41 protein-coding genes and 7 tRNA genes are annotated in these 57,671 nt (G+C 54.5%); 12 read left to right on the top strand and 36 right to left on the bottom strand.

From position 1 onward, the window contains the following. Nucleotides 1–29: 29 nt before the first annotated feature. The gene (locus tag C173_RS27775) at nucleotides 30–863 is read right to left on the bottom strand and encodes a carbohydrate ABC transporter permease (protein ID WP_036731277.1); all 834 of its coding nucleotides are present in this window, start codon (nucleotides 861–863) and stop codon (nucleotides 30–32) included. Next, a complete protein-coding gene (locus C173_RS27770; RefSeq protein ID WP_036731275.1) occupies nucleotides 863–1,744 on the bottom strand; it encodes a carbohydrate ABC transporter permease in 882 nt (293 codons plus the stop codon). Before C173_RS27770 ends, C173_RS27775 begins: the two co-directional genes overlap by 1 nt. Nucleotides 1,745–1,876: 132 nt before the next feature. Between C173_RS27770 and C173_RS27765 the strand changes: the two genes are divergently transcribed. Beyond that, entirely contained in the window at nucleotides 1,877–3,715 is a 1,839-nt protein-coding gene (locus tag C173_RS27765; protein ID WP_036731273.1) for a sensor histidine kinase, read from the top strand. After that, on the top strand, nucleotides 3,712–5,757 hold the full coding sequence (locus tag C173_RS35150; RefSeq protein WP_235192049.1) for a helix-turn-helix domain-containing protein: 2,046 nt from the start codon (nucleotides 3,712–3,714) through the stop codon (nucleotides 5,755–5,757). The genes C173_RS27765 and C173_RS35150 overlap by 4 nt, the downstream gene beginning before the upstream one ends. Nucleotides 5,758–5,931: 174 nt before the next feature. Here the strand turns inward: C173_RS35150 and C173_RS27750 are convergent, their stop codons facing one another. After that, nucleotides 5,932–7,107, bottom strand: a complete 1,176-nt coding sequence (locus C173_RS27750; RefSeq protein ID WP_036731271.1) for an SGNH/GDSL hydrolase family protein — start codon at nucleotides 7,105–7,107, stop codon at nucleotides 5,932–5,934. Nucleotides 7,108–7,646: 539 nt separating this feature from the next. After that, nucleotides 7,647–9,968: an alpha-xylosidase gene (gene yicI, locus C173_RS27740; protein ID WP_036731266.1), complete on the bottom strand. Its 2,322-nt coding sequence runs from the start codon at nucleotides 9,966–9,968 to the stop codon at nucleotides 7,647–7,649. A gap of 126 nt (nucleotides 9,969–10,094) precedes the next feature. On the opposite strand from yicI, the gene C173_RS27735 reads away from it, so the two are divergent. Beyond that, nucleotides 10,095–11,012: an AraC family transcriptional regulator gene (locus tag C173_RS27735; protein ID WP_036731263.1), complete on the top strand. Its 918-nt coding sequence runs from the start codon at nucleotides 10,095–10,097 to the stop codon at nucleotides 11,010–11,012. 160 nt (nucleotides 11,013–11,172) lie between these two features. Next, complete coding sequence (locus C173_RS27730; RefSeq protein ID WP_036731262.1) at nucleotides 11,173–11,523, top strand: nuclear transport factor 2 family protein; 351 nt, start codon at nucleotides 11,173–11,175, stop codon at nucleotides 11,521–11,523. Nucleotides 11,524–11,918: 395 nt separating this feature from the next. Here C173_RS27730 and C173_RS27725 read toward each other — a convergent pair whose 3' ends face one another. From C173_RS27725 to C173_RS27685, 9 genes are all read right to left on the bottom strand, one after another. Next, complete coding sequence (locus C173_RS27725; RefSeq protein ID WP_036731261.1) at nucleotides 11,919–14,045, bottom strand: class I SAM-dependent methyltransferase; 2,127 nt, start codon at nucleotides 14,043–14,045, stop codon at nucleotides 11,919–11,921. 172 nt (nucleotides 14,046–14,217) lie between these two features. Then, complete coding sequence (locus C173_RS27720) at nucleotides 14,218–15,156, bottom strand: alpha/beta hydrolase (RefSeq protein WP_051478502.1); 939 nt, start codon at nucleotides 15,154–15,156, stop codon at nucleotides 14,218–14,220. Nucleotides 15,157–15,279: 123 nt separating this feature from the next. Beyond that, nucleotides 15,280–16,647, bottom strand: a complete 1,368-nt coding sequence (locus C173_RS27715) for a sensor histidine kinase (protein ID WP_036731258.1) — start codon at nucleotides 16,645–16,647, stop codon at nucleotides 15,280–15,282. Then, entirely contained in the window at nucleotides 16,644–17,318 is a 675-nt protein-coding gene (locus C173_RS27710; RefSeq protein ID WP_036731256.1) for a response regulator transcription factor, read from the bottom strand. Before C173_RS27710 ends, C173_RS27715 begins: the two co-directional genes overlap by 4 nt. A gap of 118 nt (nucleotides 17,319–17,436) precedes the next feature. Further along, on the bottom strand, nucleotides 17,437–18,312 hold the full coding sequence (locus C173_RS27705; RefSeq protein WP_036731254.1) for a radical SAM/SPASM domain-containing protein: 876 nt from the start codon (nucleotides 18,310–18,312) through the stop codon (nucleotides 17,437–17,439). Nucleotides 18,313–18,361: 49 nt separating this feature from the next. Continuing rightward, nucleotides 18,362–19,348: a Gfo/Idh/MocA family protein gene (locus tag C173_RS27700; protein WP_036731252.1), complete on the bottom strand. Its 987-nt coding sequence runs from the start codon at nucleotides 19,346–19,348 to the stop codon at nucleotides 18,362–18,364. A 756-nt stretch (nucleotides 19,349–20,104) separates the two neighbouring features. Beyond that, nucleotides 20,105–21,493 (bottom strand): threonine synthase, encoded by a 1,389-nt coding sequence (gene thrC / locus C173_RS27695; protein ID WP_036731249.1) that lies wholly within the window; start codon nucleotides 21,491–21,493, stop codon nucleotides 20,105–20,107. Between the two features lie 99 nt (nucleotides 21,494–21,592). Further along, nucleotides 21,593–22,087, bottom strand: coding sequence for a CYTH domain-containing protein (locus C173_RS27690; protein WP_036731246.1), 495 nt, complete (start codon nucleotides 22,085–22,087; stop codon nucleotides 21,593–21,595). A 121-nt stretch (nucleotides 22,088–22,208) separates the two neighbouring features. Then, complete coding sequence (locus C173_RS27685; RefSeq protein ID WP_036731243.1) at nucleotides 22,209–22,553, bottom strand: winged helix-turn-helix transcriptional regulator; 345 nt, start codon at nucleotides 22,551–22,553, stop codon at nucleotides 22,209–22,211. 120 nt (nucleotides 22,554–22,673) lie between these two features. Here C173_RS27685 and C173_RS27680 point away from each other — a divergent pair, with 120 nt between their 5' ends. Next, nucleotides 22,674–23,591 (top strand): DsbA family protein, encoded by a 918-nt coding sequence (locus C173_RS27680; RefSeq protein WP_036731241.1) that lies wholly within the window; start codon nucleotides 22,674–22,676, stop codon nucleotides 23,589–23,591. Nucleotides 23,592–24,049: 458 nt separating this feature from the next. On the opposite strand, the gene C173_RS27675 is transcribed toward C173_RS27680, so the two are convergent. Both C173_RS27675 and C173_RS27670 read right to left on the bottom strand, forming a co-directional pair. After that, nucleotides 24,050–26,674 carry a beta-mannosidase gene (locus C173_RS27675; RefSeq protein WP_036731239.1) on the bottom strand — a complete coding sequence of 875 codons (2,625 nt, stop codon included), beginning with the start codon at nucleotides 26,672–26,674 and terminating at the stop codon, nucleotides 24,050–24,052. Between the two features lie 207 nt (nucleotides 26,675–26,881). After that, entirely contained in the window at nucleotides 26,882–27,577 is a 696-nt protein-coding gene (locus tag C173_RS27670; RefSeq protein ID WP_036731236.1) for a TetR/AcrR family transcriptional regulator, read from the bottom strand. A 133-nt stretch (nucleotides 27,578–27,710) separates the two neighbouring features. Here C173_RS27670 and C173_RS27665 point away from each other — a divergent pair, with 133 nt between their 5' ends. Genes C173_RS27665 through C173_RS27660 form a run of 3 tightly spaced genes read left to right on the top strand, consistent with a single transcriptional unit; the run spans nucleotide 27,711 to nucleotide 29,924 of the window. After that, nucleotides 27,711–29,063, top strand: a complete 1,353-nt coding sequence (locus C173_RS27665) for an MATE family efflux transporter (protein ID WP_036731234.1) — start codon at nucleotides 27,711–27,713, stop codon at nucleotides 29,061–29,063. A gap of 17 nt (nucleotides 29,064–29,080) precedes the next feature. After that, a complete protein-coding gene (locus C173_RS35425; RefSeq protein WP_268748485.1) occupies nucleotides 29,081–29,206 on the top strand; it encodes a hypothetical protein in 126 nt (41 codons plus the stop codon). Beyond that, nucleotides 29,184–29,924 (top strand): spermidine synthase, encoded by a 741-nt coding sequence (locus C173_RS27660; protein ID WP_051478498.1) that lies wholly within the window; start codon nucleotides 29,184–29,186, stop codon nucleotides 29,922–29,924. Before C173_RS35425 ends, C173_RS27660 begins: the two co-directional genes overlap by 23 nt. On the opposite strand, the gene C173_RS27655 is transcribed toward C173_RS27660, so the two are convergent. The 6 genes from C173_RS27655 to C173_RS27625 all read right to left on the bottom strand — a co-directional run bounded on the left by C173_RS27655 (nucleotide 29,887) and on the right by C173_RS27625 (nucleotide 42,700). After that, nucleotides 29,887–32,412 carry a chemotaxis protein CheW gene (locus C173_RS27655; protein ID WP_051478496.1) on the bottom strand — a complete coding sequence of 842 codons (2,526 nt, stop codon included), beginning with the start codon at nucleotides 32,410–32,412 and terminating at the stop codon, nucleotides 29,887–29,889. The genes C173_RS27660 and C173_RS27655 overlap by 38 nt on opposite strands. 34 nt (nucleotides 32,413–32,446) lie before the next feature. Beyond that, a complete protein-coding gene (locus C173_RS27650) occupies nucleotides 32,447–32,875 on the bottom strand; it encodes a chemotaxis protein CheW (protein ID WP_036731230.1) in 429 nt (142 codons plus the stop codon). Nucleotides 32,876–32,889: 14 nt separating this feature from the next. Continuing rightward, on the bottom strand, nucleotides 32,890–34,461 hold the full coding sequence (locus C173_RS27645) for a methyl-accepting chemotaxis protein (protein ID WP_036731228.1): 1,572 nt from the start codon (nucleotides 34,459–34,461) through the stop codon (nucleotides 32,890–32,892). 189 nt (nucleotides 34,462–34,650) lie between these two features. Then, nucleotides 34,651–36,762, bottom strand: a complete 2,112-nt coding sequence (locus tag C173_RS27640; RefSeq protein WP_081751371.1) for a LuxR C-terminal-related transcriptional regulator — start codon at nucleotides 36,760–36,762, stop codon at nucleotides 34,651–34,653. Between the two features lie 519 nt (nucleotides 36,763–37,281). After that, the gene (locus tag C173_RS27630) at nucleotides 37,282–42,267 is read right to left on the bottom strand and encodes a DUF4132 domain-containing protein (RefSeq protein WP_036731222.1); all 4,986 of its coding nucleotides are present in this window, start codon (nucleotides 42,265–42,267) and stop codon (nucleotides 37,282–37,284) included. Between the two features lie 13 nt (nucleotides 42,268–42,280). Continuing rightward, nucleotides 42,281–42,700: a hypothetical protein gene (locus tag C173_RS27625; protein WP_036731220.1), complete on the bottom strand. Its 420-nt coding sequence runs from the start codon at nucleotides 42,698–42,700 to the stop codon at nucleotides 42,281–42,283. 212 nt (nucleotides 42,701–42,912) lie between these two features. Here C173_RS27625 and C173_RS27620 point away from each other — a divergent pair, with 212 nt between their 5' ends. Both C173_RS27620 and C173_RS27615 read left to right on the top strand, forming a co-directional pair. Further along, a complete protein-coding gene (locus C173_RS27620) occupies nucleotides 42,913–43,665 on the top strand; it encodes a 3'-5' exonuclease (protein WP_036731217.1) in 753 nt (250 codons plus the stop codon). A 240-nt stretch (nucleotides 43,666–43,905) separates the two neighbouring features. After that, nucleotides 43,906–44,670 (top strand): MerR family transcriptional regulator, encoded by a 765-nt coding sequence (locus C173_RS27615; protein ID WP_036731215.1) that lies wholly within the window; start codon nucleotides 43,906–43,908, stop codon nucleotides 44,668–44,670. Nucleotides 44,671–44,731: 61 nt separating this feature from the next. Here the strand turns inward: C173_RS27615 and C173_RS27610 are convergent, their stop codons facing one another. From C173_RS27610 to rbsK, 6 genes are all read right to left on the bottom strand, one after another. Next, nucleotides 44,732–45,292, bottom strand: a complete 561-nt coding sequence (locus tag C173_RS27610) for a PepSY domain-containing protein (protein WP_051478494.1) — start codon at nucleotides 45,290–45,292, stop codon at nucleotides 44,732–44,734. 112 nt (nucleotides 45,293–45,404) lie between these two features. Beyond that, nucleotides 45,405–46,007 (bottom strand): PepSY domain-containing protein, encoded by a 603-nt coding sequence (locus tag C173_RS33120; protein WP_051478492.1) that lies wholly within the window; start codon nucleotides 46,005–46,007, stop codon nucleotides 45,405–45,407. Further along, complete coding sequence (locus tag C173_RS27600) at nucleotides 46,004–47,371, bottom strand: sensor histidine kinase (protein ID WP_036731212.1); 1,368 nt, start codon at nucleotides 47,369–47,371, stop codon at nucleotides 46,004–46,006. Before C173_RS27600 ends, C173_RS33120 begins: the two co-directional genes overlap by 4 nt. Further along, nucleotides 47,368–48,060 (bottom strand): response regulator transcription factor, encoded by a 693-nt coding sequence (locus C173_RS27595; RefSeq protein WP_036731210.1) that lies wholly within the window; start codon nucleotides 48,058–48,060, stop codon nucleotides 47,368–47,370. The genes C173_RS27600 and C173_RS27595 overlap by 4 nt, the downstream gene beginning before the upstream one ends. A gap of 176 nt (nucleotides 48,061–48,236) precedes the next feature. Next, complete coding sequence (gene aroD, locus C173_RS27590; RefSeq protein WP_036731207.1) at nucleotides 48,237–49,001, bottom strand: type I 3-dehydroquinate dehydratase; 765 nt, start codon at nucleotides 48,999–49,001, stop codon at nucleotides 48,237–48,239. 112 nt (nucleotides 49,002–49,113) lie between these two features. Continuing rightward, complete coding sequence (gene rbsK / locus C173_RS27585) at nucleotides 49,114–50,052, bottom strand: ribokinase (RefSeq protein WP_081751370.1); 939 nt, start codon at nucleotides 50,050–50,052, stop codon at nucleotides 49,114–49,116. Nucleotides 50,053–50,344: 292 nt separating this feature from the next. Between rbsK and glgP the strand changes: the two genes are divergently transcribed. Beyond that, entirely contained in the window at nucleotides 50,345–51,961 is a 1,617-nt protein-coding gene (gene glgP, locus C173_RS27580; protein WP_036731201.1) for an alpha-glucan family phosphorylase, read from the top strand. A 302-nt stretch (nucleotides 51,962–52,263) separates the two neighbouring features. Then, the gene (gene katA / locus C173_RS27575; protein ID WP_036731199.1) at nucleotides 52,264–53,718 is read left to right on the top strand and encodes a catalase KatA; all 1,455 of its coding nucleotides are present in this window, start codon (nucleotides 52,264–52,266) and stop codon (nucleotides 53,716–53,718) included. Nucleotides 53,719–53,914: 196 nt separating this feature from the next. On the opposite strand, the gene C173_RS27570 is transcribed toward katA, so the two are convergent. The 9 genes from C173_RS27570 to C173_RS27530 form a co-directional block, all read right to left on the bottom strand. Beyond that, nucleotides 53,915–54,757 carry a hypothetical protein gene (locus C173_RS27570; RefSeq protein ID WP_051478491.1) on the bottom strand — a complete coding sequence of 281 codons (843 nt, stop codon included), beginning with the start codon at nucleotides 54,755–54,757 and terminating at the stop codon, nucleotides 53,915–53,917. Between the two features lie 175 nt (nucleotides 54,758–54,932). Then, on the bottom strand, nucleotides 54,933–55,886 hold the full coding sequence (locus C173_RS27565; protein WP_036731198.1) for a helix-turn-helix transcriptional regulator: 954 nt from the start codon (nucleotides 55,884–55,886) through the stop codon (nucleotides 54,933–54,935). A gap of 875 nt (nucleotides 55,887–56,761) precedes the next feature. Continuing rightward, nucleotides 56,762–56,832, bottom strand: a tRNA-Gly gene (locus C173_RS27560). Between the two features lie 17 nt (nucleotides 56,833–56,849). Beyond that, a tRNA-Pro gene (locus tag C173_RS27555) sits at nucleotides 56,850–56,923 on the bottom strand. Between the two features lie 132 nt (nucleotides 56,924–57,055). Further along, nucleotides 57,056–57,132 (bottom strand) — tRNA-Arg (locus tag C173_RS27550). Nucleotides 57,133–57,142: 10 nt separating this feature from the next. After that, nucleotides 57,143–57,217, bottom strand: a tRNA-Gly gene (locus C173_RS27545). 7 nt (nucleotides 57,218–57,224) lie between these two features. Further along, nucleotides 57,225–57,308, bottom strand: a tRNA-Leu gene (locus C173_RS27540). Nucleotides 57,309–57,324: 16 nt separating this feature from the next. Then, nucleotides 57,325–57,400 (bottom strand) — tRNA-Lys (locus C173_RS27535). Between the two features lie 27 nt (nucleotides 57,401–57,427). Further along, nucleotides 57,428–57,502: transfer RNA gene (locus C173_RS27530), tRNA-Gln, on the bottom strand. Nucleotides 57,503–57,671: the final 169 nt, after the last annotated feature.

Below are 57,671 nucleotides of genomic sequence, written 5' to 3'. Positions count from 1 at the left end.
CTTCTTATGTGGAACGGGAGCCCGGTGAATTAACCCTTCACCGAGCCAGCCGCTATTCCCTCAACAATGTAACGCTGCATGAACAGATAGAAGATGACGATCGGGGCAATCCCGATGGTCAGTGCCGGAAGCGCCATATCCCACTGCTTCGTATACTGGCCGAAGAAGGAGAAGGTCGCCAGCGGAATCGTCCGCAGTCCGGGCGCCTGAAGAATCAGGGACGGCAGCAGATAGTCATTCCAGATTCCCAGCGCATTGAGCACGATAATGGTCATCAGCATCGGCTTGAGCAGCGGCAATACAATCCGGAAGAACGCCGAGATCGGGTTACAGCCATCCACCGTAGCCGCCTCTTCAATCTCCAGCGGCACAGACTTGATGAAGCCGTGGAACAGGAAGATCGCCATCGGAATGCTGAGACCCAGATGGGAGATAATGAGACCTGTGAAGGAGTTATTCACGCCCAGGACGTTCACTACCTTCAGGATCGGAATCATAATCGTCTGGAACGGAACCACCATCGCCGCTACCATCAGCAGCAGCAGAATCTGGTTGAACCGGTTATTGGCACGCACCATGCGGTACGCCGCCATCGCGCTGAACAGCGAGATGAGTGCTACACTGATGATCGTAATGATCAGCGAGTTGCGGAAGGCCTCGGAGAACCGGGCCAGCTTCCAGGCATTCGCATAGTTCGACCACATGAAGGTCTGCGGCCAGCTTGCCGCGTCGCTCAGAATCTCGCCGAAGGATTTTACCGAATTCGCCAGCAGGAAGTAGAACGGAGAGAGGAACAGAAGCGCCAGAAGGATCATAATCACTTCAATGCCGATATTCCATCTGCTTTTGGTCTTGGCATTCATTAAGCTTCTACCTCCTTACTCTTCGTTATACGAACCTGAATGACAGTGATCAGCGCTACAATGAGGAAGAATAACAGCGCCTTCGCCGTACCCAGACCATAACGGTTGTTCAGGAAGGCTTCGTTATAGATGTTCATCGCTACAGATTCCGTAGATTTGAACGGTCCGCCTTTGGTCAGCGAGAGGTTCAGGTCGAACATCTTGAAGGACCAGGAGATCGCCAGGAACAGTCCGATCGTAACCGCAGGCATAATCAGCGGAAGGATAATGTTACGCAGCACCTGCATCCGGGAGGCGCCGTCAATCTCGGCAGCTTCAAGCACCTCTTTGGAGACGTTGCTGAGCGAAGCGATGTAGATGACCATCAGATAGCCGGAGGACTGCCAGATGAAGACCATGACAATCGCCCAGAAGCCGGTGGTCGCATCCCCGAGCCAAGGAAGGTTGAAGAAGGACAGGCCGGTAAGATCGCCCATAGTGGCGAAGCCTTTGATGAAGATGAACTGCCAGATGAACCCGAGCAGCAGGCCCCCGATCACATTCGGCATGAAAAAAATGGTCCGGAGCATATTGCGTGTCTTCAAGGGTTTGGTCAATAGATAGGCCAGGAAGAAGCCTACTATGTTAGTCAAGATCACACCCAGCACGGTGAATCTCACGGTAAACCAGAAGGATGACCAGAAATCGTGATCATTCGTAAAAATACTTTTAAAATTCTCAAAGCCGACCCAGCTTACATTACCGGATACGCCGTTCCAATCGGTGAAGGAGTAGTACATCCCCATCAGAAACGGAATAATCATGATCAAGGTAAAAAACAATAATGCCGGGCCAACGAAAAATACCTGCTGACCGAATTGGGACAATTTATTGCCGCGCATGTATGGCCCCCCTTTCTTTTACTCACTCACTTGTTTATGATCTAAAGATATTATCTGTTTTTTGCAGAGCCTCTTACACCTACGCAAGTGATCTTTAGGGTGTAAAATATTGACCTGGATGTGACCCGCCCCATGAAATGGACCAGTATCCGCACGAAGCTGATTGTCTTCCTGCTTGTGCCCACCTTAATCTGCATTATGGCTACGATGTATGTCAGCTATTCCCACACCACCAAGTCGCTGCGGGACCGGGCGGTCGATGAGAACAAGAATCTGCTCTATCAGGGCTACAAGAACATTAACAGTCTGCTGCAGGAGATTAACCGTCTATCGCTGAACGTGTATTCTGACGGCGATTTCTACCGGCTGCTGGAAGCTGGGTACGACGATCTGTCCTCCGATATTGCCATCTATAACTCGCTCAGCTATATCTCCACCTCGCTGCCCCACCTCTCACAGGTGTACTTATACAGTGTGAAAGACTCTAAGGCTACGCTGATCACCGACAATACAACACCCAAGCGCTGGCTGGCTAATGCACCCTACCACCAGTCCAGTCTGAGCGGAAGCTCACCGGTAAGCGTGCAGAGTACACATCTGAGCAACGCTTACGGGCTAAGGCTGCCATTAACGCAGTTTATACCGGAGCCGGTCTTTACGCTGCACCGCAGAATTGAGCGTATCCCTACCTCGCAGGCGCTAGGCTATCTGTCAATTGATGTGAAACTGGCAGCCCTCAGTGAGATTGTGGACCAGCTGTACGAGCAGGATCAGGAGAAGCTCTACCTGGTGGACAGCAGCGGCAGGCTGGTCTACAGCCATGATTCCGGGCTGCTCGGCAAACCGCTGAATGCTGATTGGTATAACACTCAGATTGCGGACAGTACGCAGTTACAGGGTTATTTTGAACAGGACAGCTCTGTATTCATCTATCAAAAGATCGACAGCATCGGCCTCGGCTGGACGCTCGTCAAGCAGATTCCTGTCTCCTATCTGTTCCGCGAAGCCAAGGAGGCCGCCGCGATCAACCTGCTGCTGCTGGCGCTGCTGCTGGTGACGATCATTGTTCTGACGATCCTCGTCTCCTTCCGGATTACCGCGCCGATCAAGCAGCTGACCCGGTATATGAATCAGGTCCAGACCGGGAATCTCAACATTGAGATCCGCCCGGCGGGCAACGATGAGATCGGGGTGGTCACCGAGCATTTCCGCAGTATGATGGACACGATCAACAATCTCATTCTGCGGGAGTACAGACTGGAGCTGGCGAGCCGGACCAATGAGCTGAGGGCGCTCCAGTCCCAGATTAATCCGCATTTTCTGAACAACACTCTCCAGATTATCGGTACGCTGGCCCTGGAGCTGAAGGTGCCGCAGATCTACGGCTTGCTGTCGGCTCTGGCCAAAATGATGCGCTACAGCATGTACAATGATGAGAAGGTGGTGACGGTCCAGAATGAGCTGGATCATGTCAAAGCGTATATCCAGCTGCAGAAGGAGCGTTTTGAGAACAAGTTCAGCTTCCGCTGTGAGGTGGAGGAGCCGCTGCTTCAGGCGCTGATGCCCAAAATGATCCTCCAGCCGATTGTGGAGAATTACTTCAAGCACGGCTTCCAGCTTGACCGTCAGGACGGATACATGGAGATTAACGTGGCCGGGCTAACCCCGGAGCGGATGGAGATCAGCATCGCCAACAACGGCCTCCCGATTCCGGCAGGACGGCTGGAGGCGCTGCGCAAGGAGCTGGAGCAGTCCAGCACCGTTGAAGAACGGGAGCTGCTGCAGAACGCTGGACAGGACAGCCCTAGTAGACGCGATGCTCCGGGCGCGGGCATCGGCCTCGGCAATGTGCTGGCCAGGCTGCGGCTGGTCTGCGGGGATAATGCCCTGATGACCGTGGATAATCTGAAGACAGGCGGGGTAATCATCCGCCTTGAAATCGATATTGTAGTGGAGAGTGAACGGATATGAAGGCACTGATTGTAGATGACGAAGCAAGAGTCCGGAAGGCCGTCCGCCTGCTGGTGGACTGGGAGGCCCATCAGATTGAGGAGATTCTGGAGGCGGGTAACGGCAATGAGGCCATCGCTCTAATCCGCCAGGAGAAGCCAGCGCTGGTCATTATGGATATGATGATGGAGTCCGGGAGCGGCCTGGAGCTAATGACCTGGGTGGATGAATTCGCAGGCAGCACCAAGTTCATTGTGGTCAGCGGGCATAATGATTTCGACTTCGTCCGCCAGACCGTCCGCCATGGCGGCATCGATTATATCCTGAAGCCGATTGACCCGGATATGATTAACAGCGCGGTCTCCAAAGCAGTATCCGCCTGGCGGGCCGAGGAGGCGGAACGCAGCCACCGCCAGCACCAGAGCCTCCGGCTGAATGAGATCAAGCCGATCTTCGGGGAGAAGCTGCTGTCCGCATTGATCGACGACAAGGTGAATGCCGAGGCCTCGCTGCGCCGCCTGATCCATGACGGCATCATTCCGCCGGACATTAAGATTTCGCGTCTGCTCCTCGTGCAGACGGACAGCGGCAACAATCCGCTGCTGCGGCGCTTCGGCGGTGACAGCGAGCTGCTCTACTATGCCATCGTGAACATCTGCAACGAATTTCTGCAGCAGCAGAGCACGGGCATCGCGTTCCGCTATTGGGGCGGGCCGCCGGAGATTGCCATCCTGCTCTGGGAGCCGCATGAATCCGTCACTTCGCTGATTAGCCGGATGAATCAGGGCATCTTCCTGACGCTGCAATTCCGCATGCATTTCGGAATCAGCACGCCGGGCGCTTTCCCCGCGCATCTGCCGGCGGGACGCACCGAAGCCGCCGAAGCCCTGCTGCGGCGGAATCTGCTCAGGCATGAGGATTACTGCCATTATGCGGGTGCGGAGGCGCTGCCGGGTGCGGGGACAAGCATGGGAGCGGGCTCGGTGGCAGGCGGGGAGACTGATGTGGGTGTGATGACGGGCGGGAAGCCAGGCTTGGGTGCGGTGACAGGCGGAGTGACTGGCTCGGGAACGGACGAGGTGACAGGCCGGAAGTCAGGTACGGGTGCGGCGACAGGCGGATTGACTGGCTCGGGAACGGGCGAGGTGACAGGCCGGAAGTCAGGTGCGGGTGCGGCGACAGGCGGATTGACTGGCTCGGGAACGGGCGTGGTGACGAGCCGGAAGTCAGGTGCGGGTGCGGCGACAGGCGGATTGACTGGCTCGGGAACGGGCGAGGTCACAGGCCGGAAGTCAGGTGCGGGTGCGGGGCCGGGGTGGGTGACTGGCAATGGTGCTGGCGCAGTGACGGGCAGGAAGCCGCGCGATAAGCGGGAGACCGCGGTCCCGCTGAGCTTTGCCGATGTCCAGGAGGACTGGCGGATGGCAGTCATCAGCGGGACGGCCGAAGCCCTGACCGCAGCAGCGCAGCACTGGACCCAGGAGCTGAGCCGCCGGGGGGTGGTTACCCCGCAGATGCTGAACGACTGGAAGGCCGATGCGCTGCTGCTTCGCTCCCGGCTGGTCCGGGAAGCGCTTGGCAGCCAGGCAGCCAACGTACTGGCTGAGCTTGAGCACGGGGACCAGCAGAACCCCTCTCCGCAGCCCAGCGGCTATTCCTTCTCCCTGTTCGCCTGGCGCGATTGGTCCCTTGCCTTCATGCAGCAGTTATCCCGGGCGCTCACGGACAGACAGCAGAAAGAGCGGAACCCGATGACGGAGATCGTAAAATACATTGAGCAGAATTACCCCTCCGACCTCTCCCTTCAGGAGGTGGCGGGCAAATTCCAGGTCAGCCGCGAGTATGTCTCACGCCGGTTCAAGCAGGAATACGGCATCAACTTCTCCGACTACATCGTCAGCGTCCGCATCGAGAAGGCCAAGCTGCTGATGCAGAATCCGGGCCTCAAGCTAGCCCAGATCTCGGAAATGGTCGGCTTCCACGACGTCAAATACTTCAGCAAGGTCTTCAAGAAGCACACCGGCCATTCGCCGAAAGACTACCGGGATCAGGCGGAGCATTAAGCTCCGTCTGGGTGGTATGTGAATGCTGATTACTGGGGGAGAATGTATTCGGTTTTTCGCCTACATTCGCTCCGGTTACTTCACCCTTTTAGTCCTCCATGGCTCTTCACCCATCCACAGATGAATAGCTGATGCTCTACTAACTTACTGGAGTCCGTTTGCTGTTAAATTTCGCTAACCTCTGTACCACTCCAGAAAAGCCGCCGCCACTGCCTTGCCCGCCGCACCGTTCGGATGCGGGTCGAACTCGTCGCTCATATACTCCGGCTTGATCCGGTGGTCAGCAGGAATAGCAACAGAGAGCACGGCAGCGATGTCGAACACGCGGTCCACTCCGGCCGGAGGACTCATGCGGATACATTCATTCATTTTACGCCAATGGGTCTCAGGCTCGCCCTCGAAATTGAAAGGCGGCACCGTGCTGAGAATTACCGCTGCCTCCGGCTGTGCTTCCTTGATCCGGGAGATAATGTGTGCGAGGTCCCCCAGCAATTCCTCTGCCGAGCGCTGGCCGATATCCAGATCATTCACGCCGAGCACGATCAGCACCTCATCACCTTGCTGTGCTTTATGCAACCAGGGACCGTCCGTGGCTACATCGTAGGCCCGGCCCCAGCCGGAGCCGATATTCCACACTCCATACTCTGTACCCAGCCCCTCCGCAATTCTTGCCGCCCAGTGCGCATATTGGTCCTTGGCGGTCCGCACCCCCTGCGTGATGGAATCGCCCAGGAATACCAGTCTCTTCACCACTTGCTTCTTGTAACCCAGGAAGCTTGGCAGCACCTGGAGCTTATCCGATTCACTGAACCCCGCCGCTGACTCCTGCGCTGCCTGTGTACCCGGCGCATCGTAGCCGGAGACCAGCATTCCCTCCACATTGAAGGGGAATGACTTGCCTGCGCCAGCCGTCTTCAAGGTCCAGGTGAAGGCCAGCATATGGCCCTCCCGCAGCTCCAGAAGCGCTTCGTCGCTCCAGAACTGCTCACCCGGCTTCACACGCCGCGACAATTCGCCGCCAAAGGTAACCGGCACCTGCGAGCCCGGCACAATGCTGCCGTCCGGCGCCGCTCCGCCATCGGCGAGATATGCCGCCTCGATGCTCCACTCGCCGCCCGGTTCACTGGCTACGGCATCCGCGCCCAGGTCCCAGGTCGAATCCACCGCATTGCTATGCCAGAACTTCAGCGTCAGGCTCCCGTTCTCCCGCAGACGGATGTAGGTGCGGTACGTATGGGTGAACGGCTCCGCCGCGTTCATAATATAGTTGGCGGCTGTAGATAGCGCGGTGGCCGAGGTGAACTCCGGCTGGCTCAGTACTCCGCCTAGACTGTTCTCAATATTGTTCATAGTCATCGACTCCTCTATTCTATTTCTGCTTCTATGGCTAATGGGCTGGTGAGCTGGTGCGGCTGGTGCTGTACAGTAACTTGGCTCAACTTTGACCCGGCTTTCCCGACTTTAACCCAACTTTGGCACGACTCCTGCCCGACTAATGTTGCACTATCTGCAACACTGATGCCCGTAAAATCGGCTGTTCCGGTGCAATGTTGCACCAAATGCAGGAATTTTGCCGCTGATTGGCCCAAGGAAGCTGAAATGCTGCATTTTTGACAACAATTCGCCATAGCCCTGCTCCTGCTGCGGGGATTGTTGCATTTCTGGCAGCAATTAGCCCGTTGTGGCTCATCGTGTGTGCCATTGCACTCCCCCATCGCCGCCAATCCCCAAAAAGCTCCCCGATCCAGGAGACGAATGTCCCCTGTCATCAGAGAGCTTGGTTACTTAAGGGCACAGCCATAGGCTAAGCCAGCGTGCGGGTGTGTTAATTCGGTCTATAGTTGTGTTAATTCAGTCTTGCGTGTGTGTTAATTCCGTCTATAGTTCACTTATTTCAGCGCAATCGTGAACGTTACGGACTTCTCACCGGCGCCCACTTTCACTATAGTCTCATCTACCTGCTCCGCACCTTCCACGGAAGCGATAGCGCCGAGATCCTTCACCGCCAGGGTGAATGCTTTGCCGCTGCCTTCGGCAGTAACCTTTACAGTGCTGCCGCTGCGTACAGCTTCTACCTTCAGCTCAGGTGCGCCGTGGATATCGCGCACAGTCGCCGCAGCAGACTTCCCGTCCTCCAGGGAGTACAGGCCGAACTTCACGCCGTCGGCAAAATCATAATCCGGACGGCTGTCCTCGCTGCCCAAGGCCAGCAAGGTGTTCGGACGCACGAACAGCGGCAGGCTGAAGAAGTCATGCTTCTCCTTGCGCCATGCTCCGCCCTGTACGGTCTCACCGTTCAACAGGTGTGTCCAGCGGCCAGCAGGCAGGTAATACTTCACTTCGCCGTTCTCCTGGAAGATCGGAGCGACCAGCAAGGAATCGCCCAGCATGTACTGGCGGTCCAGCACTTCACAGGTCGGATCTTCCGGGAACTCCATCACCATGGCCCGCATCGAGGCCCAGCCCTGCTCATGTGCCTGTCCGGCTACATCATACAGGTACGGCATCAGGCTGCACTTGAGCTTGGTGAAGAAGCGGGTAACGTCCACGGCTTCATCGTCATACGCCCAAGGCACACGGTACGAGGTGCTGCCGTGCAGACGGCTGTGGCTGGAGAGCAGGCCGAAGGCCAGCCAGCGCTTGAAGACATGCGCCGGAGCGGTGTTCTCGAACCCGCCGATGTCATGACTCCAGAAGCCGAAGCCGGACAGGCCGAGCGACAGGCCGCCGCGCAGGCTCTCTGCCATGGATTCATAGTCGGCATAGCAATCGCCGCCCCAGTGAACCGGGAACTGCTGGCCGCCAGCGGTAGCGGAGCGTGCGAACACGGCAGCTTCATTTTTGCCGAGCTTCTCTTCCAGCACCTCGAATACAACCTTGTTATACAACTGGGTATAATAGTTATGCATCTTGTAAGGGTCGGAGCCGTCAAAGTATACCACATCGGTCGGAATCCGTTCGCCGAAGTCGGTCTTGAAGCTGTCTACGCCCATATCCACCAGGTCACGCAGGTAACCGGCATACCATTCACAAGCCGCAGGGTTCGTGAAGTCGACCAGTCCCATACCCGCTTGCCAGAGGTCGGTCTGATAGACGTCGCCGTTGGCTTTTTTGAGCAGATAACCGTTCTTGCGGCCTTCTTCAAACAGCGGGGAGCGCTGTCCGATATAGGAGTTGATCCACACGCAAATCTTGAGCCCCTTGTCGTGCAGGCGCTTCAGCATGCCCACCGGGTCCGGGAACACACGGGAATCCCACTGGAAATCTGTCCATTGATATTCGCGCATCCAGAAGCAGTCGAAGTGGAACACATGCAGCGGCAGATCGCGCTCGGCCATCCCTTCCACGAAGGAGTTCACCGTAGCTTCATCGTAGTCTGTAGTGAACGAAGTCGTCAGCCACAGGCCGAAGGTCCAGGCCGGAGGCAGCGCAGGCTTGCCGGTCAGGGAGGTGTATTTCGTGATGACCTCTTTAATCGTCGGCCCTTCAATCACGAAGTATTCCAGGCTCTCTCCGGCTACGCTGAACTGGGCCTTCTTCACCTTCTCAGATGCAATCTCATACGAGACGAGTTCCGGCTGGTTCACGAAGACGCCGTAGCCCTTGCTGGTCACATAGAACGGAACGTTCTTGTACGCCTGCTCGGAGCTTGTACCGCCGTCTTTGTTCCACAGATCGACCACCTGGCCGTTTTTGACAAAAGCCGTGAAGCGTTCACCCAGGCCATACACGAATTCGCCGACGCCTAAGTCCAGCTCTTCACGCATGAAGGTGTTGCCGTCCTGATCCGTGATATAGGCCATTGATTTGTAACCGCTACCGGTAATACGCTCGTCGCCGCGGTAGAAGTCCACCGACCAGTGTGTGCCCTTGTTGATGACTACGCGGAGTCCCCCGCTGATCAGCACGGTCTGCGCTTCGCTCTCTTCCACCTGAACATGATCGCCGGTTCCCTCAGTCAGCTCGAACGAAGGTCCGCGTGGAATGACGCCGTCGTTATGAATAATTTTGACTCCAACCACGCCCGGAAGCGGGGAATGGAATTTCACCGTCAGCAGTGTGGAGTTGAGTGTCGCCGAACGTCCCGTGATGGGAGTCGTCTGCGTGATGGCGGTCAGGCCTTCCTCTGTTTTTTCTACTACATAGTTCTGCACTGCACCATTGATTGTAATTCCGTCACGAACCAGCCATAAGCCGTCTGTAAATTTCATATGTGCACTTGCCACCCTTCGATTTGGTGTATATAGTTGCATTATACCGATAATAAAACCTCAAAACTAATAATATATAGCTCATTTATAACACTATTTTGACGTAATCAGACAAGGAGGCCCCTAATGGACCGTACCTCGCAGCGCTTGCTCAAAGAAGACCGCGAACACGGGGATGTCATGTTCCCCCTGGCTGCCTACTGGATCGACCTTCCCGCCGGAGCGCATGTCCTGGACACCCACTGGCATGAGGAAGCCGAGTTCTTCCTGCTGCTGGAAGGCGAGATTCTGTTTCAGGTGGACACCGACTATTTCACGCTTCGCCCCGGTGAGGCCGTGTTCATTGAATCCGGGGATATCCATGCCGCATACGCGCTTACAGAGACCCCCTGCCGCTTCTGCGCCCTTGTCTTCCACCCCGACCTGCTGGCCAGCGCCCAATATGATACCATCCAGCAGAGTGTTATTCTGCCGCTTCAGGAGAAACGCCAGAGCTTTCCGCGCCACCTCACCCCTTCTGTTCCCTGGCAGGCGGAGCTGCTGCTGCATCTGAACCGGATGATGAACGCGTATGATCAACAAATGCCCGGATTCGAAGCTTTTATGAAAGGGACCCTGCTGATTATGCTCTCGCAGATTGCGCAGCCGGGGCGCTTCGTCAACCACAGCCAGTCCGAAGGCGCGGAGCCCACGAAGATTGACCGCCTGAAGCGGGTAATTCTCTATATCCAGGACAACTACCAGGAGCCGATCCGTACCCGTGACCTGTCGGGGCTGATTCCGATGAGCGAAGGGCAATTCTGCCGTTTTTTCAAAAGCATGACCCGCAAGACGCCCGTCGATTACATCAACTCCTATCGGGTTCGCCAGGCCGCAGCCCTGCTGAAGCAGGGGGACCGCAAAATCTCCGATATTGCCATGGATGTCGGCTTCGACAACGTCAGCTATTTCATCAAAGTGTTCCGCAAAGTCATGAATTGCTCACCTTCAGAATTCCGCAAGGACGCCGCTCCCTTCGCCGGGCAGAACCAGCTCTATCCGTAAGCTGAACCCCGCCCCATTCTTTTTCCTGCTTACGGATGCCCGGATACGTTTAAGTTAGTGTATGGATGACCACGGCACCTGCCGCTTCAGCGGTGGCCTAGTGGCTCATTCCGGTGGACATGCCGTTCCCCACTAATCTACTTACAGGAGGCAGATATTCATGAATCAACATGTTACCTTGCCAATTGAGGTACAGGACTTCTACAATGCAGTGAACCAATACCAGCCTGACGCTCTGATCGAATTGTTCGCACCCGGCGCTACCGTGAAGGATAACGGGAAGTCGGCCGATGGCACAGAGGCTATAGCGGCTTGGGGAGAATCCGAGCTATTCTCTGCTAAGGTCCGCTTTACTATTATGGAAATTGAAGAAATCCAGGGCCGCATTGCGGTGACCGCTGAGATGGAGGGGGAGTTCAATAAGAACCGTGTTCCCGCCCCGCAGCAGTTCACCCATGAATTCAAGGTACAAGGCGGCAAAATCAGCGAGCTGATCATCACGCTTAAATAACGCCGAGCAAGTTCAAAGTATAACCATACTTTATAACTCAAAAGGCTGTCCTTTAAGTCATGAATATGACTACGCGGGACAGCCTTTTAATTACATAAGATGGGTTTCAGCACTGGAGTGGACGCGGCGATGGCCACTCCGTTGTGTTCTTGTGTTCCCTGATTGCATTTTCTGCAATAGATTCCGCTCTATATTGCCCTAGAACGCATTCTATTGTATTTCATACAGTAGATTACTGGATTTAGGCTCCAGAAGGCCATTTCCGGCGAATTCTATTGTATAGAGTGCAATAGAAGCTACTTTCCCGTCGATTTCAGAGACATCTATTGCACAAAGTGCAATAGCCAAACGTTGAGCATTAGAGTATAGGCAAGTTACTTAACACTACATCCCCATTACCTGCCAGCAAGCACGGAATTCCTCCCACCGTCCTTACGGATTACGATGAAGCAGGTGCTGTCCGGCAAAGGCACCGCCTGCCCGTTATCGTCCATCATAACCACTCTGTTCTCCAGCGCCTCCGTGTAGCCCTCCTGCAGGTAATGACGCAAGACCTCTATCTTGGCCCGGTCCCCCAGCGTCTGCTGAATGAATGCGGTGTACTGCGAAGGTGTGAAGTAGCCGAACTGCTCCTGAACCTCATGAATGTAGGCTTCCTCCCCCCAGGTGTACGTATACAGGAATTCCATCGCATCATTCACCGGCATCAGAACCTCGTGTTCGCCCAGCTGTTCATAACGGATATTCCTTCCGGCAAAATCCTTCGCGTACCGCTCCAGCCACGCCATGCCGTCCGCCTCCAGAAACTGTACCCGCCGCAGCTCATCCTCCGGCTCGCTCATTATGCCGTCGCGGATAATGATCGTCCCGCCGTCAGCCAATACCTCGAAGGCACTGGTCAGGGCTGCCGCCACCGTGCCGTGATTGAACTTCCGGCCGTCCAGCGGCACATAGGAATACAGCTCATGCAGGATGGATGAGAAAATCACCGTGTCCACCGTGCCCGGCTCCACATAATCCTTCAAATTCAGCGCATCGCCTTGGAGCACCTCCCAGCGGCGGTCCTCCCGCTGCTTGCGCTGCCGCAGCGCTTCGATCACATTGCTTGCGATATCAATCCCCACTGGCACCACCTCCGGCATCCGCTCCTCAATCAGATCGAGCAGCACCCCGCCGCCGGGGCCGATGTCCAGCACCTTCCCTCCGGTAACGTAGTCCAGAATCACTGCCTTATAGTCAGCCGTATCATTCATCTGGCTTAAGTACGTATCCTCATTGTGGAAGCGGTCGAAAGCATCCCGCCGCAGATCGAACAGGTCGAACAGCAGCATGACCGCCCGTTCATACAGCGCTGACTTCTCGGCCTCCATACAGAACTCAATCAGCTTCTCCGCTGCCGCTGAGAACTCGAACTGGAAGAACAGCGTATCCGGCAGATGCTCCTTACCCCGCAGCCTGTGCGTAAGATGCGGGTTGCTGCCGGAAGGCTTCACGCCGCTGTAGATCTCCTCCCAGCTCAGCTCCGAGAGATACTTTTCAATAATCCGTTTCTTATAGACGTTGATCTTCTTGCTGCCCTTATAGTCATAATGAATACTGTTCATGACCGCCTCGAAGCTCAGATGGCTCAGATGGCTTAGCTGAAGCGGGCCGCTGCCGGCCACCAGACTCATGACCTTCAGGAACTGCTCCAGCGAGAAGGTCTGGAGCGCCGATTCCACATACCAGAAGGTGGCAGGCTGCAGCGGCTCCAGCGCAGCTGGGAGGAAGCCCTCCTGCACCAGCCCGTCCCACTCCGTCTCGTAATCCTCCCCCTGCGCAATGGACCCGGCGCGCATTCTCCGCAGACGTTCCTTCATCGGGACTTCAGGCTGCAGATTCCCTGAAGCAATTACAGCAATCAGCTCCATGACCTGCAGGCGGACCTCCTGCCACAGCTCCGGGGATACCGCAGCAATGATGCAGTGATTCAGTGCGAACAGCAGCCGCTCCAGCTCCTCTGCGCCCAGCAGTCCCTGCTCCACCAGTGCGGACAACGGAAGATTGACGGAAGGCGGAACCTCGCCGCGGATTTGCTGTCCAATCAGCCCATGCGTCTCGATCAGCGTATGTATGACCCGTCTCTTCTCCGCAGAGCCTGCCTCGTCCTGCTTCATCCCTTCTGCATACCTCCGGTACAACTCTGCGGAGCCGATATTATGAACGAAAATATTAATACCCTCTTCCTGCCAGCTCCGCCGCTGCCGGAGAGTCCCGCCCTTAGCCGTCTCCGACCAGATCAGCGTCTCCTCAGCCAGCTCCTTGATCCAATACGACAGCGGCAGACTGTCCAGCACCCGCAGACTCCGCTCTACATAATCCAGCACCGGATTCTGCTGCGCAAGCGACTGCAGCGATTCTACCCGCTCCAGGTTCACAATCGTCTGCTCTGCCTGCACGATGTACTCCAGCCACGGATAGCCTTCTCCGGCAGGCCATTCTCCTTCACGATACGCCTCTATAGCCCGTAATGATTTCAGCATTTGCATACCTCCCTATGTAATAGCAATCTATATACAATAGCCCATGGGCTTCAGGTTTGAATCAGAGTGTCCCCGGAATGGAACAAACCGCAAGCTTCTATTATAGAAGCCTGCGGCTGCGAAGAGCTCTTGTTCAATTGTATCAGATAGTTGGCCGGGAATCAGATTCCTCTCATTTCACACCTGCCATGAATTCTCTGTAATCCTTGGCAATCTCTTTGGACAGCGTATGATGCAGATAATGTCCGCCATTGAGCGGCACCAGCTTACCGTACACGGAATCCTTCACCTGTTCCTCATGCAGCTGCATCCAGCCCTCAACATCGGTATTATTTGACTGTACGAAGAGCAGCAGCGGAAGCTCTTTGGGGAAGGTCAGCGCCTGGGCTGCTGTGAAATTCTCCTTGAAATACTTACTCTCATTCACGACAGTGTCATTGTTTGAGTTCTTGGTGGCGATCATCTTCATCTGCTGCTTGGTATGCTCGTCGAACGAAAGCCCGGCATACGGGTCGCCGCCTATCTTTTGGAACAATCTCACAATGCCGGATTTGTCGAGGAACTTAAGCGTTCCCACCGGTATTTCATCGTCCAAGCCCCCTTGGTTCGGCACACTGCTGTCGATTCCCACAAAGGCCGTCACTTCATCCTTATACTTGTTCACATAATCCAGCCCGTAGATTCCGGCGATGGAATGCCCCATGAGGGTGTAACGCTTGATTCCAAGCTGCTGCAATGCTTCATGAATCTCACTGACGATATTGTCCGAGGTCCGTTCCTTATCGGTCCGGTCACTTAAGCCATAGCCGAACGGCTCCACCACGACTACTTTGGAGTTAGGAGACAGCTCGTCTACCAGCGGTTTGAAATCAAGCGCCGGTGCCCCGGTGCCATACCCCGTCAGCAGCACCACGGTCTCCTCACCCGATCCCTGGACAAGTACGTTCATCTTCTTGCCATCGACTGGCACAAGCTGCCCATACGGCTCAATCTTCTTCAGCTCCGCTTTGCTGCTGATCATATTGACCACAAATACTACAGCAAAAAACAATACGATCACAATCATCAATGCCGCTATAGACTTAAGCAGGATTCTGAGTCCTTTTTTCATTATACAATCACCTGTCCCTATGAATCGGATGTACTGCCTTGATGAAGTGCTAAGGATAGTATATATAATGAAAATGTACTCTCCGTGACGGTAATATGAACGGAGGATGAACGGTGTAATAATCTAATCTGCCGGTGTATTCAGCGGCAGCGTTACAATGAAGCTTGTGCCTGCGCCTAGCTCACTCTCGACCCGGATATCTCCTTGATGAAGCAGGACGATCTGCTTCACGATGGCCAGCCCCATCCCGCTGCCGTTATACTTGTTGCTGTGGGAGCGGTCCGCCTTGAAGAAGCGTTCGAAGATCCGCTTCTGGTCCTCGGGAGCGATCCCGATGCCGGTGTCGGATACACGAACGGTTACACTTTTATTATCTTGCTTCGTATGGACACTGATTACTCCCCCATCCCCGGAGAACTTAATGCTGTTGCCCAGCAGGTTCGTCCATACCTGGCTCAACAGGTCATAATCCGCCGTCAGCGTGGCAGCCGTCAGCTGAAGATCGAAGTTGATGCGCCGGGCCGACCATTGCGGCTGAAGAGCAACAATCACACGCCGGATCTGTTCATCCAGGCTGAAGGTGGTGAACCGGAGCTGCTGGGACTGCGATTCAAGCAGACTCAGCTTCAGCAGGCTGTCGCTCATCTTGGACATCCGTTCGGCTTCCCCGATGATGATATCGATATAGCGGCCCCGCTCGCTCTCTGGAATATTCATCTGCTTCAGCGCCAGGGCATAGCCGGAGATGGAGGTCAGCGGCGACTGCACCTCATGAGATACATTCGACACGAAGTCACGGCGCATCTGCTCCAGCTGCTGCAGATCATGCGTCATCTCCTCGAAGCTGCGCGCGAGGGCGCCCAGCTCTCCCTTTTGCTTGATATTCAGCTTCACGTTGAAGTCCCCGGCTGCGATCTTGCGCGTCGCGTTGGTCAGCTTCTTAATCGGCCGGACCACGAACATGGCCGCCACCAAGATCACGAGACTCCCGGAGACCAGCGAATACACCACGAAATTCACCAGCCATTTCAGCACAAAAGCGGAGGAGGGGGGACCGACCGGCTCTACGAACAATGCTTTTTTTCCCGTATCCGTAGTTAATTGCATCCCTAGCAGGCTGATGGAGATACCTGACGGATTGACCTGCACAATTCCGCCTGCCAGCACCTGCTGCACCTGCGCTTCAGTCACGGTCTCCAGCTTCATTCCTTCTGGCCCGCCATAAGACTGAACCCCGCCGTTCGCATCGTAAATCCGCACATGATAGGTCTCAAGCTGCTTCATGCCGCTTACGAACTTGTCAGCTTCCGTCAGCGGAAAGGCATCATAGATCTGTACGACATCTTGTGCGAAGCGTAGCAATTGAAACTGCAGGTTCTCATTCAATTCATCTTTGTATATCCAGATTGCCAGATTGAAGGAGATCACTGTCCCCCCGATTACGGAGATCAGATAAGTCAGGACCACACGGGTATATAAGGACTTGATCATTCAGTAACCTCAATCCGGTATCCCAGACCGCGGACAGTCTCGATCCGAAAATCCGGCGAAGCCGCAAACCGTTCACGCAGGCGCTTGATATGTACATCTATCGTCCGGTCATCCCCCGAGTAATCAATGCCCCAGATCTGGTCGATCAGCTGCTCGCGGGTATAGACCTGCCCCGGTGTTCCGGCCAGCTTATACAGCAGCTCGAACTCTTTAAGCGGCAGGGACAGCGCTTCTGTCCCGTTCATCACCTTGTAGGTCTGCCGGTCCAGCGTTACCTCTCCGATACGGATCGTATGCGACTTGCCGATTCCCGAGCGCTTCAGCAAGGCTCTGACCCGGACCGTCAGCTCCAGCGGATCAAAGGGCTTAGTCAGATAATCATCGGTTCCCAGCTCGAATCCCTTCACCTTCTCCCAGGTCTCCCCCTTCGCCGTCAGCATTAACAGCGGCAGCTCCGGGTCTGCTCTGCGAAGCTCCTTGCATAGCGCCCAGCCGTCCATCACCGGCATCATAATATCCAGGATGACCAGATCCACATGCGTTCTGGCATAGACCGCCAGCGCTTCTTGCCCGTCTGCCGCTTCAGCGGTATCGAATCCGTCATTGCGCAGAAATAGGCAGACAAGCTCGCGGATATTCGCATCGTCGTCTGCAACAAGTATAGTAGGCATCTATTCCCTCTTTTCGTATGATCCGGCCTTATAAATATTTCTGTCTTCCCAGTAGCATCACCCTGCTGCTTTGCCGGTATGCACCGACACCATCCCCCACTCCGGCTCCGCGCTCCGGCTAGGTGCCGAACCGCTGCCGGTAGCCGCATTTACGGCACAGCTCCTCAACAGCTTCCCGGCGCGAGAAGCCATAGAACAGATTATTCGCCCGTTCCCCCTCGACAATCTCAGAGAACGGCTGCTCATGAATATTGCCGAGGTTGATCACCCCTTCGCCATCCAGACAGCACGGCACAACGGTGCCGTCTACCAGGACCGCCGCCTGGCTGCGCAGCGCATGGCAGAAGCCCTTGCCGTCATCCTCCGGCTCATGCAGCGCCGGCCATCTGAACTCGTGGTCCTGGTTCAGGTACACATGCGGGGCAATCTTCACGCCGCTGCCGGGGACGACCTTCTCCTCGATCCTGTAGCCCAGTCCGAAAGCCTCCTCCAGCAGGGCCAGCGTCTCACGGTTGCGCTCCTTCTCCAGATTCGTCCGGTTGTCCTCCGTCAGATTCCAGAGCCGGAACGAGACAATGACACCTTGGGCGGAGATCTCCCGGACGAACTGGATGATCTCTGTAAGATAACCTTCACGGTTCTCCGAGCCTGCATGGCCGTCGAAGCTGTGCAGCGAGAAGTTCATCTGCCGCAGTGCCGGCTTGCCGAGCAGCTTCGGCCCCGCTTTACGGATCAGCGTGCCGTTGGTCGTAATATTGACCTTGAAGCCCTTGGCATGCGCGGCATCCAGCAGCTCGCCCAGCTTCGGATGCAGCAGCGGCTCGCCTTTGACATGCAGATAGATATGATTGCTATGCGGTTTGATCTCATCAAGAATGGTGTTGAACGTCTCCAGCTTCATGAAATTCTTCTGCCGCTCCGTGGGCGGACAGAAGCTGCAGGCCAGGTTGCAGACGCTTGTGATCTCGATGTATACCTTTTTGAACGTCTTCAAGTTCCGCTCCCCATTTCAATATATAATGCAGACCAGGTTGCCCGTTACGTTAGAGATCCGAAGCATACCGCAGGCCAATCTGGGCTCTCGCCTCTTCCATCAGCTCTGCCACCGCCAGGGAATTGGCGTGGCTGTTGGTCGCGCTCTCCCGCTGCCCGCTCTTCAGCAGATGAATGAACTCCTCAATCTCATAGTACATCGCCTCATACACCTGCGGGAGCGTAAGCTCCTCGACGGTTCCGTCACGGTAGTGGATTTTGACCTGATAGGGCTGGTTAATCTTGTCGATCACCATCGTTCCGTTCTCGCCCTGAATCTCAGCAGGCAGATAGGAATCGGCAATCTTGGAATGCATGACCACCGCGTCCATGTCCGGGTAACGCATGACCATACTGCCTTCCCCGTCCACACCTGAAGCGAGCATCAGCCCAACGGCCTTGACCGAATCCGGCTTGCCGAACAAAGCCACCATCGGATATAAGCAATAGATCCCCAGATCCATCAGAGAGCCGTTGGAATATTCAGGATTGAATGCGTTCAGCACCGTCCCCTGGCGGTAAGCATCATACCTCGAAGAGTATTGACAATAACCCGCGAAGTAGCGCCGGACTTGACCCAGCTTATATAAGTTATCCCGGATCACGCCAAAATTCGGCATGAACGTGGATTTCATCGCTTCCATGAACAGCACATCATTGCTGCGCGCTGCTTCAATCATCGCCTTCAGCTCCCGGCTGTTGGAGGCCGCCGGCTTCTCACAGATCACATGCTTACCGTGGTTCAGACAGATCAATGAATGCTCCGCATGCATCGAGTTGGGGCTGGCGATATAGACCGCGTCCACCTCTGCGCTTGATACCATCGCCTCCAGATCCGTATAGATCGAAGCCCCGGCATACTTGGCGGCAAAAGCCTGTCCCTTCTCTTCTGTGCGGGAATACACGGCCGTAAGCAGAAACTCCTCATTCTCAAGTCCCGCCTGCACAAAGCGGTCTGTAATCCAGTTAGTCCCTACAACCCCGAAACGAATAGTCATGTATGATCCCGTCCTTTTTTAAATATATAAGCTATAACTGCTATTTTCTCATTCCATGATAGGTATGTCCACTTATATACCGTAATTTCCGACAAATTCCGCTAGATTTCGATTGTGAAAAAAAGCACCTGAGAATAGGCACAGGATTCACCTTCATTCGTCGTCCAACGCTCCTCGGAGCATGGGGCCATTCGTCCAGCCTTTACCTCCTGGGGGCCATGCATTATCTCACACAGAGCCACTCCACTCTAACCTACCTTGCATCCCACACAGATCCACTCTACTCTAACTTACCTTGCATCCCACACAGAGACATTCACTCCAACCTAGCCTTGCATTTCAACCTAGCCTTGCATTTCCCACAACCCAGCCTGCAATTGTACTTCGTACAATAGAATCCGGTGTAAGGCTCCCATTTTGCCATTCGGCTGTATTTCGTACAACAGAATTTGGAGTTTGCGCCTGTAGCAGGCCTTCCCCTATAAATCTGCTGTATCAAATACAACAGAATTGATTTTAGAGGTGTTTTGGGGACTTTCTATTGTACATAATGCAATCACCCGACTGGCGGAGGCAGGTTAGGCGCAGTAGCGGTGAGCAGCGCGCAATGGCAGTTAGCACTGGGCAGTTAGCACTGGGCAGTTAGGTACATGTACTATCCAGTGTCCCACAATACGAGCGGCAGCAAACAGCCCCCGCTTATCCCGGCGGGGGCTGTCTTCATCCTGCGCGGGCCCCACTGGACACGCACCTATTTTACCCGTAAAAAGCTACAAGCTGGCGCACGATCTCCGCCTTATCATGATCGACCACGACCTGATGCTGCGGCTGCTCGAACAGGGCCGAGATCTGAGCCGGGAACTCCTGCTTGATGCCGGTCAAGGCAATCGCCTCGTCGAACTTGGCCGGATGCGCTGTAGCATAAGCAATGCTAACTTCATCAGGCGCGCTGAACTTCTCGTAGGCCGCTACGCCGCACGCCGTATGCGGGTCGAGCAGATAGCCGGATTCCTGCTGGTACTTGCTGATGATCTCCAGACACTGTGCATTCTTCACGCCCAGCGCGGAGAAATCCGCCTGTACCCGGGCCAGCAGCTCGCCGTCCACCTTAATCGCGCCCTCGCTCTGCAAGGCTGCCATGTATCCGGACAGCTTATCCGCATCCTCGTCCAGCAGATAATACAGATAGCGTTCGAAATTGCTCGCCACCTGGATATCCATCGACGGGCTGTAGGTGCCCGTGAAGCTGCCTGGTTTGTATTCGCCGGTGACCACGAACCGTTCGAGGATGTTATTCTCATTGGTGGCGATGATCAGCTTGTGGATCGGCAGACCCATTCGCTGCGCCAGGTAGCCTGAGAAAATATTGCCGAAGTTACCCGAAGGCACGCTGATATTGACCTTCTTCTGATCGCTTCCCGGAAGCTGCAGATAAGCATGGAAATAATAGACCGTCTGCGCCAGAATGCGCACGAAGTTAATCGAGTTAATCGCCCGCAGGTGATACCGTCCCTTGAAGTCGAGATCGGCGAACAGCTCCTTGATAATCTTCTGGCAGTCGTCGAAGTTACCCTCTACGGACAGGTTCAGCACATTGCTGTCATCTACGGTAGTCATCTGCAGCTCCTGCACCTTGCTGACCTTGCCGTGCGGATGAAGTATACAGATCTTGATGCCTTCCTTGCCGCGCACACCCTGAATCGCAGCCGCTCCGGTATCGCCGGAGGTAGCCCCGAGAATATGGATAATCTCGCCCCGCACCTTGGCAATGTAGGAATACAGCTCGCCCATGAACTGCAGCGCCACATCCTTGAAGGCAAACGTCGGCCCATGGAACAGCTCCAGCACGTATAGGGAATCGCTCACTTTGTGCAGCGGCGTTACTTCCGGAGCGCGGAAGCTGCCATAGCTGGTGTAGACCATCGAGCGCAGATCCTCATAAGGAATTTCGTCATTCGTATAGTAGGAGAAAATCTCAAGGAAAAGCTCCTGAAAGCTCAGGCTTCTCCATTCTTCCAGCTTCTCGGGGGAGATCACCGGAATCTCGGCCGGTACCATCAACCCGCCGTCATCCGCCAGCCCCATCAGAACCGTATCAATAAAGCCTCTGGCCGCTACCTTGCCTCTTGTGCTTATATACTCCATACCCGTCTCATCCTCCTGAACCCCTCTTTATTTACTGTACATAGTACCACGTTTACGCGTTAAAGTCCGCTGATTCTATAAGATTAAGGCTCACCGGGGCTATTTGCCCTGAAGCTCTTTCCAGACGGTTTTGTTGCTGTACTTCTTCTCTGTGCTGACATCCAGGCCGAACCATTCCGGGGCTATAAAGCCTTCCGCCTCCTCCAGCGAATCGAACTCTACCTCAAGCACCGTAAGCTCCAGCTGGGTATAGAGATCAATCTCCACCGTTGTACCGTTCCATACGCCTGTAATGCGGGTTTTGACCAGCGGGACTGCCTTCACAGCCTCAATCATCTGATTATACAACCCTGCAGAAATGAAATATTCAATCTCCTGGCGGCTGATGCCCTTGCCATCCTTGAACGTGTGCGTGTAAGTAACCTCGCCTGTGTCCAGATCCGTGATCTTCCGCACCCGCAGCTCCTGCCCGTCCTCAATCGCAAGATACGTCTGGTCAATACTGTGACGGGTCAGCACCTTAAGCTGTCCTTCTTCAATCAGCCGCTCCGGGTATTCCGGCAGCAGGAATTTGCGTTCAATCTCCATAGCCATGCTGTTTCTCTCCTCTGTGTGCGAGCTTTATGCGAGCGTTAATGTTACATATTATTTATCATCATAGGGGCGGGTCATACGCAAGTCAACCGGAGGGAACGGATTCACCGGGAAAAAAATCCTATACCTTCTGTCCCCCTAAGGCATGAATGTTATTCGCTCCCCAAGCCACGATCTCTTCAATTAACGGAACCAATTCCTGCCCGGAGGGAGTAAGGGAATACTCGACGCGCGGAGGAACCTCATGATATTGCTCACGGTGGATAATCCCGTAGTCGATAAGATCCTTGAGGCAGTTCGTTAGCGTTGTTCCGGTGATGCCGTTCAGTCTTCTTTTTAGTTCGTTATACCGGATCGGCCCCTCTTCGCTCAGTAAAGCGAGGATAGGCAGATTCCACTTCCCGCCGATGACATGAAAGGCAAAGGTGGCAGGGCACATCTGCGTTAAGTCAACCTCATATTTCATAGGGGATTCCTCCATTAGTATATTTTATATACCAGGTATTAAAAACAATAGTACTTGTTAATCTGATGCCAGATATTATAATCATACTACAAGTAGAAACGGAGGAGGTAACCCCTTAATATGAATACAAATCCTATGATCTGTGATCTGAAGACAGGTGTATGCGGGGTAAGCGACGAGGAGCATACACAAATTATAGATTTCAATCCGCAACAGCAGCCCAAAGTTACTCTCTATTATGCGACTGATCCGATCTGTTCACACTGCTGGGCCATCGAGCCTACCCTGAACCGGTTTATCCAGCAGTATGGCAAGTACTTTGATCTACAGCCTCTGATGGGCGGATTATTAGCCGGCTGGAATGGCTTCGCTGACAAGGCAAATGGAATACAGCAGCCAGCCGATGTAGCGGGTCACTGGAAGGAAGTCGGAGCGCATTACCGCATGCCCATTGACGGCACCCTATGGCTGAACAATCCGGTCATGTCCTCTTATCCGCCCTCCAGAGTATTCAAGGTGATCCAGCAGAGACATCCGGGGAAGGAACTGGCCTACTTGCGGAGCGCCAGAGAAGCCGTCTTCGTCTTCAACCGGAATATCGGAGAAGATAAGGTCCTCGCGGATATTGTGAATAGTCTGGGATTACCCGGCGATGAGATCGTTCAGGCCGCAGGACTGGAAGCGGCACAGGAGCTGCTGGAGGAGGATTTCCAGAAGGTGGCCCAGCTCGGCGTACGCGGCTTCCCGACCCTTGTGATGGTCAATGAAGAGAACCAAGGCATCAAGCTCGTCGGGTCCCGTACGCTGCAAAACTACGTGGACGCACTACAGCAGCTTATCCCTGAGCCTCTTGCTCCTGCTGATGTCCCGGCTATGCCTGAGCTGCTGGCCGAAGGACATCTTCTCTTCGCCAGAGAAATCGAGGTTATGTACGATATCAAGCCAGAGGATGTGGCTGCCTTCACCGCCGCTGCGCTTCCCGAGCATGCATATCGCACCGGGCAGATCCTGGGTGAGATGTTCATCGAACCGGCCTGAAGGCGGCCATATTCAACAAAGAGCGGTCCTCCGATGACGGGGGACCGCTCTTTGTTGGATTATACTGAATCATGATGCCCGTATACTGAATCATGCTGCCCATATACTGAATTTTGATGCTCATGCGGACTGAGAATCCGCTATTCCGCATAAATAGCCGCTTTGGCCCAATCATCCGGACTCAGAGGCCCCTATTCGTGCGATTTCGCCTTGAAACGGCCAGCCCGGAAGACAATAAAGTCTTCTGAGTCCGCAAGAACAGAAATCAGGTTAGTTTATGAGCAAATAAGGTCATGTCAGTCCGCAAGCCGGCTGTGGGTCAGGGGAGCCACGACTCCAGAGGTGAATTCACGCTACTGCGGGATCCCCGCTGCGGCGGAATCACAGTTGCGGCGGAATCACAGTTGCAGGCAAGTCCACGGTTACGGAAGTATCCTCATCTGCGTGAGAGTTCGTGATTAGATATAATCCGCCATCGAGCGGACTACGAGTCCTGTCGGCGCGGCAGGGGTGAAGTCTGCCCCTCCGCCGCTGCTCCCGCTCCGAATCGAGAACTCCACCGTCTTCGGCTCGCCCGGCAGCAGATCGAAGTAATTATCCGAGAAGATACCCTCTTCTTCCACCGTCAGGTGCACGCCCCGCGCCAGCACATCGCTGCTCAGCGTGAAGCTCTGCCCGCTGCTTCCCGGTGCCTCTGTCACCGTGATGACCGGCTTGCTCAGCGGAATATCCTTCGCCCGGGCGAAGTAATGCTCCTTGCGCTCCAGCACTTTCCGTGTCTCAGACTCCAATACCTGTCTTGTCTCAGGCTCCAGCACTTGCCTTGTCCCCAGCCCCTGCTCCACCGCCTGCCCGCTCTCCAGGAGCGAAGCCACCAGCAGCACACTGGCTGGTTCGCGGCCCTCCAACACTTCGGCCAGCGGCAGTGTGAAGACCACAGCCGATGAATCCGCAGCAAGGGTTACCGGCTGTGACCATACGCGCAGCAATAGGCCGCTGATATCATGCAGCCGCAGAACCAGCTCTGCGTCCAATGCCTCCCGCCGGTCAGATACCCCATAGACCTTGACGCTCTCCCCATCCGTGCTGTCTACAGACAACAGCACCTCTTGGAAGCTGCGGCGCACCGTATATTGCAGCGCCTTCCAGCGCCCGTAATAATCCATGCCCGCCCAGGAAGCTACCGGCCAACAGTCATTCATCTGCCAGTACAGTGTGCCCATGCAATAAGGCTTGTTACGGCGGTGACTCTCCATAGCCATGCGGATCGCCTCGGCTTGAAGCACCTGGCTCATGTACAGGAAACCCCGGAAATCCTTCGGCTGCGGCAGGTACATATCCATATATTCCTTAATCAGCTGATTGCCCGATCCGTTCTTCTGATGGGCCAGCATTACCTTCGATTCCAGCTCCAGCTCCTCTTCCTCTGCATAGCTCAGCACCGACTTCAATTCCGGGAAGGACTGGAAGCCGTATTCGCTCATGAAGCGTCCCACCTTGAGATTATAGTTCTCGAACGGCTCCTTGGCGTGCCAGACACCCCAATAGTGGATATCCCCGTCGCCCATAATCCGCGTGGCATGCTGATCCTGACCACCGGTGAGATCGCGCAGCGGTGAGGACGGCCAGTAGTCCATACCCGGATGGTTCGCAGCCACGGCCTCCGGCAGAATCCGGTGGAAGATTTCCTCATAGGCAGTCCATAAACTCTGGCGAATCTCAGCATTCAGCTTCTCCTTCCAGCCCCAGCCCATGCTCTCCTCATACTGCGACCAGGCCGAATCAATCTCATTGTTCCCGCACCAGAGCGCGATACAAGGGTGGTTACGCAATTTACGGACATTATATACCGCTTCTGCGCGGACATTATTCAGGAACGCCTCATCGCCCGGGTACATGCTGCAGGCGAACATGAAGTCCTGCCAGACCAGCAGCCCGTATTCATCACACAGCCGGTAGAACACTTCTTCTTCATAGAAGCCGCCGCCCCACACCCGCAGCATATTCATATTGGATTCCACGGCCGTGGCAATCTCATGGCGGTAACGTTCTTCCGTAACCTCCGTAATGAAGCTGTCATTCGGGATATGATTGGCACCCTTGGCGAAGACCGGCACCCCGTTCAGCTCAAAATGGAACGACGCCCCCTGCGCATCCGGCTTACGCACCAGCTTAATTTCCCGAAGCCCCGTCGTTACCTCCGATACTGCTACAGCCTCCGCTCCTTGCAGCAGCTCTGCACAGAAATGATACAGCTCCGGCGTGCCCAGGCCGTTGCACCACCACAGGCGCGGGCGGTCAATCACCAGCTCAAGCTCTAGCGTCTGCTTGCCCGGAGTAAGCGTAACCGCCTTCATCCATTCCTGCCCTTCGGTACTTAACCGCAGCATCCCGCTCCACGTTTCCGGTGCGTCCGCTTCAATCACGGCTGTCAGCCGGGCCTCCTGCTCATTCACCGCATGCTGGCGAATGTACAAATCCTCAATCGCCGCAACGTTACGGCCTGTCAGCACAGCTTCCCGCCAGATCCCGCTGGTCAGGAATCGGGGACCCCAGTCCCAGCCGTAGTGATACGGCGCTTTGCGGGCAAATACGCTGATCCGCTGCTCTTGAAGACCACCTAACTCAGACTGGTCATTCGGCGCAGGCAGATTGTAGCCCAGTGCCGCCAGCTTTGGCAGATCCTCGGTCACCACCGAGCGGAAGACGATGCGGATCTCATTCTCACCCGCCCGCAGCAGCCCCTTCACATTCATGGTCCAGGACAGGAACATATTATCTGCGGACAAGGCGTGCACGCCGTTCACATACACATCGGCATACGTATCCAGCCCGGCGAACACCAGCTCCGTAACCGCCAGCGTCTGCCATGCCTCTTCTAATACAAATCCGGTTCTGTATTCCCAGTCCTTTTTATCAATCCATTGCAGCTCATGTTCATTCGTTCCATAGAAGGGCTGATCGATAACGCCATTGCGCAGCAGATCCGTATGCACCGTTCCCGGCACAACAGCCGTAAGCCATTCTTCATCACCGCAGGCTCTGAATTCCCAGTTCGACAGGTCGATTTGTAGTTGTTTCATAGTTCCTCCTATACTGTTTTTGCGCATTCCGGCGCTTAACTACCCTCATTATATTTTGTTATAATTACGTTAGCAATAACAATATATATAGAAGCTACAATACAAACAAAACAAACATCCCATCAAACCTCTCAAACAGATGTCCCACTATAATAAGCCCCAATCACCGATTTACCATTTGTTATTTTTGTTATCTTCCCCCTGCGCTTACTTCTGGTTCTGCTGCTCCTCATGCTCCTTAATCACCTGCTCGGTCCCGAGCAGAATCAGCCTCAGGCCGAATTCAAAAGCCCCATCGGTCCCCAGCAGCTCGAACAGTCCGTTCTTGAACATCCTCCGGAATAACCCAACCTCCTTCTCGCTCATGGAGTCCATCAGGCGGAGCAGTTCCTCGCCCGGAGGCTCCTGCTGTTCCTTAGCCATCATGGAGACATTACGCTCATGCTCGTAATCATCCAGCACGAAGAAGAACACGAAGTTCACAAGTGTAGTGACCACCTGCACCTTCTGCGCCTCCTCAAGCGGCGTGGATTCCACACAGTGCAGCATCCGGTTGTTGAACCGGATAATGTCCGGCTCGTGGGGCAGCGTCATCATCATAAGCTGCGTAGAGCAGGAATACCGGCTGAGCACACTCCGTACCGTTACCGCAAATTCTGTCAGCTGCTCCTTCCAGTCGCCCTCCGGGCGGTGCTCCTCCAGGATGACTCTGGAGATGTGGTTGGCCAGCCGCTGGTAGAGATTCTGTTTGCTCTTGAAATACCAATACAGCGAGGGAGCCTGAATCCCCAGCCGGTCCGCCAGACGCCGCATACTGAATTTCTCGATCCCCCCCTCCCTGAGAAGCTCCCACGAAGCTTCCAGAATCCGGTCTTCCGAGATTTGAGGTTGTGCTTTTTTCATCGCTATCCGCCCTTTTATCTAACAGTGTAAGTTTATGCTTTACAGTCCATTAGGTTCATGATATCATCTAACACTGTAAGGTTCAATCTAACGCCGTTAGATTAACAAAAATCAGTGAAAGAAGTGATCCCTAATGGATACCGAAAACCTTTATTATTTTGAAAAAGCACCCATCACCAAGGCCGTCGCCCATTTCGCCGTGCCCATGATGTTAGGCACATCCATGAACGTCATCTATTCGATTCTGAATGCCTATTTCCTGGGCACTCTCCACAATACGGCCATGCTGACCGCACTCGCCTTGACCCTGCCGCTGTTCGCCATCATCATGGCGCTGGGCAATCTGGTGGGCATCGGCAGCGGCACCTACATCTCGCGGCTGCTGGGTGAGCACAAATACGACGAAGTGAAGCAAGTGTCTTCCTTCGCCTTTTACAGCAGTCTCGTGCTTGGCCTCCTCGTGATGGCCGTGGGCCTGCCGCTGATCGGCCCCATCCTGCACAGTCTGGGGGCAACGCCGGATTCCTATGGATTCACGAAGGATTATGTCACAGTCATGCTGATTGGCGCGCCGTTTGTCGTATTGTTCTTTACGCTGGAGAATATGGTCCGCTCCGAGGGTGCAGCTATCGTCTCCATGATCGGTATGATGCTCAGCGTGGTGGTTAATATCCTGCTCGATGCACTGGTTATCTTCGTGCTCCACTGGGGTGTAATTGGCGTAGCGTCGGCAACGGTTGTGGCCAACATGGTTGCGAGTGCCTACTATGCCTTCCATATGGGCTACAAAAGCCAATTCCTCACAGTCTCCTTCAAATGGTTCAAGGCCACCAAGGATATTCTCAGCAATGTGTTCAAAATCGGCGTTCCGGTCTTCATCATGAGTGTTTTTCTGGGAGCCATGTCGCTGATCTTCAATCTGTTCCTGATCGAATATGGGGATGCGGCTGTAGCCGCTTACGGGATATCCTCAAGATTGCTGCAATTCCCCGAGTTTATTCTGATGGGCTTGTGCGAGGGAGTCGTGCCGCTCATTGCCTTCTCATTCACAGCGGATAAGCTGCGCATGAAGCATACCATCGGATTCACGGTCAAAGCGATGGCCGCCATGGCTGCCGTATTCGGCATCGTCGTCTATCTGATCTCCGACCATCTGATCGGTCTGTTCACCAGAGATCCGCAAATGATTCAAATGGGCAGCTACATTCTGCATGTCACCTTCTTGTCCTTATTCATATCAGGGCTGACCACCTTATTCATGGGGATCTTCCAGGCTACTGCGCAAGGAACGGCCGCATTCGTAATGTCGATTATTCAAGGGGTCACACTGATTCCTGTGCTCTTCTTCGCCAACCGGACGAATGGCTTCCATGGAGTGGTGTGGTCGCTGGTCATTGCCGATGCCGCTGCCTTCCTGGTCGGTGCCGCCATGCTGTACGCCCTGCGGCACAAGCTCCAGCCCGAACTGGAGAGTCTGGTTCATTAAGGGGGCTTAAGCCCCTTTTGAGAAATACAAGCAGCCGCAGGAAGCCCTTCCTGCGGCTGCTTTATGTTACTATGAAGGTTGTAACGAACGAATCCCATCTGCAGAAGGAGTCTGATCCGCTTGCACGCACCATCCCATCCTAACCACGACTCTCAGGACATCGAGGTCTACGATACAACCGAGCTATATGGTGAGACCGGACGGTTCCGGGTACTGCAATTCTCGGGGGAAGCTGTTCAGGGCGCACTGGATCTGGACCATCCGAGCCGGGTGATCTTCGAGTATCCCCGGGCGATGATTCATCTGATGGAGGCGGGCAATCCGCATTTCGAGCGTGTCTTCCTGATCGGACACGGGATTGGTACGATTGCCGGTTATTTCGCGGAGAAGCATTTTACGGTGGCTGAGGTGAATGCGAAGGTGGTGGAATACAGCAGAACCCGCTTTGGCTACACGCAGGATAACATCCTGATCGGTGACGGCCGGAGCCTGCTGGAAGCCGCGCCGGAACGCGGCCATGACTATATCCTGCTTGATGCCTTCACCGCTGCCGGGACGCCGCCTCATTTCACCACGCTGGAGTTCTTCCGCCTAACCCGTGCCAAGCTGAACGGACACGGCCAGATCATCATGAATCTGATGGGCCGCAGCGGCAATGACCGCTTCATCAGTGCTATTCATACCACACTCCGTGAAGTGTATCCATATACCAGAACCTTTGCCCTCCCGGCAGAAGGGACCTCCGATCTGCGCAATATCCTCATGACCGCCAGCGCCCGGCCCATTGCCTATCAGTCCCGCCACATGGCCGGCTTCAGCGAGATCACTCCGGGGATCGGTCATGTGATACGGGACCGGTAATGCAGCAGGTGTGCAGGTCCAGCAGGTTCTCCAAATTCAGCAAGTGAATAAACTGATGGTTGTCTTTATAGACGGCATCCAGCACCTCTGGATGCTGGAGAATGTGATCCGGCGCCTCATCCATGTGCTCCCTTGCGAGCAGTTGCACCGCTGACACCTGATCCACCCATATCCCTACCTCCTGTCCGGATACCTCGCAGATCAGAATCCGGGAGCCGGCCGTCTGTTCACCGCTGTCCATTTCGAGCTTGGGCCGTATGTCATAGACCGGGAACAGCAATCCGCGCAGATTGATCATTCCCAGGACATGAGCCGGGGCAGACACCAGCGAATGAATCTCAGGAACAGGTACAATCTCCTTCATTTGGCGGATCGGAATCCCGAAATCCAGCTTCTCCAGCTTGAAGGTGATATATTTCTCGCTCTGACTATCCTGATCCCCTGCCGTAACTGTGTTATCTTGGAGCAGTGCATCGTGGGCCGAGCCTGTTTCCCTTGCAATCGAGCCTATATCCAGGATATGGGCCACTCGGCCGTCGCCAAGTATGGTTGAGCCTGCGATATAAGAAACGTTGCCTATGTAACTTCCCAGTGACTTGATGACAATCTCCTGATTGCCGATCGTCTGATCTACTACCAGACAGACCCGCTTATCCGCGAAGCCGACGATGACAACGAACAGCCGGCCGTTCACCGTATGCTCGCCTTCCTCCACTTGCAGCATATGGTGCAGACGGACAAGCGGAAGCACCTGATCACGGAACTGGCAGACCTCCCGCCCCTGAATGGTAACAATATCCTCCGCCTTCATTCTGAATATTTCAATGACATTAATCAGCGGAATGGCAAAGGTACTGCTCCCCAGCTTAACCAGCAGGGAACGGATGATGGCAAGCGTCAGCGGGACCTTGATCGTGAATATACTCCCCTGATCAGGAACCGTCTCAATATCTATAATGCCATTTAATTTCTCTATATGTGCTTTGACAATATCCATGCCCACTCCGCGGCCGGATAGATCTGTGACCGTACGGGCTGTTGAGATGCCAGAGCGGAAAATGAGCATCACCAGCTCTTTGTCCGTCATACGCTTCACTTCATCAGTGGTGACGAAGCCTTTACGCACAGCGGCTTCTTTGACCTTGCCGGTATCAATGCCCCTGCCGTCATCGGATACCGTAATGACAATCATGTTCCCTTGATGACTTGCCCGCAGAGTAATGGTCCCTTTCCGCGGCTTGCAGAGAGCTGCACGTTCTTCCGGCAGCTCCAGCCCATGGTCCACGGCGTTGCGCAGAATATGGATCAGAGGATCGCTGATCTCCTCAATGAGGCTGCGGTCCAGCTCGGTCTCATTGCCCTCAATGATGAACTCGATCTCCTTGTTCGACTTCTGCGCCAAATCCCGGATCATCCTGGGGAAGCGGCCGAACAGATGCTCCATCGGCAGCATCCGGGTCTTCATCATCCCCTCCTGAAGATCGCTGATGACCATATTCAAATGTCCTGCGATATCATTAAGCAGATGAACATCACTGTTGTTCTTGAACTGCTCGCTTAATCTGGAACGGACACTGTGCAGCCTGGTATTATCTATAATCAGCTCTCCTACCAGATTCAGCAGTCCCTCCAGCCGCTCCACATCCACACGGACAGTCTGGGCCGCATAGCCGTTATTTTTCCGAGCCTCTTTTCCTTCGGTGAAGGTGTCGAGATTTGCTTTCGTAATAGGATCTGTATGTATAATTTCAATCTGTGAGACTTCCTGCAGACTGGCCATCATATCCTGCCGGGACTGCTGTGTAAGCAGAATATATGCAATAGCACCGGAGAACTGCGCATCCCTCTCGAGGGCTTCCAGCTCGGGGAAGGTGGCAATAACCTCGCCCGTTTCCCGCAGCTTGGCTTCTACGAGCTTCGCGCGGACATATTTCATCGGCTCCTCAGCAGCAAGTTGAATATGAACCGCCATTGCCGCAGAGCCTTGATCTATAGCTGCCTGGATCTGCTCTTTGCGGATATCATCGAAGATCATATCCGGCACAGGCCCCGCTTCTCCCTGCGGAAGCCCCTCTGCAGCAGGAGCGGGAGACTCGGCTGCTGTCTTCCGCAACTCTTTTAACCGGCGTAACAGATCTGAGGTATCCCCTTCCTCCAGCGCACCGCTCAGAATGGATTGACGAAGCTCCTTAATGAAATCTACGCAATCAAAGAGAATGTTCAATAACTCGGAGGTTACGTCCAGCTGTCTGCCCCTGAGCAGCTCTAACACACTTTCCATCTGATGCGTCAGCCGGTTAAGCTGCTTGAAGCCCATGACCGCTGATGAGCCCTTGAGCGTATGTGCGACCCGGAAGATCCTCTGAATAAGGTCATTCTGATACCCTTTGCTCTCCAGCATGAGCAGGGCCTCATCCAAATACCGCAGCTGCTCGTCCATTTCGTCCAGAAAAACGCCCAAATACATCATATTATGAAACTCATTCATCTTCGTTCTCCTTCCTGCCTTCATGCGTTGGCCTTCACCCGTCACTTAACAGACGCCCGATGTTCAGAATGCTGATCAGCTCCCCGGCACACATGCCGATCCCGTCCATGTACTGCTCGCCCTGCACTTCATGGGATTCCAGAGGCGGCTCTACCTCATGAAAGGAAGCCACCTTTTCTACGGAATCCACCATAATCCCTATGGCCTCCTGCCGGTAATGCACCACTACGATCCTTGACCGGGTATCCGGTGGAGATTCTGCCAGGCCAAACCGCCTGCACAGACTGACCACCGGTATAATTTTGCCGCGTAAATTAATCACGCCCTTAATAAAAGACTTGCTGTTAGGCACGGCTGTGATAGGCTCCATCTTGATAATCTCATTAATCTCCCGGATATCGATGGCCAGCTTCTCCTGTACCAGCCGGAAGATGATGTACTGCTCCGTTCGTGCAGCCAGCATGGCTTACTCCCCCTCTACAATCTGAACACCGACACCGAGCTATTCAGTTCATCCGCCAAGGAGGCAAGCATTTGCGAGGAGGAGGCCGTCTCCTCGGCTGCTGCGGCGGATTCCTGGCTTCCGGCCGCAATGGATTCAATCGAGAGCAGCACCTCGTTCGTCTGCGCCGCTTGTTCCTCACAAGCCGCAGCGATGCCTGTAATCTGCTGGGTAGTATCATTGACGCGGGTAACGATACCATCGATCAGCCGCTCTGTACGCTCGGACAGGGCCGATACGTCACTGACAGCCTGCACACTCAGAACCGTATTCTTCTGCATCACCCGGATGATCAGGGCAATCTGTTTGGTCGCTTCACTGCTCCGTTCAGCCAGCTTGCGGACCTCATCGGCGACAACGGCGAAGCCCCGTCCCTGCTCACCGGCACGCGCTGCCTCAATCGCTGCATTGAGCGCCAGCAGATTGGTCTGCTCGGCAATCTCATCAATCACCTCGATTATTTCGCCGATCTTCTGGGAATCCTGCTCAAGCAGCTCCATCTTCTCCGACAGATTACTCATACCAAGGCCGGATTCTCTTACCGCAGTGCTTCCCTCCTCAGCACCCTGACGCGTCAGCAGCGACAGCTCCGATGCCTGCTCGGCATTCTTCGCAACCTCATCGATGCCCCGGGTCAGATCCTGAACCAGCTGATTGATATTTTGCGCCGCCTGGGCCTGGGATTGGCTGCCGCTGGCGATTTCTTCGGTGGTTGCCGATATTTCCTCAGAGGAGGCCGCGACACTTTGCGCCGCTTCTACCGTCCCGCCGATCAGCTTGCGCAGGCTGGTAATCATCTCATTGGCTGCTGCGGCCAGCCGGCCGAACTCATCCCGGTTCTTGATCGCAATCTCCTCCCTGAGGTCACCATCTGCCATGCGGACCATCGCAGCGAGCAGCTTGGACACCGGACCGACGATGCCCTGCGAGATCACGATGCCCAGCGCAATGGCTGCAAGTGCCGCAAGGATGGAGATGATCAGGATCATCAATCTTCCCGTGGTATAGCTGGCAACCGTAGAGTCGATCCGTTCATCTGCACCTTCGATTACATTACTGGCGGCCAGATCGGCGGTATCCTGAGCCTTCTGCAAATCAGGCAGTGCGTCGATTAAGACGCCGTAGGCCTGCGTATTCTGATCTTTATCCAGCAGGTCATTGACTTTGGGTACGGATTGGTTATAGTTATCCACGCTCTGCTTAATGATCTCTAATGCAGCCCGTTGATCCGCATTCAGTGCGAGCTCTCCATAGACCTTCATCCGGTCAGCAATTTTGTCCTGATCCGCTTTAATAACTGCCTGAATCTCCTCCTTCACCGAATCATCGGTTTCGAGGATAAGCTTGAACAGATCACCGCGCAGCTTGTACAGCTCGGTCCGGATCTCAGCAATATTGACGAGCGCGGGGAAGTTGTAGCTCTGCATCTGTACAGAGTTGCTGTTCATGCCCGCCATTTTCATAATCGATAGCCCGCTGATAAATATAAGCAACGCTACAATAACCAGAAAGCCTCCCAACAATTTGGTGCGGATGTTTAGTTTCAAATGAAGCACTCCTCAATATGTATTTTGTCGAGCCTACAAAGCTTCCCCTATTATGTATAACGTAAGGCCTCTGCGCCTATCGCCATTGGTTCCTAAGTTTCGACATAATCTTCCTGTTTTCTACAGGCCTTCTTTCCTTTACTGCACAAAAAAAGCAATGTACGCTTACATGCTGCGTAATCATTGCTTTTATAAAGAATCTTTTTTGCCGGTCGCTTGATATATTTGCGAGATCGCCTGTGATCTGCTGTGCACACCAAGCTTCTCGTAGATTTTGGTTATGTGATTCTTGACAGTATGCGTACTGATAAACAGTTTCTCCGCAATTTGCTTGTTATTGAGGCCTGTCAGCAGACCTTCCAGGATATCGTTTTCCCGGGTAGTAAAACGTACGCCTCCCTCTTGCTGCACTGCAACCGGCGGAGGAGCTATCAGTTGCTCAAAGGAACGCATAAGTGGCTCGGGCACGGGTATAGGAAGTGTTTCCTTCCAATGCCTGCCGCCCTGCTCCGTATACTTCGTGAGCATAAGCAAGACCTTCGCCAAGTACAGATGGGAACTTTCTCCTACATCCTCTTGCCCATTGTAATCCGTCAGGTAATAGTGCATATGGCGCAAAACACATACAGCAGGAATATCACCCAGGTATTTGATCAGCAGCCCTATAGGATATGGAGCAAGGAGCGCGGCCTGGCCAATCCATTCCATCTCTTCCGCAGAGTGACTTAACGGCTCCAGCAAGTCCTGTGCAAGCCTTCGGATATCCGCAGCTCTGCTATGTACTACCGGCTGCTGTATCAGCAGATTATCCTGGAGCAGCCGCATGAAGTCAGTTCCGGAGGGCGTGTTCTGAGGCTGCTGGGCAAGCAGCTTGGTCACTAGCAGCACATTGGTCATATGAAAAATCGTTTCATATTCCCGCCGCTGCCCCTCATCACTGAACTGGACCGTGAATAACCCCAGCAGCCTTTGTTCAAATACCATAGGATGCTCTACCAGCTGCCAGCTCTTCCATTCCCGCCGGATCGGCTTGTTCAGCAGGTTGAACCCCGGTATCCCGTCAGCGAAATAGATCTGTTCAGCATCTTCTGCGTAGACGGTGTACAGTTCATTCGGAGCAGAAGAGGAAGAATAGATCCTCAGTCCGGCCTCGTCAGGCGTATGTAATAACAAGCACATGAATGGACTGCCTAGCTGCTGCTGGAAAAACTCAATGAACAGCTGCAGGTAATCCTCCTTATCCTGAGTAACCAGAATCCCTTGGACAATTTCTTTATAGGTATCATGCCTCTTCCTTTGACGTTCATACAGCGCTTCGCTCTCCATATGATACATGGAAGCAGCGAGCTGATGGGCCACCAGCATACCCATATCCGCCTGCTCCTCCGTCAGCTCCGGGCGGACCGGGTCTCCGGCATACAATAATCCATACAGCTTGTCCTTGTATTTGATGGGATAGCAGATTAGCACCTTTGGCCTTACCCCATGCGCAGCAAAAAAAGAAATCCGCAGATCGCGGTCAGCATTCCTCCAGTACCCCATTTGCTTGGAGAGCCCCACCTGTCCCAGAAATCCCTCACCGTAAAAAAAAGAAGCCCCCTGCAGGGAGTTATCCTTCGGCATACCGGTTGTCTCCACCACTGTGAATTGGTCCCCGTCTGCAGCATTACTGGCATAGCCCGCAAATTCTACTCCAAGAATACGTACCACTATGCCCAGTATTCCTTGCAGCCACTCCGGGCTTGCCGGGTCCAGCAGATAGATCAGATTCATAAGCTGCAGGTCATACGCAGAATATTCTCCGCCCTGCTCCCGTTCAAGCAGAGCCTGCACGGTATCAGCCAGTATATCCAATTGGCCGATAATCCTGGCGACGCCCTCCTGATCCAATACCGGTACCTTATCCAGAGCCTGAATCCAGTCCTCGCATTCTCCGGGGGGAACGGTTTCATGAATCCTGCCGGTAATCAGCTCTTTCGTACAACCGTCCACCCAGACGCCTGTCAGAATATAATAGGGCCTTTGCTTACAGATCCCGATGGAGGTAATCAGCATTTTCAGCCCGGAGCGGGTTTCATAGACAATAGTTTTCGATACATTCCTGACCTTCTCCAGCAGGTTCGCAATTGCATGTTCAGCGGTTGCACAAGGAGAACCGAACAACAGAGATGCCATCTCGGTTAAGCCGGAGGGTTCTGTTATTCGTTTGTCCGCTTGATCGGTAATAATAATTGTCAATCCGCATAATGATGCGTATGCGTCTTGCAAAGACTGCAGATTTCGGCGGAGCTTGTTCTTCATTGCTTATTCCTCGCTTTCCCCTCCAAAATTCGCCATTGCAGGACCCATTCCCTGCTTTTCCCGCTTTCCATTCTACAAACGCAGTATTATTGACCGGGAATCCGGGCAAAAATATGCGCGAATGCGAAATTAATAATCTGCTCAACTCGCCCGCCGCTCTCTGATCTCCATTCAACTGCCTTCCCGCGATATCTAGCGTGACCCAGATTATGCGGCCGCCCAATGTGATCGGTTTTTCGATTTCATTTGGTCCACGCACCCCTCGCCAGCCAAATGTAATCGGTTTTTCGATTACATTCCGCTCTCGCACCCCCCACCAGCAAAATGTGTTCGGTTTTTCGATTACATTCCGCCCACGCATCCCCGTCTAGCCATAAGAGGCAGCTTCACCTTCCTCCTCCCGCGACAAAAACACCGGCGCTGAAATTCAGCACCGGTGCCTGTGGCATTACTCTATATACGGCTGCGGTAAGCAGTGTCCCGTCCGTGCACAATCCGTTCCCCCACCCGCGCAGCCGCTCAGCTACTTAGCTGCGCAAGAATCTGCGGGTCTTTGATCTTCGTATCATCAGCGAGCAGCACGACCTTGGAGAGTACCTCCGCTGTACGCGGGTCCTCGTCCAAGAAGGGCAGGAACAACCGCCCCCGGTGCTGCGAATGCACCGGAATAATGGACAGGGCGCCCGCGGCCTGCTTGTACGCCTGGCCGCTGCCCAGATGCACAGCATACTCGCCCAGCGTACCGTCAATCCGTGCATAATTGCCGTCCAGCCGGACGTTCTCAATCTTCAGCAACCGCAGCGACTCGCTGACGATGACCCGGCGCATCTCTACAGTCGTCAGGCTCGCTTCCGGATCGACGCCGCCGACATGGGCCACGCTAACGACCAGATCCACATCCCGCATCACCTCCGAGAACAGCACTGGCGGCACCTGATCGAGCGGCACGCCCTTGTAGGTCTTCCGGTCGAAGAACTGCACTGTCTCCAATGTCGGCGCTTCGGTATCGGCCGGTGAGAACCAGTCCGCCATGGCATAGAGCCGGACGATCAGGTTCTCGGCATAGAACACCTTCTGCAGCCCTTCCTCATAGCTGACCGTCCACTGCCGCCCCTTCAGAAGGGCGACCGTCTTGCTCGGCTGCACCTGATGGCCCGCATAACGGCGGGACAGCACGCCATGGGCCAGCTCATCCTCATTCGGCAGATACAGCTCGCGGAAGACCTGCTTGAACGGCTGGCGGAGCTGACGGTCGAACAGATCCTTCTGGTACAGGCTCCATTGTCCGCTGCGGTATAGATCCAGCGGATGGGCTATCCGCAGCACAGTCTCCCCGCTCAGGGCCGTGGATTCACCCGCAGGACTTACCAGCGCCCCCTGATCCGCATCGTAATATCCCAACGCATCGCCGCTCATCAGCACCAGCTTGCTAATCAGCGGTGCCAGCACCGGATTCCGGCTCAGCCCGGCAATCTCTGCCGGCGTGAAGCCGCTGCCGGACTCCATCGACCGCTCCAGTTCAGCCCGGGCGCGCCGGAACTGCCCGGTAAGCTCGCTCTTGGCCTCCTTCAGCGCTTCAATCCACTCATGCTTCTTGAAGCGTGCGGGCACCGACTTCAGCGCCTTCCCCTTGCTGGTCACCACATAATCGCTTTGCCCTTCTTCGTCGATACTAAGCGAGACGAAGGTCTCTGCGTCCAGCTCATACGGCTCGAAGTACGCAGCATAATCATCCAGCTTGCGCGCCTCCATATCCCAGATCAGGCGGGTGACATCGGCATATCCGGCATTGCGCGCCAGGTTGCCAAGAGCAATCTGTACGGCCTGGCCTTCGCTGGCGCGGCGCTGTGCGCCGAACTTCTTGCTCTCCGCCAGGAAGCGCTGGATGAACTCATAACGCACGCGGATATCCTGCTCGCGGTCTTCTCCCAGCGGAATCAGACTATAGCTGAGCAGATGATCCTTGCCCCGCTTCTGCTCCACAGACTGCTTCATCTCTTCCAGGTTCAGCTTGCCGAGCGTGGCGTCGGCGAACAGCTGGGAACGGCGGTGGTTCGCACCGGCAGAGATGTACTTGGCACAGTCATAGAGCAGCTCGAACCGCTCTTGTCCAAGCTCCTTGTAGGCGGACTGGAACCAGTTCACATCGAAGGCGCCGTCGTTGAACTCCTGCGGCGTGATCGGCGAGTAATGCGCCACCACCGTCTCTTTTTCGGCCGAGAAGCTCTCGTTAATGTGGGCGTGGAAGTACCAGGCCCCGCTGCGAAGCCCTTCCCAGCCCAGGTATTCGGCAATGATCTCGATCCACTGCGGGGCGTACATGGCGGCTTCCAGCAGCTTTTGATCGGACAGCTTGTACTCCTGCAGCAAGGTCTTCAGGAGCTCCGCATTATCGCCCTCACGCGGATAACATACCTTGAGCAGATGGCTGAAGGACTCCTTCTTCGTAATATTGTTGCCATAGCCATACACGTACCCGCGCACGAAGGTATCCTTGTTCAGCCCTGACAGGATACGGATACAATACTCCAGGCCCTCTATCCGCTGCAGCCCCATTGTCATGCCGGTCACCTCAGTCGGCAGGTCGCCGCGCCCCAGCTCAATGGCCAGCAGACGGTCGATGATCCGTGTGCGTAGTCCAACCATCTGTGGACTGTCTTCGATCCAATCATATCTGCGTGAACTGATCCAGCTCATATGGTTGCGTGCATCCTTACTCAGCAGCAGCTCCTTAAGCAGCGTCTCTTCGCGGATGATTCCACCGGTGAAGGCCTCAACGTAGTGCTTCAGTCCGATGATGCTGTCCCGCTCTTCGCCTCCGCTGATCCCCTCGAACCGGTAGCAGGTACGGAACATCTCCTTGAACTCCTCTGCTCCGTTCCATAGCTTCTGCACCATATCGACCCACGGATCAGCCAGCACAGACAGGAAAGGCCAGTCCGCCGCAAGCTTCTCCTCCGGGAACGCAGCCATCAGCGCATTCACCGCACCATTCACTTGGCGGAAGCCCTCCGGGCTCTTGTGGTCCGCGCGGTACGCATTCAGCAGCGTCTCTACCTGCCATCTGTACTTCAGCTTGTCTACTAGCTTCAACACAGCCTCGATCTGCTCCAGCGGGTAGACCCCTGACGCGAACTCCTTGCGCCACCCGGACAGCAGCTTCTGCTTACTAAGTTCCTTATCATCAATTCCTAAGGTGTCGTAACCGTCATAGTTATCCAGGGTCTCATCCAGCTCTTCCAGGCTGATATAGAAGTTCAACTCTATCAGATCCCGGGCGCTCCAGCCGCTCTTGTCCCAATATTCAGCCCATGCTTCATGCAGTGGGTACTGCTCAAGGGCGGATTTGCCACTCTCCTCATCGTTAATTAAGTACCCCTGCAACGGTCTGAGGTTGGTGCCGATCAGCACCGTGTCCTTATACCCGCTGTAATACTCAACCTCGTACTCTACGTCGCGGTGCTTGTGGATCGTGTTGTCCAGTCCCTTAAGGAATGTATTGATCTGCTCCAAGGACAGCTTGAACACCTGATCCCAGGCGAATCCGTCAAGTACCGGCCCCTGCGTCAGCCACTCCTCCGACTGCTTGGGATCGAACAAGCCGAAGCCGTTCGCCTTGGTATACTCATTCTTCTGACTCAGCCTCGCAATCAGCTCGCGCTCCTGGTCGGAAGGCTTCTCCAGCGCCTCTGCCAGCGGACGCACTGCTTCAAAGAGTGCCTGCCGCTCTTCATCCTGGAACAACACGGTCATAATCTCCAGCCCTGCCTGCCGCTGCAGGGCATTCTTGCCCTGCACCAGTCTGTGGACGGACTCCTTCAGCGCTTCATCCGGCTGATTCAGCAGCATCCGGGTCACGCTCTGCCGCAGCGTACCGGTCTTAAGCTTCAGCAGCCCTTCGGCCATCAGCAGCTCATCCTCCGCCAGGGTTAGCCCCTGCGCCAGGTCCAGCGCCAGCTCCCGGTTCTTGATACTCTTGTCGGAGAGGCTGGCGAAGATGAATTCGCGCTGTACGGTATCCTCCGTATGCTGCACGAAGTAATTCAGCAGCTCCCCCCGTATGTCCGTGCTGAGCTTGTCCTTCAGCGCCAGCAATTCATTCACCCAGGCCGGGTCCATATCATAGGAGATCAGATAAAGCATCTTTTGGACCGGCAGATCACGGGTGTAGCTGACCTGCAGGAAATCCAGCACCTTAGAGGTACCGGTCAGCTCCCGGCTGTCCGGATTCAGGAAGATGTCCTTCAGCAGGCTGAAGTCGCGCTGCCGCTCGCTTTTATCCTCAAGCTGCGGGCTGGTTACGACCTCGATCTTAGGCCCATTATCCTTCGGTCCTCTCCACATCCGGTTATAATCATAATTATAGTTCGTCAGAATCCAGTACAGCAGCTCCGGCTCTTGCTTCTTCAGATACTTCCGGGCGCTGCTCAGGCGCACCTCCCGGTTCTGGCTGCCGGAAAGTACATACTCTGCTACAATCTTCTGGTAGGACTGGCCCTGTTCCATCAGGACATCCACCTTGCCGATCAGTTCATTCTCCTCATAGACAGCCGTCCCCCACAAGCTCAGGTAGACATGGTTGGCATTCTCGCTGGTCAGCCAGTCAGCCCGCAGCGCTTCATCCGTCAGCACCTGATAGGCTCCTTCAATCAGTTGCTTCGCCACCCGCTGGTTCTGGGCTTCCAGGCCCATCCCCGTCCATACGCCCAGGGCACGCACAACCGAGCTGTAGCGCACGAGATCATTGTCCAGAATCACTTTCAACATATACAGGTTGTTCTCTATCGTCCCCTCATCCATCGTCTCCATAATGGACTGCCGCAGTCCCTCCTGCAGCCGGGCAGCGAGCAGCAGCTCGCCAATCATCTGAACAGCAGCCTGGTTATGGCTGAGGAATGCACCTTTTATCATATTGCGGCTCAGCAGCGCCCCCTGGTTGTCCCCGTACACCGCATCCTTAAGCAGCTCCTCCATTCCGCTGCCGCTGCGGTCCAGCTCATAGGCGATTACATCGGGAACGGCAACATCTACACGGTAAGAGATACTGTAATCCTTTTCATAATCCCCCTTCAGGTACTCCGGTAACGAGAATTCAATTAGCTCCATATAGATCAGGGCATTGATTTTGCGGAGGATCTGCATCCGGTGCGCCTGAACCTCCCGGGTCCGGAACGGCCGGCGCAGATACCCTATGGAATAAGGGTACTCCACTGCATGCTTAACTATGTAACGGGCAAGCTCAACGGTATGTGTGCTGTACAGCTGCTGCATGATCCCCATCAGCGGCTCCCAGTATCCGGTAAAATCAGCCTGAGCCGCAGCAGCGCGATCATCCATGATAACAAGGAAGCGGTCCAGCGAATCCTCCCCATCATGAAGGTAGCGGTTCTTGCTGAACTCCGCGAGCAGGCCTGCCAGCTCCGCGCCTTCCCCCTTCAGCCCCTTGGCTTTGTTCTCAACATCCGCGTACCACTGAGTCTCCCACTCTGCATTTCCGATTTTCATCCTGTCATCTCCCTCACCATAGTCTTCCTGCCAGCATCGTGAACCGGATCAGCGTCAGCTCATCGCCCTCTTCGAGCCTCAGCGGCTCATCCAGCGCGGAACATTCCGCTTCCTGCACGAATACCTTGTACAATCCGTCTTCGTAAGCAAGCAGTGCTGCAGCCGTAGCCTGCTCTACCTCAGGCTTCGTCTCACCGTACACCGTACCGAATCCGACCTTGCCGTTATCGCCCTGCTCCGCAATTTCATTTGCGGTCAGGTAAGGGATTAGATCTCCCCGCTCCTGCCGCTCCAGCATCGCCTGCACCTGCCCGGCTACAATCTCCGAGATCAACGCGCGCAGCGTCTGCGGACGGTCAGCAAGCAGCAGTTCTTTACGCTCCAGCACCGGCCTGCGTTTGCCCAGGCTTTTGACGGTTACATACAGCTTCATGGCCTTCCCTCCTTACCTCAATAGCTCTATTCGACAGATTATCTAGTTCATTACCCGATTTCCCAGAAATCAACCCGTTCCCCCGCCGAAAATTCAAATTTGTGCGGATACAGGGCATCCGGTATCTGTACAGCTCTTTTTTTGCTAAAATAGAAGGGTCGGCGCATTTCCGTGCAATCCTGGCGCCAGTCACTGAAACGGAGGCATTACCTGTGGATTATATTATTCTGGACATCGAATTCAACGGCCGCAAATTTGCCAGCGAGCATCCTATGGAGGTCATTGAGATCGGAGCGGTCCGGTTAGACGCTTCATTGCAGGTTAAGGATGAATTCTCAGCCTTAATCAGACCCATATACTTCTCCACCCTGAATTCATTCATCAAGAAAAAAACCGGCATCCCCCAAGAGGATATCGACGTCGCCAGCCGGTTCCCGAAGGTCATTACCGCCTTCAGAGCGTGGCTTGACCAGAGCGCTGACGGCGTGCTGCTCTTAACCTGGGGCGGCGAGGATATGAAGCGGATTATCCAGGATGTGCGGATGCACAAGATGGATGATGCCTACTGGATGGAGGCCACCTACTTCGATCTGCTCAAGGGCGTCCTGCGCGCCCGCGGTCTCAGCAACGACATCAGCGTCGAAGGGGCCATGGCCCTCTTCGGCCTGGAGCCTTCCGGCTCCGCCCACCGCGCGCTGGACGATGCCAAGATGACGGCGGAGATCTTCCGCGCAGTCTTCAGCGAGCTGGACTTCGGCCGTTCCCAGCACTATGTCGATACCTTCTCGAACGCAAGGGAACGCAAGACGGTTAAGATCGCCATCAAAGCAATGACTGCCCAGAAAATCGTCCCCACCTGGGAGCTGGTCGCCGAGCATTACTTCCCTGCGGAGGATGCCTTGGCGGACCCCCGGAAGCTGGCAGAGCTTAAGGCGTATTTCACCGCCCAGCTTAGCAAGAAATAACCCCATATGCCCGCGCAGCAGCGGCAATCTCCCGAGGCATAGCCTGGGCGGTTGCCGCTGTTTGCTTTTCCAGCACACGGTTACCCGCCCTGCTGTCTGGTTATTATACAAATTAAGAGTTGACCTTGCCGTTACGTCAAAGTATACAGTTATATCTGTAAGCGGCCGCTTACCCGGCGGGAACGCCTTGAATCCGTTCTCTGCTGTATACGCCAAGACAGATTGGAGGCAGATTGGACCATGGAATATACGGTGCAGAAGCTGGGGACACTCGCGGGGATCAGTGCACGGACCTTGCGGTATTACGATGAATTCGGCATTCTGAAGCCGGCCAGAATCAGCTCCTCGGGATACCGGATCTACGGCCAGGCTGAGGTAGACCTGTTGCAGCAGATTCTCTTCTACCGGGAACTGGGCCTCGGCCTGGAGGCGATCAGAGATATTGTCCATTCGCCCTCCTTCGACGGCGCCCGCGCCCTGCGTGAGCACCATGACCAGTTGCTTCAGCGGAGACAGCAGCTGGACCGGCTCATCGCGAACGTCGAGCAGACCATTGCACACACAGAAGGGAGAAGTATAATGAGCAATCAGGAGAAATTCGCAGGCTTCAAGCAGAAGCTGATTGACGATAACGAGCAGAAGTACGGCCAGGAGATCCGGGAGAAATACGGCGCGGAAGCTGTGGAGCAGTCAAACCGCAAGCTCAGCCATATGACGGAGGAGCAGTACGCTGCCCTTCAACAGCTGGAGGCCGATATGTTCGCGTCACTGGAGCAGGCGATGGAGGAAGGCGATTCGGCAAGCGAGCTGGCGCAAAAGGCCGCTGACCTGCACCGCCAGTGGCTAAGCTACTACTGGGATACTTACACCAAGGAAGCCCATGCAGGCGTAGCCCAGATGTATGTCGAAGATGAGCGCTTCACCGCTTATTACGACCAGCGCCGCCCCGGCATGGCCGCGTTCCTGCGGGATGCAGTGCATGTGTATACTGGAGCGAAGCAGTAGACGTAATCGTTTGGCATAGCAAAGAGGCAGCCGTTCAATCCGGCTGCCTCTCTTTTACATATCAATCATCATCCTCGTCGGAATCCGTATCGGTGTACACAACCTTGGCAGTATACGCATCGACACCTACTTCTGTCTTGACCTGCCCGTTCCTGACTTCAACCTCATAGACAGCTCCTCCATGGTCCCGGTCCAGATCAATCTCGGTGACCGTCCCCTTCACAGCAGCTTGAGCCACCTCAGCCGCCTTGCCTGCGGTAATCAGCTTCCCGCCTGAGGCCGGAGCTGCCTTATGAGAGTCTTCATCGTCTGCATCCTTGCGCACGCTGATCACTTTTCCCGAATAGGCATCTACCCGGACATCTATCTCCTGCTTGGTCTGCTGAATTTCGATATCGTAAAACGTGCCGCTGGCCTTCTTCTCCAGATCGATGCTCTCCACCTGTCCCGGAGCTGCCTTCAAGGCAATCTGCTCGGCTTTGCTTACACTAATTAACGTTTTGCTCTGACTCTTCACTGCTGCGGCTGCATCTGCCGTACTGCCCTTCAGCTCGCCTATACCATAAGCGCCTCCGAGAATAAGTGCTGCCGCCGTGATACTGCTCCATATCTTTGTCTTCAATGTTAACGCCTCCTAAGTTCATTCTTCGCTGCTTCATGTAGTAACTATAACGCTACAATCTGAGAGAACAGCGGGAGTAACATTAGAATTCGCTGAGAAAAAAACAGATACCCTAGGAATCGTCCCCATCCGGCTCTTCCCAGGTCACAGACATAATATGGCCCGAGATGGCATTCACCTGGACTACGGCCTCCCGCCCGTCTGAAGTATGGATCTCCACCAGATAATAAGCGCCTGCCGCATCAATTCCCGTATCCACATCGTCCAGCTCCCCCGGTACCTCACGCAGAGCCAGCCTGACAGCCTCCTCTTCGGAGACTACGCTCTGCGCTCCCGGGGTAGGTGCTGGTGACGGGGTAACGGCAGCTCCGCCAGATGGAGCTGGAGTAGCGGCAGACGTAGGCTGCACCGCCGGTTCGTCCACGCGCTTCAGCAGCACGATGGAGAGAATCTCGCCGGTAACTCCGTCCAGCTTCAGCTCATACCGTCCCTGCTCAGTCTGAAGCTCTGCTACATAAGCTCCAGCTTGCAGCTTCAGACTGTCAACCTTACCGGCATATTCGCTCAGCACAGCTTGCTCTGCCTGATCTCTGGATAACACCGGCTCCGAATCCTTCCCGAATATCCGGAAGGCAACCCAAGCCAGCAGCAGGAAGACCACCATACCTATGACTGCCTTGTACATTTTGCTCTTATTCCTTGGATGCTGCTTCATTGTCCACCTCCCCTGCGGTCCGCAGCCATGCGGATCGTCACCGAGGTTCCCAGGCCTACCGTACTATCCATGGACAGCTCCGCTCCGATCGCCCCCGCGATCTCTGCGGCTAGCGACAGCCCCAGGCCTGCCCCTCCGTTCTCACGGGTTCTCGCCTCATCCACTCTATAGAAACGGTCGAATATCTTCGGCAGCTCCTCCGGTGGAATTCCAATGCCGCGGTCGGTAATTACAATCATCCGTTCCTGCCCGGCAGCCTCAATACGCACGGTTATCTGCTCATCGCTGTATTTGCGGGCATTGTCCAGGAAGATGAACAGCAGCTGCCGGAGCTTCGCTTCATCGCTATAGCCTTCGGGTGACCCCTTGACCTGAACCGTGACCTCTCTCCCGTACGCATTATGAAAAGCCTTCGCCGAAGAACGCACCAGCTCCTCCAGATCCATCACCTTCAGCTCCAGATCCCACTGCTCCGGGTGCTTCGCCAGCAGCAGGAGCTGCTCCGTCATTTCCTTCATCCGCACAGCTTCGGAATGGATGGCCTCAACCGATTCATCGAACAGCTCCGGGTGATCCCGCCCTCTGCGCTTCAGCAGACTGGCATAGCTCTCAATAACCGTCAGCGGTGTGCGCAGCTCATGGGAGGCATCCGACACGAATTTCTCCTGCTTCACATAATTGCTCTCTAAGAGGCCTATCATGTCGTTGAAGGTATGTCCCATCTCCACCAGCTCATCCTTCGAGTGTGCTTTCAGCGGAAGCCTGCGGAATTTCCCGCTGCGCTGAATCTCCCGCATAGTCGCCGTCATTTGGACGATGGGCCGCATAATCAGGCCCGACAACAGGCGGCCGGAGAGCAGCAGCGGAAGCAGCACCGCAAGCGTAGCGCCTGCAAGGACCAGCCGCAGCACCCGCAAGGTATCCATCGTGCCCTCCAGACTTTTGGTCATCTGGACATTCAGGACGTTACCGTCCGTCCAGATGACCGGAACGCTCACGAACGCATACAAGCGTCCGTCCACCCTGACCCGCTCCGCCTGCTTCCCGGGATGGTAGACCGGCTTCAGCCGGCTGATCTCCTGCCCCGAGGCTGAGGTGACCGGCGCCGGTCCGCCTCCGTCCACAGTGAGCAGCCGCAGCATTCCCTCCACCGGCACATATGCCCGGAGCAGCTCCGGTGCCGTTACCCCGTCTCCCGTTTTTTTCATCGCGGCAGCAATTCTGGCCGTCTCGGCAGATGCCTGCCCAAGCTGGCTGTCTAGTGACATCCGGCTGAACACGCCGTAGATGAACAGATTCATGAGGATAAGCAGCACGGCGAACAGCACGCTGGAATACAGATGAATGGTGCTCCGCAGCTTCATGGGGCATCCTTCAGCACATAACCAACGCCCCGCACGGTGTGAATCAATTCAGGCTGGTGGTCCAGCGTAATTTTTTTGCGGACATAGCGGATATAGACATCCACAATGTTCGTATCGCCGTAATAATCGTATCCCCAGACGGCAGCCATGATCTGTTCCCTGTTCAGCACCTGGCGCTTATTCTTCAGCAGGTAGACCAGCAGGTCGAACTCCCGGGGAGTCAGCTCGATGCTCCGGCCTGCCCGCTTCACCTCCCGCGTAGTTTCGTTCAGCTCCAGATCCTCTGCCATCAGCAGGTTGACGGCTTCCTCTCTCCTCCGCCCCGAGGCCAGCCGCAGCGCAGCACGGACACGCGCCAGCAGCTCCTCAATTTGAAACGGCTTCGTAATATAATCATTGGCCCCAAGGTCCAGGCCTGATACTTTATCCTCTACCGAGCTTTTGGCTGTAAGCAGCAGCACCGGCGTATCGGGATCACCCGCCCGGATTCGCCGCAGCAGCTCTATGCCGCTGAATCCAGGCAGCATCACATCCAGCAATAACAGATCCGGCTGCTGCTCCTGGTACATCTCCAGCCCCTGATGGCCGCTCCCGGCAATGGACACACGGTATCCCTCGCATTCCAGCTCAATCTGCAGCAGACGGGCAATTCTCACCTCATCCTCCACCACCAGAATCAATTCTGTCATCGGCGCTCCGCCCCTTCTACTTGGTTGCCTCCATTGTAGGGCATGGGCAGCTACAGTTTCAAACTCCGCCCGCTTTTTGCTATCTCTCTCTATATGCAAAAGGGTGCTTCCACCGTAATACCGGCCGGAAACACCCCTGTCCATCTTCATTCCTGCAGCGTCTGAACCTGCAGCCGCTACAAGCTGCGGTGCAGCAGTTCCAGCACACCGCGCAGCTCGGCGACTGCCACCTGCCCCGGTGCCGAAGGCTTATGCGCCGCACCGAAGGTCAGCGCCGAGCCGAAAATCTCCCCGGCCAGCCGGCTGATCACGCCCTCCCCGGCCATCGACATCGTAATGATCGGACGGTCCGCATACTGCTCCTGCATCCGGTTCGTCGCCGCCAGCAGGGTCAGCACATCGGCTGGCCCTTGCGGCATTACGGCAATCTTCGGCAGATCGCCGCCCAGCTCCTGCGCCCGGCACAGCCGGGAGACAATCTCATCCTCGGACGGCGTCCCGTCGAAATCATGATTCGAGAGAATCACGAACACCGCCTGTCCATGCGCTGCTGCAATCAGTCTGCGGACCTCTGCTTCCTCTTGGAACAGCTCCACATCCACAATGTCCACCAGCCCGCTCTCTACCGCCGCCAGGTTCAACTCGAAGTAATAGGCGGTGGAGATTTCCTTCTCCCCGCCCTCCTTGGTGCTGCGGAAGGTGAAGATCAGCGGAATCTCCGGCAGCAGACGCTGAATGTCCTCCAGCACCTGAGTTACGGCATTAATATCTTCCACCTCCGTGAAGAAATCACTGCGCCACTCCACCACATCCGGCGCCAGTGCGATTAGCGCCTCAGCTTCTTCACGCAGCTCCGTCCGCGTCGTTCCGACCAGCGGAACACAGATTTTGGGCATCCCTTCTCCGAGGGTTATATTCTTGACGGTTACTGTACCGCTCAAACGTGTCAGCTCCTTAGCGGACCCGGAGTCTCAGAGCTTCCTCTGACGCTCCCCGCTTAATTTGTCTGTTAGCAAGTGCTTCCTCTATCACACACACGGAATCTACTGGGATCTACAGGTCTTGTGGCTCTGCATTAGCAGCTGTCCGTAGGAACTGCTCCACCTCTTCCAGTCTGGGCAGAGAAGCAATCGCACCCGTCTTGCCCACCGCCAGCGCACCGACAGCATTGGCGAAGCGGACTGCTTCCTCCAGCGTCCTGCCGCAGGTCAGCTGCCAGGCCAGCGCCCCGTTGAAGGAATCTCCGGCTGCCACCGTATCTACCGCTTGCACAGGGAACCCCTGAACATGCCGGCTTCCGGCAGCATCCACGATTAGCGCCCCTTTGGAGCCCAGCGTTACAATGACGTGCCGTACCCCTTTTGACAGCATTGTCCGGGCAGCACGCTCTGCATCCTCCACACTCTCCACAGCGATACCGGCCAGAATCCCCACCTCTGTCTCATTCGGAGTCAGGTAGGTAATATGGTGCAGCAGCTCATCGCTCAGCGGCTGGGCCGGAGCCGGATTAAGAATCACCGGAATCCCATGCTGGTACGCCAGGACTGCCGCAGCCCCGCACATCGCCAGATCCGTCTCCAGCTGCATCACCACGATCCCGGCTCCGCTGATCACTGTCTCAAGTGCTTCAATATCCTCCGGCTTCATCTCCACATTCGCGCCAGGCACTACGATGATCCGGTTCTCACCGGACCCTTCGACCACAATGGAAGCCACCCCTGTAGCCTGGGATTCACTCAGCGAGATATACTCGGTATGAACCCGCTCCTGCTCCATAATCTCCATCAGCCCGCTGCCAAAAGCATCCTTTCCCACTCTGCCGATCATCGTCACATCCGCGCCCAGCCTAGCCGCCGCAACGGCCTGATTCGCCCCTTTTCCACCCGGAGACAGAGCGAACCCCTGACCGAACAGGGTCTCACCCGCCTCCGGCGCGCGCTCTGCCCGCACGACCATATCCATATTCAGACTTCCAATTACGACTATACTCAATCCTTTACACCACCACTTGATTTATTGTTTGCTTTATGGTTTAGATGAAGCTTGTACATTTTTACTCCCCTTATCTTATGGCCTTCCGGCAGGTTTATCAAATTTTATTTATCGGCTCCGCAGGCAGCCAGTTGTCACCGAAACTCCGCTGTGCTTTTTAAGGATAAATATGCTAGAATGATGGTGCAATCGCTTCCAGAGCCCGTCCTGCCTCATTGAGCAAACGTTTGCATCTTAGATACAGCCTGCAGCAACTCGTTATTATCTAAATCGCATTTAGGAGGCTTATCACGTGAGCGAGAACCACTTACCGTCAGTAGCTTATTTCAGCATGGAGTATGGACTACATTCCGATTTCAAAATGTACGCTGGAGGCCTGGGCATTCTGGCCGGAGATTACATTAAGGGCGCGCAGGATATCGGGGCACCCATCATCCCCATCGGACTCAAATGGAAACAGGGCTACACGGACCAGAAGATTGATGCGGACGGCAACCCCTACGACTCTTACCACAACTATGTGTACGACTTCCTGGAAGATACGGGTGTCAAGGTCACGGTAAAAGTCAGAAAGACCGATGTGGTCTGCAAAGTGTGGAGAACCGACCATTTCGGTAACCGTCCGCTCTATTTGCTCGACACCGATATCCCGGAGAACAGTGATACCTGGATTACCGGCCAGCTCTACGGCTGGTTCGGGGAGGAGCGGATTGCCCAGGAGATCGTGCTGGGCATCGGCGGCGTCAAAGCCATGCGCGCTCTAGGAATTAAGATCGATGTCTATCACTTCAACGAGGGACATGCGGCGCTCGCTGCAATCGAGCTGATCCGGGAGAAGATGTCCGGCGGCAGTACCTTTGAAGAAGCCTGGAAGGCTACACGGGAAGAGGTTGTGTTCACTACACATACACCGATTAAGGAAGGCAACGAGACCCATCCGCTGGACCGGCTGGAGTACATGGGGGCCTTTAATGGCTTAACCCGGGCGCAGATGGAGCGGATCGGCGGGGAGCCGTTCAATATGACCGTCGCCGGTCTAAGGCTGTCGCGGATCTCGAATGCGGTCGCCCAGCTTCATGCCGATACTGCCAACAAGATGTGGAAGGAAGTCGCCGGCAGATCCGAGATCATCGGCATCACCAATGCGATTCACACCCCTACCTGGGTAGATGAGCGGATGACCCGTGCTTTTGAGGAGGGCGGCGACCTATGGGCCGTGCACAAGGAGATCAAGCAGGAGCTGATCAGCTTCATCGAAGAACGCTCCAGGATCGCCCTGAATCCAGAGCATCTGCTGATCGGGTTCTCCCGCCGCGCCGCTCCCTACAAGCGCAGTGACTTGATCTTCTCCCAGCCGGACATTATAGAGCCGTACCTGGAGAGCGGCAAGATTCAGATTGTGTTCTCCGGCAAGGCGCATCCGCTGGACGACAACGGCAAGCGGATCGTCAGCAACCTTGTAGCCATGATGCGCAAATATCCGAAGAGCGTAGTCTTCCTGGAGAACTACGATATGACCATCGGAGCCCAGCTGACCCGCGGCTCTGACATCTGGCTGAACAATCCGCGCAGACCGCTCGAAGCCAGCGGAACCTCCGGGATGAAGGCCGCCATGAACGGCGTTCTGAACTGCTCCATCCTGGACGGCTGGTGGCCGGAGGCCTGCATCGACGGCGAGAACGGCTGGCAGATCGGCGACGGCTTCGAGACTACCGACTTTGCGGTGCTTGACCAGCATGACAGCGATGCACTGTACGAGACCCTCCTGAACCGCGTCCTCCCGGTCTTCTATGAGAATCAGGCCAAGTGGGTGCAGATGATGCACCGCAGCATCGAGACCACCCGCACCGAGTTCGCCACCAAGCGCATGCTGGATGAATACTATAACCGTATGTATATCCCAATCTAACTTACAGTAGTTTTTGCTCCTGTCACCCCCATCCAGTTGCTGCTGCTCCCTCACTGTTCACGAATCCCCCTCCTGTCCGCTGCTGCGGGCGGGAGTTTTTTTGCCCGCTCTCCACTCTCCGCTTCCGCTTCATCTAAGCCAAATTTCCTTGTCTGTAACCTCCAGCTCTAGCATGAACCTGCTTTCTTCCGCATAATGTTAATTATAATAATTATAAAAAAGGATTGATTTTATTTAAATTCTTGCTATTATAATATTTATACTTATTCTAAAATCAAATCCTATACGAGGTGATTGTGTTCATGACCACAAACAATAACAACAAGCTAACGACAAGCTGGGGCGCCCCCGTAGGTGACAACCAGAATTCAATGACCGCCGGTGCCCGTGGCCCCGTGCTGCTGCAGGATGTCCATCTGCTGGAGAAGCTGGCCCACTTCAACCGTGAGCGTGTGCCTGAGCGTGTCGTTCATGCCAAAGGCGCCGGTGCCCATGGTTATTTTGAAGTCACCAATGATCTCTCCCAATATACGAAGGCTGCCTTCTTGTCGGGCGTCGGCAAACGCACCCCGATGTTCATCCGTTTCTCTACCGTAGCCGGGGAGCTGGGTTCATCCGATACGGTGCGCGATCCGCGCGGCTTTGCTGTGAAATTCTACACTGAGGAAGGCAACTACGACCTGGTCGGCAATAACACGCCTGTCTTTTTCATCCGTGATGCCATCAAGTTCCCTGACTTTATCCATACCCAGAAGCGCCATCCGCAGACCCATCTGAAGAACCCCAATGCCGTCTGGGACTTCTGGTCCCTCTCCCCCGAGTCTCTGCACCAGGTGACGATTCTGATGTCCGACCGCGGCATCCCGGCTACTCTCCGCCATATGCATGGCTTCGGCAGCCATACGTTCAAGTGGGTGAATGCCGAAGGTGCAGCCGTCTGGGTGAAATATCACTTCAAGACAGAGCAGGGCGTCAAGAACCTCGATGTTAAGCTGGCCGCACAGCTAGCCGGGGAGAACCCGGATTATCATACAGAGGATTTGTTCAACGCCATTGATACTGGAGACTTCCCGGCCTGGAGGCTGCATGTCCAGATTATGCCTGTGGAGGATGCCGACACCTACCGCTTCGATCCATTTGATGTAACCAAGGTGTGGTCGCAGAAGGATTATCCGCTGATTGAGGTAGGCCGCATGGTGCTGGACCGCAATCCTGAGAATTACTTCGCCGAAGTGGAGCAGGCTACCTTTTCCCCCGGCTCGTTCGTTCCAGGCATAGAAGCTTCTCCAGATAAAATGCTTCAGGGCCGTCTGTTCGCATATGGGGATGCCCACCGCTACCGGGTAGGAGCGAACCATAACCACCTGCCGATTAACCGGCCTATCGCAGAGGTCAACAATAATCAGCGCGACGGCGCGATGAATGCTACGAATAACGGGGGAGGCTCCGTCTACTACGAGCCCAACAGCTCCGGCGGGGCAACCGAGTCAGCGCCGCATAAAGCGGCTGCTTTTGAAGTCTCCGGCCAGGCGGACAGCGTGTCTTATGACCATGACGATCACTACACTCAGCCGGGTGACCTGTACCGTCTGCTCAGTGAAGAGGAGCGTGCCCGGCTCGTGAGCAATATTGTCGGCGCGATGACTCCAGTGGAGTCCGAGGAGATCAAGCTCCGCCAGATTGGCCACTTCTACCGAGCCGATCCGGAGTTTGGCCGGCGAATTGCAGAAGGACTGGGTTTGGCTGTAACAGAGTAACCTCTATCCACAGCAAAGAAGGGATAAGCATCGTCGCTTACCCCTTTTTTTGCATGATATGCAGCTTATATTTCCAGATTCATGAGACAGAGAGATTTTAGACTAGTGGCCTGCTCCGTGATTGTTAATAGAGATATTGCCAGAGGATGCGGATAAGTGGCCGCCTGCGCTTGCCGTTGTTACCACTACGCTTGCACTAATCAGCAATACGGCTGTTAATAACGAGATCGCCTTTTTCATCTTTTAAAAACTCCCTCTCTAAGATATTTTTCATTACATTTTGATAAGATTCTTGTTGTTCTGCGGTCGCATGGCTTCGGATATGTTCATAAAACGACACAATCTTCCTAAAGCCTGTCCCGTCATAAAGTTTACTACTTATTACCAAAATATAGAGAGTCAGATTAATTGCATCATGAATTTTCTCCCTTTTATACAAATAAATTGCACTAAGATGCATGTAGTCTATGTAGTATCTGATATCTTCCTGCTTCTCTCTGCAGCTTAGTTCCTTCAATGGCTCATTGAATTCATCCAGTACCCAGTCGATAGAAAAGTTGTACTTAATGGCCGATTCCAGCACAGTAATCAAGCAGGCAAGCAGCTCCTCCTGGTCCCCTGTACGAATGAATTCAACATAATCAGGGAGAACTTCAACCTTTCCTTCCAGCAGATCAATGACGAAGGTGTTGGCAATCGCAATGTTCCTGTAGTATTCCACTTCTACGGCAGCTTCCTGATCCACATCCGTGATCCAGCTCAAATCCGAATACAAACCTATACACTTTCTTGATTCAGCGAGGTTACCGAGCTTTTGATAGGCAATCCCCTTCATGCACGCACTGTAACCGAGATAATACGCTATATTTTTTTTCAAATAATACTTCTTTGCACCCTGTCGATGGGAGCCGTAGGTTAGAACTGCAAGTTCAAAGAGCTTGTCTGAAATCTCGAGAATTGCCGTCCAGTTCTCCCATGAGAACGAGACTTTAAGCATGTCTGTCAAAGAGTCTTCATTCATCCCATCCAGTTCCAGCAATTTCTATCTTGCCTCCTATCATTCCATTATATTCCAATAATAACCTGCTTCACCGCTCCGGTCAATTCATTCCCGACATATATATCTCTAAAAAAGCCTTTATTCTCCAGTTGAGCTATTCAATCTAACCTTTTCGACATTTTTATTCCATATTATGTAATAATGTAGTCTGCGGCTACTGCTGATACACATCCAGCCACTGCTCCAGTTGCTCTTTCAAGCGCTCCCTGGCCGACTCCGGCTCTAGAATCTCAGCATTCGGGCCATACTGCAGAATCCACTTGATGAACTCCTTCTCATTGTTAACCGTGACCTCGAACAGCAGCGTTCCATCGCATTCTTCGCTCATCCGCGGCTGTACGAACAGCTCCTCTTCCTTAATGTAACGCGCCACCTCCGGATCGAACCGTACCTTGAACGTGACATTCCGGGTCCCCCGGTTGATCGACCAGGTATTTTTCAGATATTTTTTAATATTGAAATTCCCCTTATCAAAAGTGGAAGCCGTCATCTCGACCTGCTCAAACCGGCTGATCCGGAACGTACGAATTGCGCCCTTCAGATGGCAATAGCCAATCAGATAAAAGCGCTGATCCCGCGGGATCAGATAATAAGGATCAATCTTCCGCGCTGTAGTGGCGTTGCGTGACTGCGAGTGGTATACCGTCCGGATGCTGCGCTGCTCCAGAATGGCTCCAATAAGCGGCTGCAGGAAGTTCCGGCTCTCCTTGCGGTAGGCGGGGGTACCCATTTGAATAATATCCGCGATATTCTCCAGCAGGCCATTCTGCCGCGATTTCTCCTTCAGATGAGTCCCCATCACCTTGTCATAAGCAGAATGAAAACCCGGCGGGATTCTATCCGGATTCAGCACAGAAGGCAGCAAAGAGAACGCCAGCGACTCCTGCTCCGAGAAATCCAGCGGATATAAAAAGAATTTGCCCATGAACCGGTAGCCCGTGCCCCTTCCCTCATTCGTAACCGGTGCAAAGTGGCTGATCACCTCAAGATCCCTGTAGATCGTTCTAATATTCACTTCGCACCTAAAAGCCAAGTCTGCTGCGGTAATCCCCGGGTTCGACTGAATGGCGTTAATGATTCTGAAAATCCGTATTACTTTGTCTGTCATAACAAATGCTCCTCAGCTTCCAAGTAAGTGTTGCCTATGATCCAATAGTCCAATAGTTATACTATATCAGTTCTATAGAAACATAACGCCCTCCCATACTATTGCAACATTCCAGCCCTTACAACAAATCACCCTAGCGGCTGAATGATACTACTGGTGCCTCTATACCACTCGTATACGAAGCTCACTTTTCTCCATCTCTCTACCTTCTGACGGCCGTTTGACAGTTACAGCCCTAAGCGCTCCGGCTCACAGATACTCTGAGTTCTATGTGTTCGGTTATTCGATTACATTCGGCCATTCACCTTCCCTCCATCACATTGTGTTCTGTTTTTCGCATACATCCGCCCCGTTTAGTTCCTCCGCAGCAAATGTATTCGGTTTTCCGCATACGTTCTGATTTGTTTCTTACTTTAATGGCGATAATGGCGATGCTTCCACCTCCTATCTCTTACCAATTCTAAGCATTTTCTCTCACCGACCGCTTGAATTGAGCCGCATTGTTGCATATCTTGCAGGATTTCTCTAAAAATGTTACGGGCTACGCTATATTGTTGCATCAATTGCAGGAATTCCGGTGATTAGAGCAACTTAGCGCTGGCTTTGTTGCATTTCTTGCAGGATTTCAGCATCGGTCGCTTCTATTGGGCAGTATTGCTGCATTTCTTGCAGGAATTCTAAACAATGTTACGAGCTGTGGAGCATGGGGCCCCATCCTTTCATCGCAAAGGAGCGATTGTATTCGGACTTTCGCATACAATGGGACACGCGCACTTATATCAGCCCAATGTGTTCTGTTTTTCGCATACATTTCCAAATAGCAAAAAAAGTCCGCCTTCCCCATAGGGATGACGGACTCACGTGATACAGATATAAGCGGGTGATGGGAATCGAACCCACGCTATCAGCTTGGAAGGCTGAAGTTCTACCATTGAACTACACCCGCATAGGTGAAATGAAATATCGGGATGACACGATTTGAACATGCGACCCCCTGGTCCCAAACCAGGTGCTCTACCAAGCTGAGCTACATCCCGTTAATAAAAATGGCGCGCCCTGAGAGATACGGATGCTACCCATCCGATTGCGAAGTTGTGCTATCGAAGCTTATGCTCCAACGAACTCGTTCGAATCTGACGGACACTTAGATAATTCAATGAAGCAATATATGGCGCGCCCTGAGAGATTCGAACTCCCGGCCTTTTGATTCGTAGTCAAACGCTCTATCCAGCTGAGCTAAGGGCGCAAAATCTATATGGAGCGGACGACGGGAATCGAACCCGCGACCCTCGCCTTGGCAAGGCGATGCTCTACCGCTGAGCCACGTCCGCAAAAACATGGTGCGCGTGAAGGGACTTGAACCCCCACGTCGTGAAACGCCAGATCCTAAGTCTGGTGCGTCTGCCATTCCGCCACACGCGCACACGTTACAAGAAAATGGTGAGCCATGAAGGACTCGAACCTTCGACACCCTGATTAAAAGTCAGGTGCTCTACCAACTGAGCTAATGGCTCTCATAAGAGAAACAATCCAAAAAAAGATGGCTGGGGATATAGGAATCGAACCTATGAATGACGGAGTCAAAGTCCGTTGCCTTACCGCTTGGCTAATCCCCAATATTATAATTAGCAAAATACTACGGAATCGGATGGATACTCTATACTTCGAGATATAGGATGCTCAATCCCTCATGTCTTAATACCAATTAAAATGGCGGAACCGACGGGATTCGAACCCGCGATCTCCTGCGTGACAGGCAGGCATGTTAGGCCAACTACACCACGG

The sequence above is a fragment of the Paenibacillus sp. FSL R7-277 genome, assembly GCF_000517965.1.
Classification (GTDB): Bacteria; Bacillota; Bacilli; order Paenibacillales; family Paenibacillaceae; genus Paenibacillus_AQ; species Paenibacillus_AQ silagei.
This window is presented reverse-complemented; position numbering and strand designations above follow the sequence as displayed.

Coding starts and splice junctions, on each gene's coding strand:
- C173_RS27775 (WP_036731277.1), bottom strand. CDS start 863: ATGAATGCCAAGACCAAAAGCAGATGGAATATCGGCATTGAAGTGATT.
- C173_RS27770 (WP_036731275.1), bottom strand. CDS start 1,744: ATGCGCGGCAATAAATTGTCCCAATTCGGTCAGCAGGTATTTTTCGTT.
- C173_RS27765 (WP_036731273.1), top strand. CDS start 1,877: ATGAAATGGACCAGTATCCGCACGAAGCTGATTGTCTTCCTGCTTGTG.
- C173_RS35150 (WP_235192049.1), top strand. CDS start 3,712: ATGAAGGCACTGATTGTAGATGACGAAGCAAGAGTCCGGAAGGCCGTC.
- C173_RS27750 (WP_036731271.1), bottom strand. CDS start 7,107: ATGAACAATATTGAGAACAGTCTAGGCGGAGTACTGAGCCAGCCGGAG.
- yicI (WP_036731266.1), bottom strand. CDS start 9,968: ATGAAATTTACAGACGGCTTATGGCTGGTTCGTGACGGAATTACAATC.
- C173_RS27735 (WP_036731263.1), top strand. CDS start 10,095: ATGGACCGTACCTCGCAGCGCTTGCTCAAAGAAGACCGCGAACACGGG.
- C173_RS27730 (WP_036731262.1), top strand. CDS start 11,173: ATGAATCAACATGTTACCTTGCCAATTGAGGTACAGGACTTCTACAAT.
- C173_RS27725 (WP_036731261.1), bottom strand. CDS start 14,045: ATGCTGAAATCATTACGGGCTATAGAGGCGTATCGTGAAGGAGAATGG.
- C173_RS27720 (WP_051478502.1), bottom strand. CDS start 15,156: ATGAAAAAAGGACTCAGAATCCTGCTTAAGTCTATAGCGGCATTGATG.
- C173_RS27715 (WP_036731258.1), bottom strand. CDS start 16,647: ATGATCAAGTCCTTATATACCCGTGTGGTCCTGACTTATCTGATCTCC.
- C173_RS27710 (WP_036731256.1), bottom strand. CDS start 17,318: ATGCCTACTATACTTGTTGCAGACGACGATGCGAATATCCGCGAGCTT.
- C173_RS27700 (WP_036731252.1), bottom strand. CDS start 19,348: ATGACTATTCGTTTCGGGGTTGTAGGGACTAACTGGATTACAGACCGC.
- thrC (WP_036731249.1), bottom strand. CDS start 21,493: ATGGAGTATATAAGCACAAGAGGCAAGGTAGCGGCCAGAGGCTTTATT.
- C173_RS27690 (WP_036731246.1), bottom strand. CDS start 22,087: ATGGCTATGGAGATTGAACGCAAATTCCTGCTGCCGGAATACCCGGAG.
- C173_RS27685 (WP_036731243.1), bottom strand. CDS start 22,553: ATGAAATATGAGGTTGACTTAACGCAGATGTGCCCTGCCACCTTTGCC.
- C173_RS27680 (WP_036731241.1), top strand. CDS start 22,674: ATGAATACAAATCCTATGATCTGTGATCTGAAGACAGGTGTATGCGGG.
- C173_RS27675 (WP_036731239.1), bottom strand. CDS start 26,674: ATGAAACAACTACAAATCGACCTGTCGAACTGGGAATTCAGAGCCTGC.
- C173_RS27670 (WP_036731236.1), bottom strand. CDS start 27,577: ATGAAAAAAGCACAACCTCAAATCTCGGAAGACCGGATTCTGGAAGCT.
- C173_RS27665 (WP_036731234.1), top strand. CDS start 27,711: ATGGATACCGAAAACCTTTATTATTTTGAAAAAGCACCCATCACCAAG.
- C173_RS27655 (WP_051478496.1), bottom strand. CDS start 32,412: ATGAATGAGTTTCATAATATGATGTATTTGGGCGTTTTTCTGGACGAA.
- C173_RS27650 (WP_036731230.1), bottom strand. CDS start 32,875: ATGCTGGCTGCACGAACGGAGCAGTACATCATCTTCCGGCTGGTACAG.
- C173_RS27640 (WP_081751371.1), bottom strand. CDS start 36,762: ATGAAGAACAAGCTCCGCCGAAATCTGCAGTCTTTGCAAGACGCATAC.
- C173_RS27630 (WP_036731222.1), bottom strand. CDS start 42,267: ATGAAAATCGGAAATGCAGAGTGGGAGACTCAGTGGTACGCGGATGTT.
- C173_RS27625 (WP_036731220.1), bottom strand. CDS start 42,700: ATGAAGCTGTATGTAACCGTCAAAAGCCTGGGCAAACGCAGGCCGGTG.
- C173_RS27615 (WP_036731215.1), top strand. CDS start 43,906: ATGGAATATACGGTGCAGAAGCTGGGGACACTCGCGGGGATCAGTGCA.
- C173_RS33120 (WP_051478492.1), bottom strand. CDS start 46,007: ATGAAGCAGCATCCAAGGAATAAGAGCAAAATGTACAAGGCAGTCATA.
- C173_RS27600 (WP_036731212.1), bottom strand. CDS start 47,371: ATGAAGCTGCGGAGCACCATTCATCTGTATTCCAGCGTGCTGTTCGCC.
- C173_RS27595 (WP_036731210.1), bottom strand. CDS start 48,060: ATGACAGAATTGATTCTGGTGGTGGAGGATGAGGTGAGAATTGCCCGT.
- katA (WP_036731199.1), top strand. CDS start 52,264: ATGACCACAAACAATAACAACAAGCTAACGACAAGCTGGGGCGCCCCC.
- C173_RS27565 (WP_036731198.1), bottom strand. CDS start 55,886: ATGACAGACAAAGTAATACGGATTTTCAGAATCATTAACGCCATTCAG.